Below are 57,671 nucleotides of genomic sequence, written 5' to 3'. Positions count from 1 at the left end.
TCGGGCGGAACCCGACCGACGTGGAACTGATGATGTTCGCCCAGGCCAACAGCGAACATTGCCGCCACAAGATCTTCAACGCCCAGTGGGTCATCGACGGCCAGCCGCAGTCCGAGACCCTGTTCGGCATGATCCGTGCCACGCACAAGGCGCAGCCGGAAGGCACCGTGGTGGCCTATTCCGACAACGCCGCCGTCATGGCCGGGGGCGGGGCGGAGCGCTTCCATGTGCAGCCCGGTACCGAAGGCCAGGTGTACGGCCGCCGCGAAGCGACGGTCCACACCTTGATGAAGGTCGAGACGCACAACCACCCCACGGCCATTTCGCCTTTCCCTGGCGCTTCGACCGGCGCGGGCGGCGAAATACGCGACGAGGGCGCGACCGGTCGAGGCTCCAAGCCCAAGGCGGGCCTGACCGGCTTCACGGTGTCGCACCTGCGTTTCGACGACGCCCTCGAGCCCTGGGAACACGACGGCCACGGCGCACCCGACCGCATCGCCTCGCCCCTGTCCATCATGATCGAAGGCCCCATAGGCGGTGCCGCGTTCAACAATGAATTCGGCCGGCCCAACCTGCTGGGCTATTTCCGGACCTTCGAGCAGACGGCGGGCGGCGTGCGCTGGGGCTACCACAAGCCCATCATGATCGCCGGCGGCCTGGGCAGCATCGACGACGGCCTGACCCACAAGAACGACCTGCCGCCCGGTTCGCTGCTGATCCAGCTGGGCGGGCCCGGCATGCGCATCGGCATGGGCGGCGGTGCCGCCTCCAGCATGGGCGTGGGCAGCAATACCGCCGACCTGGATTTCGATTCCGTCCAGCGCGGCAACCCCGAGATCGAGCGCCGCGCGCAGGAGGTCATCGACCGCTGCTGGCAGCTTGGTGCCGACAATCCCATCCAGTCCATCCACGACGTGGGCGCGGGCGGCCTCTCGAATGCCTTCCCCGAACTGGTGGACGGCGCCGGGCGCGGCGCCATATTCGACCTGCGCAACGTCCAGCTCGAAGAGTCGGGCCTGTCGCCGGCCGAGATCTGGTGCAATGAGTCGCAGGAGCGCTACGTGCTGGCCATCCTGCCGCAGGACCTCGAGCGCTTCGACGCGCTGGCACGCCGCGAGCGCTGCCCCTATGCCGTCGTGGGCGTGGCCACCGAGCAGCGCCAGTTGCGCGTGGTCGATGGCGAGGGCTTCGCGGCGGGCGATGTCGCCGCCGCCGACTGGGCCCGGACCTCGCGTCCAGTGGACGTGCCGGTCGACGTCATCCTGGGCAAGCCCCCACGCATGGAGCGCGACGTCGCGCGCCAGTCCGGCGCCGGCGAATCCATGGACGTGGTCGGCCTGGAGCTGGACGACGTGGCCCTGCGCGTGCTGCGCCATCCCACGGTCGCCAACAAGACCTTCCTGATCACCATCGGCGACCGCACGGTGGGCGGCTTGTCCTCGCGCGACCAGATGGTCGGGCCGTGGCAGGTGCCGGTGGCCGACTGCGCGGTCACGCTGGCTGACTACAGCGGCACGCGCGGCGAAGCGATGGCCATGGGCGAGCGCACTCCGCTGGCCGTCATCGACGCCCCGGCCTCGGGCCGCATGGCCGTGGCCGAAGCCATCACCAACCTGGTGGCGGCGCCCGTGGTCCGGATCGAAGACGTCAAGATGTCCGCCAACTGGATGGCCGCCTGCGGCGAGCCCGGCCAGGACGCGGCGCTGTACGACACCGTCAGCGCGGTCAGCGCGCTGTGCCAGCGCGTCGGGCTGTCCATTCCCGTGGGCAAGGATTCCCTGTCCATGCGCACGGCCTGGGACGAGAACGGCGAACAGCGCCGCGTGGTGGCGCCGGTGTCTCTTATCGTCACCGCCTTCGCGCCGGTGGACGACGTGCGCAAGACCCTTACGCCGCAATTGCGCACCGACCAGGGCGACACGACCCTGATCCTGGTCGACCTGGGGCGCGGCAAGCACCGCCTGGGCGGTTCCGTACTGGCCCAGGTCATCGGCCAGGTCGGCCAGCAGGCCCCCGACATCGACGTCCCCGACGACCTGCGTGCCTTCTTCGCCGCGATCCGTACCCTGGCCGACAGCGGCGTGATCCTGGCCTACCATGACCGTTCCGACGGCGGCCTGTTCGCCACGCTGTGCGAAATGGCCTTCGCCGGCCATACCGGCCTGTCGATCAACCTGGACATGCTGACCCTGGATCCGTATGCCGCGGATTGGGGCGACTTCAAGATCCGGCCGGAACAGGTCGCCGTGCAGCGCGACGAACTGACCGTCAAGGCGCTGTTCTCGGAAGAGGCGGGTGCCGTCATCCAGGTGCCCGCCGCCAGCCGCGATGCCGTGATGGAAGTGCTGCGCGGCGCCGGCCTGTCGGCCCACTCGCACGTGATCGGCGAACCCAACGACCGCGACGAGATCGAGTTCTACCGCGATGCCCGCAAGATCTGGGGCAAGCCGCGTGCCGAACTCGGCAAGGCCTGGAGCGAGGTCAGCCGCCGCATCATGGCGCTGCGCGACAATCCCGACTGCGCGCAGGCCGAGTTCGACCTGTGGGACGACGTCGCCGACCCTGGCCTGTCGCCCAAGGTCGATTTCGATCCGCAGGAAGACATTGCCGCCCCCATGATCGCCACCGGCGCGCGTCCGCGCATGGCCATCCTGCGCGAGCAGGGCTGCAACAGCCAGGTCGAGATGGCCTATGCCTTCGACCGTGCCGGTTTCGAGTCGTGGGACGTGCACATGACCGACCTGCTGAGCGGACGCATCGACCTGTCCAGCTTCAAGGGGCTGGTCGCCGTCGGCGGCTTCAGCTACGGCGACGTGCTGGGCGCCGGCGAGGGCTGGGCCAAGACCATTCAGTACAACGCGGTGCTGGCCGACATGTTCGCGGCCTACTTCGGCCGCGGCGACACCTTCGCGCTGGGCGTGTGCAACGGCTGCCAGATGCTGGCAGCGCTGGCGCCCATGATTCCGGGGGCCCAGGACTGGCCGCGCTTCACGCGCAATCGGTCGGAAAAATTCGAGGCCCGCTTCTCGCTGGTCGAGATCCCCGAGTCGCCGTCCATCTTCTTCGACGGCATGGCCGGCTCGCGCATGCCCATCGCCGTTTCCCACGGCGAAGGCTATGCCGACTTCTCGCAGCAGGGCAAGGCCGACGCGGCGCTGGCCGCCATGCGCTTCGTCGATCACGCCGGCAAGCCGACCGAGGCCTATCCCTACAACCCCAATGGCAGCGCCGGCGGCCTGGCCGGCGTCACCACGGCGGACGGCCGCTTCACCGCCCTGATGCCGCACCCCGAGCGGGTGTTCCGCAACGTGCAGATGTCGTGGAGTCCGGCTTCGTGGGGCGAGCGCGACAGCGGCGGCGAGTTCTCGCCGTGGATGCGCATGTTCCGCAACGCGCGCCGTTGGACCGCTTGAGCCCGCGAGGCAAATAAAAACCCCGGGCAGGACCCGGGGTGCGAGGGCCGGCAGCCTGGGCTGCCGACATAAGGGGCCGCCTAGCGGCCTTTTTTCTTAGAAGCGGTGTTGCAGACCGACGGCGAGCTGACGGTAGGTCATGTCGCGGTTTTCGTCGAAGTTGCGCACGTCGTTGTCGGCGAAGAACGCATACAGGTTGGTCCGCTTGGACAGGTCGTAGGTATAGCCGACGGCCCAGCCGTTCACCTTGGACTTGGTGGCCTTTTGCCAGGCGGCGTACAGCTTGCCGGGGCCGATCGGGGCGCTGGCACCGATGGTGTAGGCGCTGTCGCTGGAGAACTGGCCGCCGTTGGCGACGACGCCGTTGTAGCCGTTCAGGAAGGCCGGGGTGATGTTGTTGGCCTTGGCATAGCCGGCGTGCAGGGCGACGACGCCGAAGTCATACGACGCACCCAGGGTCAGGTTGCGGAAGGTCTTGGTGCCAGGCAGCGGCGATTCCACTTGCTGATAGGTCAACACACCCTTGATCGGGCCGTTGTCGTACTTCAGGCCGGCGTCGATCATGCGGTTGTTTTTGCCGCTTCCCGGGGCCTCGCTTTCGCCGTTCGGGCTGGCGAAGGCATTGAAGCTGTAGCCAACACCGGCCTGGACGCCGTAGAACGACGGGCTGTAGTAGTAGACCGAATTGTTGACCCGGCCGCCGCCCATGACGGCGTCGTTATAGGCGAAGGTGCTGCCGATGCTGGCGGTGCTGAAGCTCAGGCCGAAGGGGTTGGCAACGCCGGCGGCCCACATGAAGGCCAGGTTGGTGGTGCGGCCCAGGGTCAGGCGGCCGGCTTGGGCGCTTTCGAGACCGACGTAGGCATAGCGGCCGAACAGGCGGCCGTGGGTCTGCTGACCGTTATCCACCGTGAAGCCGTTTTCCAGGGTGAAGATGGCCTTCAGGCCGTTGCCCAAGTCTTCCGAACCGCGCATGCCGAAACGGGATTGGCTCATCAGGCCACTATCGATGCCCTTGACGGACTGACCGTCGCGCTTGGCGTAGTTGAAGCCCGCATCGACCAGGCCGTACAGCGTAACGGAGCTCTGTGCATGAGCGGTGCCGGCAAAGCCTGCCAGCAGGGCGGTCGCGAGTAGGGTTTTTTTCATTTACTTGGTCTCCAGCTGAAAAACATTCGACAAGTTGGCTGACGTCCCGGCGGGGTCGGTGCAGGACCGGCTCCTTCGGCGCGCCGCCGCCGTCTGATTCCCGATTTCCAGGCGTTGCTGCTTAGGCTGCGAAGAAATCTGAAGAAATTTCACCAGAAAGGATTAAGAGTGCCAACTGTTAAATCTGATGCGATATTCAGAGATGTTGCGATTCTGTCGAAACCAATTGGTCTTATCGGTGTTCGCGCAACAGGAAACGATTGGTGTTACATCCAGCAACGTAAGAGACACGGCGAGAGTTACCACGGTCGACTAGGCAAAAAAGAACCCCGCACAAGGCGGGGTTCATGCTTGGTCGCACCGGGGCCGAAGCCCCGTAGAGACCGGCTCAGGCCGGTATCAAGTGCTTAGAAGCGGTGCTGCAGGCCCACGGCGAACTGACGGGCGTCCAGGCTCTTGTTGGCCGTCCAGTCATGCACTTCGTTTTGCGAGAAGTACGTGTACAGGTTGGTGCGCTTGGACAGATCGTAGCTGTAGCCCAGAGCGAAGCCCTTGACCTTCGACTGCGTGGCCTTCTGGTAAGCAGCGTAGGCCTTGCCAGGTCCCAACGGAGCGCTCAGACCCAGAGTCCAGGCGTTGTCCTTGGTGAAGTTGGCGGACGTGGCGCCGCTGGTGTAGCCACCGTAGGCAGCGGTGTTGTTCCAGGTACCCGGGTTGCGGATGCCCTTGGCGTTGGCGTAGCCGCCGTAGACAGCCACGACGCCGAAGTCATAGTTCACGCCCAGGGTCAGGTTCTTGAACTTGCCGTTGTTCGCGGTCAGTTGCGACGGGTTCAGGTACTGGTACGTGATGACGGCTTTCAGGGGGCCGTTTTCATACTTCAGGCCCAGGTCCAGCAGGCGGTCGTTGTTCTTGCCCTTGGCGACTTCGGTGTCGGGGTTCGACTGGAAGCTGTAACCGATGGCGCCCTGGAAGCCCGAGAACTTCGGCGAGTAGTAGTAGATCGAGTTGTTCACGCGACCGGCACCCAGTTCGGCGTCGTTGTAGCCGAAGGTGCTGCCGACGGTGGACTGGCCGAAGCTCAGGCCGAACGGGTTGGCGATGCCAGCGGCCCACATGAAGCCCAGGTTGGTGGTACGGCCCAGGGTCACGCGACCAGCAGAGGCGCTTTCCACGCCGACGAAGGCATAACGGCCGAACAGACGGCCTTGGGTTTGCTGGCCGTTGTCAACGTTGAAACCGTTTTCCAGAGTGAAAATGGCCTTCAGACCACCGCCGATGTCTTCCGAACCACGGATACCCCAGCGCGACTGGCCCATCAGGCCGCTGTCGATGCCCATGCGGCTGTCGTTGCCTTCGATCTTGCTGTAGTTGAAGCCAGCGTCAACCAAACCGTACAGCGTGACGTTGCTTTGCGCTTGAGCGGCACCTGCGAAGCCAGCCAGCAGCGCGGCGGCAAGAAGGGTCTTCTTCATTTAAATAGGTCTCCAGCGGAGTGAGTAACTCGATAAGCCGAAGGGACACGCCGGAAGACAGCATTGCTGCCGCTTTCCCCCAAGACTAGCCCCCCGTCTTGCTTACGATTTCTACGCGATGTACTTGCTGTGAAGAAATCTCGATGGATTTCACCAGAAAGCCCCTGGAGTGCCAATAGTTAATTCCCTTGCAATAAAGATGTGTTGTGCTTTGCTCTAAGGTTTTGTTACCTAATTGCAACCTTGAGGCTGTGGGAACCTGCGAATCCCTTGATCTGCCGGGGGTAAAGCAAGAAAAACGCCCCGCAACTCAGGCCTGTACGGGCTGGTTTGGCGGGGCGTCAGGTTCAACCCAGGGAAACCCTGATTGTTGAAAATTTAATTATCGGGACTGTATTTTTTGTTGGTTGAATCCAACAAACTTATTGGATCTTGGCCTTTTCGCGCAGGCTGGTCTGGAAATCACGCAGCTTGGTCTGGCGCAGGGATTCCTCGATTTGCGGGCGCAGTTGCTCCAGCGGCGGGAATTGGACCGGGCGCACGTCGTCCAGTCGGATCACGTGCCAGCCGAACTGCGTCTGCACCGGCGCCTCGGTGGTCTGGCCCTTCTGCAGGGCGGCCAGCGCGTCGGCGAACGGCTTGACGTAGGTGCTGGAGGGCGCCCAGTCCAGGCTGCCGCCGTTGGCGGCCGAGCCGGGGTCCTTGGATTGCTTGGCCAGATCCTCGAACTTCGCTCCTTTCTTCAACTGGGCGATGATGTCCTTGGCCTGGGCCTCGTTTTCGACCAGGATGTGGCGGGCCTGGTATTCCTTGTCGCCCTGGGCGCTCTTGACGCGGTCGTACTCGGCCTGGATGTCTTGCGGCGAGACCGGGTTCTTGGCCAGGAAGTCATTGAACAGCCCGCGGATCAGCACGCTCTGGCGGGTCAGGTCGATTTCGGCCTGGACCTCGGGCTGCTTGGCGACGCCGCGCTTGTCGGCTTCCTGAAGGAAGATTTCGCGGTTGATCAGTTCTTCCCGGATCTGCTCGCGCAGCTGGGGAGAGTCGGGCTGGCCCTGCTTGGTCAGCAGCTTGACGAATTGGTCCACGCGCGACGAGGGGATGGCCTTGCCGTTGACCACGGCGGCATTCTGCGCAAAAACCGGAGCGGCCAGGGTCAGCGCGGCAGCCATCATCAAAACACGCTTCATGTATGGAAGTCCTTGAAGGTAGAGGGGGAGTGAGGTCGGTTGAAAAGACCGGGCTCAAGAGGTTGGTGCGGAGTCTTCTTCTGGTGTCAGCGCCTGGAGCGCCAGCGCATGGATGTGCGCAGGCATCAAGTCTGCCAATCGATCATACACCAGCCTATGCCGCGCTACCCGGTTGAGCCCCGCGAAACGGGGCGAAACAATGCGTAGCCGGAAGTGTCCGGCGCCGCCGGCCGCGCCGGCATGGCCGGCATGCAGATGGGAGTCGTCCTGCACGTCCAGCGTGACGGGATCGAGCTCCGACAGGCGCTCGCGGATCCATGCCATGCGGTCGGTGTTCATGAGCGCTCGGCTCCTGCGTCGGCCTCTTTCTTGGCGATGTCGGTGGCCGAGACTTCCTGGGCGGGCTTCATGTGGCGGCCGAGATAGAGCGATTGCAGAACGACGAACACCAGCAGCAGTCCGAAGATGCCGAATACCTTGAAGCTGACCCAGGTTTCGGTGGGCCAGTTGTAGGCGACGTACAGGTTCAGGCCGCCTACCGCGGCGAAGAACGTCACCCAGGCAAGATTGAGCCGGCTCCAGACCGCTTCGGGCAGCTGGATCTGCGCGCCCAGCATGCTGCGCAGGAAGTTGCGCCTGAACAGCCACTGGCCGCCGCCCAGTACCGCCGCGAACAGCCAGTAGAGCACCGTGGGTTTCCATTTGATGAAGACTTCGTCGTGCAGGAACAGCGTCGCGCCCCCGAACACCACGATGATGGTCAGGTTGATCCAGTGCATGGGCTCGATCTTCCTGCGCCGCACCAGCAGCCAGACGATCTGCAGCACGCTGGCCGCCATGGCCACGCCCGTCGCGACATAGATGTCGGCGAACTTGTATGCGGCAAAGAAGAGAACAAGCGGGAAAAGATCGAAAAGTAATTTCATCGAATCGTCGAGAAGAAAATGCGCCAGAGTGGGACAAGAAAACCGTCCCACCGTTCTCCAAAGCTTACCAGCAGCCCCCCGGGGGGCGCCGGGCTACAGCGGTTCGAACTTCAGCGAGACCGAATTGATGCAATAGCGCAGCCCCGTCGGGGGTGGGCCATCCTCGAAGACGTGGCCCAGGTGGGCGTCGCAGACATTGCACAGGATCTCGGTGCGGACCATGCCATGGGTGGTGTCGAGTTCTTCGCGCACGTTGTCGGGGTCCAGGGGGGCGAAGTAGCTGGGCCAGCCGCAGGCCGAGTCGAACTTGGTGTCCGAGGCGAACAGCGGCGTGCCGCAGGCCACGCAGCGGTAGATGCCGGGTTCGCGATGATCCCAGTACTGGCCGGTGAACGCGCGCTCGGTCGCTTTCTCGCGCGCCACGGCGTATTGCATGGGCGTGAGCAGGGTGCGCCATTCGGCATCGGATTTCGTGACTTTGGGCCGGTCGGACATGGTCTACCTCATGAAGAACAACTGACTTGCAGTGCGCCCGCCCAGTCGGGCGGCACGCGGGCGTAGCTTTCGTGGCCGGGTTGTTCGGTATAGGGATCGCGCAACAGCCGCATCAGCCGGTCGATTTCGCCGGAGTCCCGTTCCTTCGCGGCGCGGATCGCCAGCTCGGCCAGGTGGTTGCGCAGTACGTACAGCGGATTGACGCGGTTCATGGCCGCGGCGCGTTCGGCGTCGGGCCGCCCGTCCTGCGCGAGGCGGGTGCGATAGGCGGCGAGCCAGGCGCCGGCGGCGTCGCGGTCGGCATACAGGTCCTCGAAGGTCTCGACGCCCGGGGCCGCCGGCGTGCCGTCGACGCTGGCCACGCTGGCCAGGCGCCGGAAGCTCAGGGTGAAGTCGGCGCGGTTCTGGTGCATGACGGACCACAGGCCGTTCAGGAGTTCTTCGTCGCCGGCCTGCCATTGCGCCAGGCCCAGCTTGGCGGCCATCCGGTGGTGGAAGGCGGCCAGGAAGGCGCTTTCATAGCCGGCCAGCACGGCCCGCAGGGCGTCTTCGTCCTGCACCAGCGGCATCAGCGCGCCTGCCAGGCGGTACAGGTTCCAGTGGCCGACGGCGGGTTGGGCATCCCAGGCGTAGCGCCCGGCCGTGTCAGAATGGTTGCAGACGTGGTGGGCGTCGAAGCCGTCCATGAATCCATAGGGACCGTAGTCCAGCGTCAGCCCCAGGATGGACATGTTGTCGGTGTTCATGACGCCATGGCAGAAGCCCACGGCCTGCCAGTCCGCCATCAGCGCGGCGGTCTTGCGCGTGACCGCCGCCAGCATCCGCAGGTAGGGACCGGCGTCGGTGTCGGCGACACCGGCCGGGGCCGGGCGGCAATCGGGATAGAAGCGGTCGACCACATAGTCGGCCAGGGTGCGCAGCAGGTCGGGGCGCTGGCGGCTGGCCCAGTGCTCGAACGAGCCGAAGCGCACGAAGCTGGGCGCCATGCGGGTGACGATGGAAGCGGTTTCGACCGTCTCGCGGATGACGGGATCGTCGGAGGCGACCAGCGCCAGCGCACGCGTGGTCGGTATGCCCAGGCCATGCATGGCTTCCGAGGCGAGATACTCGCGCACCGACGAACGCAGCACGGCCTTGCCGTCGCCCATGCGTGAATAGGGCGTCAGGCCCGATCCCTTGAGCTGCAGTTCCCAATTGCCGTCGGGGCCGGCCACTTCGCCCAGCAGCAGCGCGCGGCCGTCGCCCAGTTGCCCGGCCCAGACGCCGAACTGATGGCCGCTGTAGACGGCGGCCAGCGGCGCACCGCCCGGCAGCGGGCTGGCGCCCGAGAACACGGACAGGAACTCGGGCGTGGCCAAGGCTTCGGGCGCGAGGCCGATCAGCGCGGCGGCCTCGGGGTTGGCATGCACCAGCCAGGGGTCGTCCAGGGGCTGGGGCGATACCCGTGAATAGAACGCGTCCGGCAAGGCGGCGAACGAGTTGTCGGTACGCAGGGACTGGAGAGTGCTGGCGAGCTTCACGACGTTGGAACAGTGATTGGCGGTCCGGCCTCACGCCGGGTATCAATCAAGGTTAACCTATTTGCCGTTGTTTCCTTGTTTCCCTTTTCCCCGGCGAGGCCGCCGCCTCGGCTGTGCGGGCCGCTCGGAGTATTGCTTGGACGGGCTCATCGTTTCGCTGCTGAACGGCCTCAGTTATGGGCTGTTGCTTTTCATGCTTTCGTCCGGGTTGACGCTGATCTTCAGCATGATGGGCATCATCAACTTCGCCCATGCCAGTTTCTACATGCTGGGCGCCTATGCCGCCCATGCCGTGGCCGGTGCGCTGTCGCCGGCGCTGACGGCGGGCGCGGCATTCTGGGTGGCCCTATTCATCGCGCCCGTGCTGGTCGGGCTGGCGGGCGCCGTGGTCGAACGGTTCGCGCTGCGCCGCCTGCGCGGCCGGGGGCACGTGGCTGAACTGCTATTCACGTTCGCACTCGCCATGATCATCGCCGAACTGGTGCAACTGGCATGGGGCCGGTCCGCCGTGCCCTACCGCATGCCGGCGGCCTGGGGCGAGCCGCTTTTCAGCCTGGACGGGCATGCCTTTCCCATGCACCGCCTGGTGGTCGCGCTGGCGGCCGGCCTGATGCTGGCGGGGTTGTGGTGGGGCTTGACGCGTACGCGTACCGGCCTGATCGTGCGCGCGGCGCTCAGCCATCCGGCCATGGCGCAAGCGCTGGGGCATGACGTGCCTCGTGTGTTCATGCTGGTGTTCGGCGCCGGCTGTTTGCTGGCCGGGATGGCCGGCGCGATAGGAGGAAGCGTGTTCGTGACCGAACCGGGCATGGCCCAGGCGCTGGGGCCCATCGTCTTCGTCGTGACAGTGGTGGGCGGGCTGGGATCGCTGGCGGGGGCGTTCTGGGCCAGCCTGCTGATCGGATTGCTGCAAACCCTGGCGGTCGGATCCGCCTGGTCCCTGGCCGCGCCGGCATCCTGGCTGGGCGCGTCCGATGCGGCGCGGGCGCTGGCGGCCTGGCCCTTGTCGCGTGTCGCGCCGGTGCTGCCCTATCTGTTGATGGTGGCGGTGCTGGTCTGGCGGCCGCGCGGACTCATGGGCGTGCGCGAGACATGAGTCCGCGCGCGGATGGCAGGCGGTTCCTGGCCTGCGTGGCCCTGGGGTTGGCGGTGCTGGCGCTGGCGCCGCTGAGTTTCGATAGCGGCTTCCAGCTGGGCCTGATGTCGCAGATGTGCGCGATGGCGCTGTTCGCGCTGTCGTACAACCTGTTGCTGGGCCAGACGGGGATGCTGTCGTTCGGACATGCCGTCTACGCGGGACTGGGCGGATATGCCGTCATCCACCTCCTGCGCGGCATGGATGGCGGGCCGTTCGTCTTTCCCAGCGTGTTGCTGCCCGTGGCGGGCGGGGTGGCGGGGGCGGCCTTCGCCGCGTTGATCGGGTACCCGACCACGCGCCGGGGCGGGACGTCCTTCGCCATGATTTCGCTGGCGGTGGGCGAACTGATCCATGCCGCCGCCGGCATGCTGCCGGAATGGTTCGGCGGGGAGGGCGGGCTGGCGGCCGACCGCACGGCCGGTCCGGCGTTCGTCGCCGGTCTATGGCCGGGATGGAGTCTTGGGCCCGATCTCCATGTCTATTACCTGACCGCCGCCTGGACGGCTGCCTGCGCGCTCGCCATCCATGCGCTCGGCCGCACGCCGCTGCTCAAGCTTGCCAACGCCGTGCGCGACAATCCGCAGCGCGTGGCTTTCATCGGCTACGACCCGCACCGCGTCCGCTATCTGATGCTGACCTTGTCGGCGTTCTTCGCCGGCGTGGCGGGCGGGCTGATGGCGCTGAATCTGGAGATCGCCAGCGCCGACAGCATGGGCGCGTTGCGATCGGGCGCGGTGCTGCTGGCGGTGGTGGTGGGCGGCAGCGGCCTGTTCCTCGGGCCCGTGGCCGGCGCCGTCGTGGTGACGTTCTTCTCGGTTGAGCTGTCGCGCCATACCGGGGCCTGGCAGTTGTACCTGGGGCTCGCCTTTGCCGCCGTCGTGCTGGCTTTGCCCGGTGGATTGGCCGGGGGCATACGCGATGCGGCGCGGCGGGGGGCGCGAGGCGAATTGGCGCACTGGCTGCGCGCCAGGAAATGGACGATCGCCGGCGCGTTGAGCGGCATGTCGGGGCTGAGCCTGGCGATCGAGCTGGCCTATGGCCGCGTCCACGGCACGGGCGGGCAGGGGGTGGTCTCGTGGTTCGGGCTGGTGCTGGATCCGTCCGCGCCGCTGCCGTGGAGCGTGGCCGGCGTGCTGTCGGTGCTGGGCGCGGCCGGCCTGTTCCTGGGGCGGGTCCAGAGCCGGCTGGTGCCGTCGCCGGAGCAATGCGATGGGTGACGCACGGGACAAGGCCGGCATCGATGCCTTGACGCTGGAGGGCGTGGGCAAGCGCTACGGAGCGGCCCAGGTGCTGGACGACGTGAGCCTGCGTGTCGCGACGGGCGAGTTCCACGCCTTGATCGGTCCCAACGGAGCGGGCAAATCCAGCCTGTTCAACGTGATCTCGGGCCTGACTCCGCCCTCGGCGGGCAGGGTGCGCCTGCGGGGCCGCGACGTCACGGGGCTGCCGGCGCATCGCCTGGCCCGGTTGGGGTTGTCGCGCAGCTTCCAGGTGGCCAACGTGTTCGGCCGCATGTCGGTGTTCGACAACCTGCGCTGCGCCGCCATGCGCCGGGGCGGCCTGGGCTATCAATGGTGGTGTGCGCTGGATCGCGGGCGCGGCGTGGCGCAGCGGGCGCACCAGGTCATGGCGCAGCTCGACCTGGAGCGGCGCGCGCAGCTGCCTGCCGGCGAACTGAGCTATGCCGAGCAGCGCGCCCTGGAGCTGGGCATGGTGCTGGCGACCGACGCGCGCGTCGTCCTGCTGGACGAGCCGACGGCCGGCATGAGCCGGGCCGAGACGGCGCGCATGATGGAACTGATACGCGGCACCTGCCGGGGGAGGACGGTGCTGATCGTCGAGCATGACATGCAGGTCGTCTTCGGCCTGTCCGATCGCATTTCGGTCATGGTCCAGGGGCGGTTGATCGCCACGGGCGAACCGGAACACATCCGGGCGGATCCGGCGGTGCGCCAGGCCTACCTGGGCGGCGTCGTGCCGGAGCTCGAATGAACGGCCTGCTGGAACTGCGCGGCGTGCATGCCTGGTATGGCCGGGCCCATGTGCTGCAGGGCGTGGACCTGCACGTGGCGCCGGGCGAGATCGTCGCGCTGCTGGGCCGCAACGGCGCCGGCCGCTCCACCCTGGCCCGCGCCGTCATGGGGCTGGTCGAGCGCCGCGGCCGCATGCTCTGGCGCGGCCAGGACATAGGCCGACTGCGCACGTTCGAGATTGCGCGGATGGGCATCGGCTACGTGCCGGAGAGCCGGGACATCTTTCCCGGCATGACCGTCGAGCAGAATCTGGTGCTGGGGCAGAAGGCCGCCAGGGCGGGGCGCTGGGCGATCGCCGACGTCTATCGGCTTTTTCCGCCGCTGGGGCGGCGGGCCAACGTCCAGGCACAGCACCTGTCGGGCGGCGAGCAACAGATGCTGGCCCTGGGCCGTACGTTGATGGGCGATCCGGCCTTGATGCTCGTGGACGAACCGGCCGAGGGGCTGGCGCCGCTGGTGGTGGCGCAATTGGCGGCCTGCCTGGACGAACTGCGCCGCCAGGGCATGGCCATCCTGCTGATCGAACAGAAGCTGGACTTCGCCCTGGACATTGCCGATCGCGCGTATGTGCTGGGGCACGGCACCGTGGTGTTCGCCGGGACGCCGGCCGCCTTGCGCGCGGATGGGCCGGTCAGGCGCGAGTGGATCGAGTTCTAGCCGCTAGCCGCGCCACGACGGGGGCGAGGCGCCCAGCGGGCCAGCGGGCAGGTCCCAGGCCATGGGGGCGCCGGCAACGGTCAGCGGCGCCTGGACGCGCCGCGCCCGGCCCCAGGCGGTCATTTCCGATGGCATGGTGCAGTCGTTGCGGGTTTCGGGAGCGAGCGGCGCGGCGTTGGCGTCCGCCACCCCCTGCACCAGCAGGGCCGCCGTGCGTGCCAGCGATGCCCGGAACTCGCCGCCGCAGCCGGTGCGCACGCGCTCGGTCAGGCCGCGTATCGCCGCGGTGGCGAGCAGATAGCCCGTGGTGTGGTCCAGGGCCTGCACCGGCAGCGGGGTGGGCTTGTCCCGGCCCAGCTTGCGCATGCCGGTATCCGCGATGCCGCAGCTCATCTGCACCAGGCTGTCGAATCCGCGGCGTGTCTTCCAGGGGCCGGTCCATCCGTATGCGTCCAGCGAGACATCGATCAGCCTCGGATTGATGCGGCGCCGCTGTTCGGCGTCGAAACCCAGGGCGGCCAGCGCATCCGAACGGTAGCCATGCACCAGCACGTCGGCGTCGCGCAGCAACTGGCGGAACAAGCGCCGGCCTTCGGTGGAGCGAAGGTCGATGCGGCCGCAGCGTTTGCCCAGCGTCAGCTCGGGGGCGGCGACCGGTTCGTCCCAGGCCGGGGGATCCAGGCGCAGGACCTCGGCGCCGTAGCCCGCCAGGAAGCGCGTGGCCACCGGCCCCGCGATGATGCGGGTCAGGTCCAGCACGCGCACGCCCTGCAGCGGGCGTGCTGGCGTGCCCGTCCAGGCGGGCGCCTCGGCGGCGGATGCCGGCGTGCGCCACAGCAGCGGCTCGAGCGACACGGCGGCGCCCTGTGGGTGGGCCGCCCAGGCCTCCTGGGTACGCATTTGCGCGGCGCAGCCTTTCGCCTCGACGATGGCGTTTTCGAGATCCAGCGCGTTCCATGCCGCCACCGCTTGCGCCACGCTGCCGTGGTTGCCCTGGCAGCCGAGTACGCGCAGGATGGCGTCGCGGTGGTGCGGCGCGTTGGCGTGCAGCCGTATCCAGCCGTCGGCGGTCGCATAGTCGCCGGTGACGGGGTCGCGGGCCGGAGGCAGCTTCCAGCCCACCGGCCGCAGCGACGTGTCGAACCAGAACGAGGCCAGCCGCCGGTCGACCGCGATCGCGGGCAGGTGGCCGTGCCGTTGCCCGATCAGTTCGGCAACGGCCAGCCCCGCCGCGCCGACGGCGGCGGCCGCCAGGTCCGTGACCGGGAAGATGGACGGCAGGCTGCCCGCGCCGAGCCATGCGATGCCGGCGGGAAGCGTGGCGCTTCCCGCCGCGTTCCAGATGGCTTGCAGGTAGCCGTCGCAGACGCCCCCCGCGCCGCCGCCCTGGTCGCGCCGCATGTCACAGCACCTCGGCCGCGTAGTCGGCCAGCCGCGAGCGCTCGCCCCGCTGCAGGGTGACGTGGCCGGAATGCGGCCAGCCCTTGAAGCGGTCCACCACGTAGGTCAGGCCCGAACTGCCCTCGGTCAGGTAGGGCGTGTCGATCTGCGCGATGTTGCCCAGGCAGACCACCTTGGTGCCGGGGCCGGCGCGGGTGATCAGGGTCTTCATCTGCTTGGGCGTCAGGTTCTGCGCCTCGTCGATGATCAGGAACTTGTTCAGGAAAGTGCGGCCGCGCATGAAATTCAGCGATTTGACCTTCACCCGCGAGCGGATGAGATCCATGGTGGCGGCACGCCCCCAGTCCCCGCCATGGCCGCTTTCGCCGTCGCCCATGTTCAGCACGTCCAGGTTGTCTTCCAGCGCGCCCATCCAGGGCAGCATCTTTTCTTCCTCGGTGCCCGGCAGGAAGCCGATGTCCTCGCCCACGGGCACGGTGACCCGGGTCATGATGATCTCGGTGTAGCGCTTGGTCTCCAGCACCTGCGTCAGCCCCGCGGCCAGCGCCAGCAGCGTCTTGCCGGTACCCGCCTGGCCCAGCAGCGAGATGAAGTCGCAGTCCGGGTTCATCAGCAGGTTGAGCGCGAAGTTCTGCTCGCGGTTGCGCGCGGTGATGCCCCAGACGCTGTTCTTGCTGTGGGTGTATTCGCGCAGGGTCTGGAGCACGGCGGTCTTGCCGTTGACTTCCTTGACCTGCGCGTACAGCGGCATGCTGCCTTCGAAATAGACGAACTGGTTGACGGCGAACTGCGCGCACAGCGGCCCGGTGATGCGATAGAAGGTGCTGCCGCCTTGCTGCCAGGACTCCATGCCTTTGCTGTGCTTGTCCCAGAAGTCGTCGGGCAGTTGCAGCACGCCGGTGTAGAGCAGGTCGGAGTCTTCCAGGACCTGGTCGTTGAAGTAGTCCTCGGCCGGCAGCCCCAGGGCGCGCGCCTTGACGCGCATGTTGATGTCCTTGGACACCAGCACGACCTCGCGGTCGGGGTAGCGCTCCTGCAGCGCGCGCACCACGCCCAGGATCTGGTTGTCGGCCTTGCCGGCGGGCAGGCCCGACGGCAGCGAGGCCGACAGCAGGGTCGTCTGCAGGTACAGCCGGCCCATCGCGTCGCGGTTGCCGAGCTTGTCGAGCGGAATGCCGGCTTCCATGTCGCCGATGTCGCTGACCAGTTCGTCCAGCGAGCGGCTGACCTGGCGGGCGTTGCGCGCCACTTCGGACATGCCTTTCTTGTGGTTGTCCAGCTCTTCCAGCGTGATCATCGGCAGGAAGATGTCGTGTTCCTCGAAGCGGAACAGCGAGCTCGGGTCGTGCATCAGCACGTTCGTGTCCAGCACGAACAGCTTGGCGACCTCCGGTCCGGCCGATTTCGCCTTGCGCTTGGGCGTGGGCTTGGCCACGGCCTTGCCGGTGGCGGCGGGAGCCGGCGCGGGCGCGGGCTGCGGCGCACGCGCGACGATGGGCGCCCCGGCCTGCGGCGCGGGCGTCAGCAGGGTGCCTGCCTTGGATCTGGCGCTGGTCTTGCGGGCCGTCTTGGCCGGCGCGGCCTGGATACCTTCCAGCTGAGGCTGGACGTCGGGAATGTTGGTGGAGGAGGGCGGTCGGGGTTCGGCTTCGGCTTCGGTACGTTTGCCGCGGGCTGCGGGGCGCGCTGGTTCACCCGAGGGGAAGGACAGGATTGCTGCGGGCCGGGTGGGCATCTTGGGAAGCGGCATGAGCGCGGATCTCCTCAGTAGGGAAGCTCAACGATACTGCATCCTCCATTGCATATATCGTACGCCTGCCGGCGTACGACACATGCGCAGGAAGAAAGACGGACTCATTCAGGCCAGCCCGCGCACGGCGTCGAGCACGGCGTCGACGTGGCCGGGGACTTTCACGCCGCGCCACTCCTGGCGCAGCTTGCCCTGCGCGTCGATCAGGAAAGTGCTGCGCTCGATGCCGCGCACCTGCTTGCCATACATGTTCTTCATTTTCATGACACCGTACAGCTCGCACAGCGTTTCGTCCGGATCGGCCAGCAGCGGGAACGGGAAGCCCTGCTTTTCCTTGAACTTCTGGTGCGAGGCCAGCGTGTCGCGCGAGACGCCCAGGATCTCGGCGCCGGCGGCCTGGAAGTCGGCGTAGCGGTCGCGGAAGTTCTGGCCCTCGGTCGTGCAGCCGGGCGTGTTGTCGCGCGGATAGAAATACATGACGACGATGCGGCCCTTCAGGTCCTTCAGCGACAGGTCGCCGTCGGTGCCGGGAGCGGTGAAGGCGGGGGCGGCCCGCCCGATGGCAGTGCTCATGCGTGGGACTCCGGGAAATGGTGGGGAAGACGGAAAGGGCGGCGCATCATTCAGGCCGGGATCAGCGCGGCCACGACGCGGCGCCCCTCGGCCATCAGGATGTTGTAGGTGCGTGAAGCCGCCTGGGTGTCCATCATCTCGACGCCCACGCCGGCCTTCAGCAGCGGGCGCAGCAACGAGGGGGACAGGAAGCGCTGGCGGGCGCCGGTGCCGATCAGGACGACCTCGGGCAGGGAGGCCCCGCCCGGCTGCGCCACGCGTTCCATTGCCGTGGCATCGACGTCTTCGAAGGAGGAAACAGGCCAGGCGACGACATCGCCCTCGGGGCCGAACACGACGGCGTGCTCGAAACGGACGCGGTTGACTTCGACGTATCCGTTACCGTAGGCGGTCACGGTATTCAGCGCCGAGGCAGGATCGGAATGCAACTTCAAATGGTCGGCTCCGGAACGGCGGGAGGATAGGCAGACTATACGCCTGCCAGCGGTCGGGACGGATGCGCGAACGCCACAATTTCCGCCCGGCTGTGGTCCGCCCATTATAAATGCCCTCGCTCCCACGGGTTTTCCCTTCCGCTCCCCAGAGTCCGTTACACTGGAGGATTGCCAGCCCCAGCCGTGGCCGGCGATTCCCGCCCCTTGCGCAGCACACTGCCGCATCCCGCCTCCTCCGGTGGCGTCGACGCGGCGGGCCGGAGCGCGCCAAAGCCGGGGCGGGGAAGTTTTCGAAGAACCCTGTATTGCCCGGAAACACAATGGAACCCATCCGAGTAGGCCTCCTGGGCCTGGGCGTCGTAGGCGGCGGCACTTTCAAGGTCCTCGCCCGCAACGCCGAAGAAATCGCCCGCCGCGCCGGCCGCCACATCGTCGCGACCAAGGTATCGGCCCGCGATATCGCCAAGGCCAAGTCCCGCGTCGGCGAAGCCGCCGAAGTCGTCGCCGACCCGTTCCAGATCGTCCGCGATCCCGAGATCGACATCGTGGTCGAGCTGATCGGCGGCGACACCCTGGCCCGCGAACTCGTCCTGGAAGCCATTGCCCACGGCAAGCACGTCGTCACCGCCAACAAGGCCCTGCTGGCCAAGCACGGCAACGAGATCTTCGCCCGTGCCAGCGAACAGGGCGTCATGGTCGCCTTCGAGGCGGCCGTGGCCGGCGGCATCCCCATCATCAAGGCCATCCGCGAAGGCTTGTCGGCCAACCAGATCGACTGGGTGGCCGGCATCATCAACGGCACCACCAACTTCATCCTGACCGAGATGCGGGCCCGCGGCCTGCCGTTTTCGGAGGTGCTGGCCGAGGCGCAGCGCCTGGGCTATGCCGAGGCCGACCCGACCTTCGACATCGAAGGCGTGGACGCCGCGCACAAGCTCACGCTGCTGTCGTCCATCGCGTTCGGCGTGCCGATCCGCTTCGACAAGGCCCACATCGAGGGCATTTCCAGGCTGGCGCAGGAAGACATCCGCTACGCCGAGGAACTGGGCTACCGCATCAAGCTGCTGGGCATCACCAAGGCACGGCCCGAGGGCATCGAGCTGCGCGTGCACCCGACCCTGATCGCCGCCCAGCGCGTGATGGCCAACGTGGAAGGGGCGATGAACGCGGTCATGGTCAAGGGCGACGCCGTGGGCGCGACCCTGTACTACGGCCAGGGCGCGGGCGAAGAACCCACCGCCTCGGCGGTGGTCGCCGACCTGGTGGACGTGACGCGCCTGCACACGGCCGATCCCGAGCACCGGGTGCCGCACCTGGCCTTCCAGCCGGACGCCATCACCGACCGCCCCATGCTGTCGATCGAGGACATCACCACGTCCTACTACCTGCGGCTGGCGGCAACCGACCAGCCGGGCGTGCTGGCCGACATCACGCGCATCCTGGCCGACGCCTCGATCTCCATCGTGTCCATGATCCAGAAACCGCGCGAGGACGCTACCCAGGCGGACATCATCTTCCTGACGCACGAGGCGCTGGAGCGCAACGTCAACGCCGCCATCGCCCGCATCGAGGCACTGCCCACCGTGGTGTCGACGGTCACGCGCCTGCGCATCGAGAACCTCGCCTAGGACGCAGCATGAAATACCTTTCGACCCGCGGCGGCATGGCCCCGCAACCGTTCACCGACGTCCTGCTGGAAGGTCTGGCGCCCGACGGCGGCCTGGCGGTGCCCGAGTCCATTCCGCAGGTCACGCCCGAGCAGCTCCAGGCGTGGCGCTCGCTGTCGTACGCCGACCTGGCGTACGAAGTGCTCAAGCTGTTCATCACCGACATTCCCGAGCAGGACCTGCGCGAATTGACGCGCAAGACCTACCGCCCCGAGGTGTTCGGCGGCGAGGTCATCGTGCCGCTCAAGCCGCTCAAGCAGGGTGTCGCGCTGCTGGGCCTGTCCGAAGGGCCGACCCTGGCCTTCAAGGACATGGCCATGCAGTTCCTGGGCAACCTGTTCGAATACGTGCTGGCGCGCCGCGGCACCACGCTGAACATCCTGGGCGCCACCTCGGGCGACACCGGTTCGGCGGCCGAATACGCGATGCGCGGCAAGAAGGGCGTGGCGGTGTTCATGCTGTCGCCCGCCGGCCGCATGAGCGCCTTCCAGCGCGCGCAGATGTACTCGCTGCAGGATGCCAACATCCACAACCTGGCCGTGCACGGCGTGTTCGACGACTGCCAGGACATCGTCAAGGCGGTCAGCGGCGACCTGGCGTTCAAGACCGCGCATCGCATCGGCGCGGTCAACTCCATCAACTGGGCGCGCATCGCCGCCCAGGTGGTGTACTACTTCCATGGCTGGCGGCTGGCCACCGAAGGCGCGGCCGATCCCATGGCCCAGGTGTCGTTCGCGGTGCCCTCGGGCAACTTCGGCAACATCCTGGCCGGCCACGTCGCCCGCAGCATGGGCCTGCCCATCCGCCGCCTGGTGCTGGCCACCAACGAGAACAACGTGCTGGAAGAATTCTTCCGCACCGGCATCTATCGCCCGCGCGCCTCGAGCGAAACCTACGAGACCTCCAGCCCGTCCATGGACATCTCGAAGGCGTCCAACTTCGAGCGCTTCGTCTACGACCTGCTGGGCCGCGATCCCGCGCGCCTGAAGGCGCTGTGGGACGAACTGGCGGCGCAGGGTTCGTTCGACCTGTCGGCCTACAGGCCGCAGTTCGCGCAGTACGGCTTTGTCTCGGGCACCAGCTCGCATGCCGACCGGCTGGCCACCATCCGCCAGGTCCATGCCGAGACCGGCGTGGTCATCGATCCCCATACCGCCGACGGCGTCAAGGTGGCGCTGCCTTTCGTCGAACCGGGCATACCCATGCTGGTGCTGGAAACCGCGCTGCCGGTGAAGTTCTCGGCCACCATCGAGGAAGCCCTGGGGCAGCCGGCGCCGCGTCCGGCGGGATTCGAGAATATCGAGCAATTGCCGCAGCGCGTGCAGACCGTGAAGGGCGACGTGCAGACCATCAAGGACCTGATCGCCGCCCAGGCCGTCTGACGGCGGTGTCGAGTATGTGCGGCGCGCCGCGGGGCGGGCCGCGAAGGAGTCGAATGTGAAGCCTGGTTCGAACTTGCTTTCCCTGGACGAGGCCCTGGAGATCCTGCTGGCGGTCGAGCCGCTGGGGCGGGCCGCCGAACAGGTCGAGCTGGCGCGGGCCGCGGGCCGTATCCTGGCCGCGGACGTGACGGCATCGATCAACGTGCCGGCCGCCGACAATTCGGCCATGGACGGCTATGCGGTGCGCACGGCCGACGCCGCGATGTTCGGCGCGGGCATCCCGGTGTCGCAGCGCATTCCGGCGGGTTCCGTGCCGCAGCCGCTGGCCGCCGGAACGGCCGCGCGCATCTTCACCGGCGCGGAAATTCCCGAAGGCGCCGATGCCGTCGTGATGCAGGAAGAGGCCGAGGTCCGCGACGATCGCGTGGCGTTCGCCAAGCCGGTCGAAGCGGGCGCCTGGGTGCGCGCCAAGGGCTGCGACATCGAGGCCGGCAGCCGCATCCTGCGGGCCGGAGCACGCCTGCGGGCGCAGGACGTCGGCCTGGCCGCCTCGGTGGGCGTGCCCCGCCTGCCGGTGCAGCCCCGGCTGCGCGTGGCCACGCTGTCCACGGGCGACGAGCTGGTCGCGCCGGGCGAGCCGCTGCCGCCCGGCAAGATCTACAACTCCAACCGTTTTCTGCTGCAAGGCATGCTGGCGGCGCTGCCGGTCGAACATGCCGACCTGGGCGCGGTGCAGGACAGTTTCGAGGCGACGCGCGAGGCCTTGCGCGTCGCTGCCCGCGACAACGATCTGATCATCACCACCGGCGGGGTGTCGGTGGGCGAGGAAGACCACGTCAAGCCGGCGGTCGAGTCGCTGGGGCGGCTGGACATGTGGAGCCTTTCCATCAAACCCGGCAAGCCGCTGGCCTTCGGCCGCCTGCGCCGCGACGACGGTACCGAGGCGGTCTTCATCGGACTGCCCGGCAACCCCGTGTCGAGCTTCCTGACCTTCGGCCTGCTGGTCAAGCCGCTGCTGCTCAAGCTGGCCGGCGCCCACGCCACGCTGCCCTTGCGGACCGCCATGCGCGCCGATTTCGACTGGCCCAAGGCCGACCGCCGGCGCGAATTCCTGCGGGTGCGCCGCAACGAACAGGGCGGGCTCGACCTGTTCCCCAACCAGTTGTCGGCGGTGCTGACGTCGACGGTCTGGGGGGACGGCGTGATCGACAATCCGGGTGGACAGACGATCCGGAAAGGCGATACGGTGTCCTTCATCAGCTATGCCGAACTGCTGGGCTGAGCCATGAACGTCGACATCCTGTATTTCGCTTCGCTGCGCGAAGTCCTGGGCCGGGAAAAGGAAGCGGCCGAATTGCCCGAGACGGTGCGCACCGTGGGCGAACTGCGGCTGTGGCTGGCCGGGCGCGGCGGTGCCTGGGCCGCGGCGCTGGGGCCCGAGCGCGCCGTGCGCGCTGCGCGCAACCACACCATGGTGCAGGCCGCCGAGCCCTTGCAGGCCGGCGACGAGGTGGCGTTCTTCCCACCGGTTACGGGCGGTTGAGATGTCCATCAGCGTCCAGACCTCCGATTTCGATGCCGGCGCGGAAATCGCCGCGCTGCGGGCCGATCCCTCGGTGGGCGCGGTCGTCACCTTCGTTGGCACCGTGCGCGACATCAACGAAGGCGACAGCGTTTCGTCGCTCACGCTCGAGCACTATCCAGGCATGACCGAAAAGGCGCTGGCCGACATCGTCCGGCAGGCCCAGGAGCGCTGGACGCTGCATGCCGTGCGGGTCATTCACCGCGTCGGCACGCTGCGAGCGCTGGACCAGATCGTTTTCGTGGGCGTGGCGGGCCGGCATCGCGGCGCGTGCTTTGCCGCCTGCGAGTTCATCATGGACTACCTGAAGACGCAGGCCCCGTTCTGGAAGAAGGAAGCCACGGGCCAGGGCGACCGCTGGGTCGAGGCGCGCGACGCCGACGACGAGGCGGCCCGGCGTTGGGAAGCTGGCCAGGACTGACCCGTTTCGCGGCTCAGCGCTTGCCGGCCGTGTCGGCCAGCAGGCGACCCGCCTGGAGACCGCTGCGAACGGCGCCTTCCAGCGTGCCCGGATAGCCCGTATCCGTCCAATCCCCGCACAGCGCCAGCCGCGGCCAGGCCGTGGCGTTACCCGGGCGCGCCAGGTCAGGCACGGCGGCAAAGGTCGCGCGCTTGTCGATCAGCAGTTCCCAGTGTTCCACCGGCGGCAGGCCGCTTGCGCCCGTGCCCGCCAATTGTTCCCGCAATTGTTCGAGCAGGCCCGCCGCACAGGCGGCACGGTCCTGCCCCTCGAAGGCCGATGCCGCGCTGACCACTACCGCGAGTTCTCCGTGGGGCGCATCGTGGCCGAGCAGGGCGCCTCGATCGAACACCCACTGTCCCAGATGGCCGCGCGCGGGGTCTTCCGCCAGCATCAGCATCGGAAAAGCTAGCCGGAACGGCGCCGCGAGCCGCACCGTCAGCGTGGCGATGGGCAGGTGGCGAAAGGCGCGCAGCGCCCGCTGCACGGTGGCCATCTCCGGGTGCGGCGGCAACAGGCGTGCCGCGATGCCCGGCGGGACCGCCAGCACGGCCGCCGCATAGGGTTCGCCATCGACGCGGACCTGTTCGTCCTCCACGGCCAGTTCCCGGACCGCATGGCCCGGCCGCAGGTCGTGGCGGGCCGCGGCCGCGCGCGGCCACAGGCTGGACAGGTCGCAGCGCGGCAGCAACAGGTCGCTGTGGCGGCGCGGCGCATCCAGGCTGTCGCGCAGCACGGCGGCGAACAGGCGGGCGCAAGCCTGTTCCGGAGGGGTATTGAGCGCAGCCAGGCACAGCGGGCGCCATAGCCGGATGATGGCTTCCTCGGGCTGGTTCCAGGTAGCGAGCAGGCGCGCCACCGTGGGCGAGCCGCCTGTCTGCCCGGGCGTCGTGCTTTGGCCGGCCGCCAGCCACTGCTGGCGGCGCAGGCCCAGCACGAAGCGCAGCGCCGCCCAGCGCGCGCCGACGCTCAGGCCGCGTGCGCCCAGCAGCGCGGCCGCGCCGTGCAGCGGCGAGGGCAGTCCAGGGGCGCGCAGGGCGAAGCGCCCGTCGGCCGAGGCCAGCCGCAGCGGAGCGCGCAGCAGCAGTCTGTCGGGGGCCTGGCCGAGTTCGCGCATCAGCGCGAGGGTGTCGGTGTAGGCGCCCAGCAGCAGGTGCTGGCCATTGTCCAGCGGCGCGGCGAACGCGGTATCGCCGGCGCGGGAAGCGACGGTGCGTGCGCGGCCGCCCACCTCGCGGGCCGCCTCGTACACGGTGACCGCATAGCCGTGGCCTGCCAGGACATGCGCGGCCGCCAGGCCCGCCCACCCCGCGCCGACCACCGCCGCGCGCGGCGCGCCGTTCAGCGCCCGATCTGGAGCCACAGGGTCCGGCCGCCGGTTACGTAGGTCTTCCACGCCAGCCAGAACTTGCGCAGCGGCGTCAGAGAAATACGCTGGTGCAGCACCTGGTAGTCGGAGCGTTCGATTTCATCCAGCAGCGCGTAGTAGATGGCGGCCATCATCAGGCCGGGGCGCTGCGGGCGGCGGTCCTCGGTCGGCAGCAGCGCCAGCGCCTCGCGGTAGGCGCGCCGGGCCCGTTCGCACTGGAAGCGCATCAGGGCCGAGAAGTTGTCCGAATAGCGGCCGTTCAGGATGTCGGCCGCCTTGACGTCGAACTGCTGCAATTCGTTGACCGGCAGGTAGATGCGGCCCTTGCGGGCATCGTCGCCGACGTCGCGGATGATGTTGGTGAGCTGGAACGCCAGGCCCAGGCGATCGGCATAGGCCAGCGTCTGTGCGTCGGCGTAGCCGAAGATGCCCGCCGACAGCTCGCCCACGACGCCGGCCGCGCGGCGGCAGTAGCGCTGTAGCGCGGGATAGTCCAGGTAGCGCGTCTGGTCCAGGTCCATCTCCATGCCGTCCACGATCTCCAGCAGGCGGTCCCGCGTGATGCCGCAGGCGACCAGGTGGGGAGCGAGGGCCTGGGTGACTGGGTGCTCGGGCTTGCCGTCGAACAGGCGCTCGATCTCGGTCCGCCACCAGGCCAGCTTCAGGCGCGCGACCGAGGCGTCGCTCGCTTCGTCCACCGTGTCGTCCAACTGGCGGCACAGCGCGTACAGCGCGGTGATGGCGCGCCGGCGCTCGGGCGGCAGGAACAGGAAGCTGTAGTAGAAACTGGAGCCGCTCTGCGCGGCCTTCTCCTGGCAGTACTGGTCAGGCGTCATGATGGGGGAGGGGATGGGGGCATGGCCTGTGGCATGCGCAGCGCGCGCCAGGCAAGCGTCAGCCACTCGGTTTTCTTCAGTATCGGGCGGGCCCGGAAGACGTCGTACCCGCCGGTTTCGATGCGTTCCAGGATGCGCAGTCCGCCTTGGACGACCAGGCGCAGTTCCCAGCCGATGCGGCCCGGCAGGGCCCGCGTCAGCGGTGCCCCGGAGTGTAACAGCGCCCGGGCCCGCCCGACCTCGAAGGCCATCAGCGCGCGCCACGCCGGCGAGCAGTTGCCCGCCGCGATGTCGGCCTCGGCCACGCCGTGGCGCGCGAGGTCCTCCTGGGGAATATAGACTCGCTGCTTGCCCCAGTCCACGGCCACGTCCTGCCAGAAGTTGGTCAGTTGCAGCCCGGTGCAGATCGCGTCCGACCAGGCCAGGTTGCGCGGCGTGGCGGCGTCGTACAGGTGCAGCATCAGTTCGCCCACGGGATCGGCCGAGCCGTGGCAGTAGTCCCGCAAGGCCGCAAAATCCGCGTAGCGCTTGACGGTCACGTCCTGGGCGAAGGCCGACAGCAGGCGCCGGAAGGGGGCGAGCGGCAGGCGGTGCCGGGCGACGGTGGCGGCCAGCGGGACGAAGATCGCGGCCAGTTCGTCCGGCGCGGCCGCTTGCGCCCGCGGGGCATGCTCGATCCAGTCCAGCCCGGCACCGAAGCGCGCCAGCGCGGCCAGGCGTTCCTGGTCGGAGGCGTTCCCCTCGTCGGCGACGTCGTCGGCGGCGCGCGCGTAGCGGTAGATGTCCAGCACCGCCGTCCGCAGGCGCGGGGGCAGCAGCAGCGAAGCGACGGGGAAGTTTTCGTAGTGACCGGCGGACATGGCAAGACCTCGGAATTCCGGGGCCGATGATACCGGTTCGCCGCGACGGCGGCGTGGACAGGGATGTCCTGCGCGTCGCGCGCTCAAGGGCTACACTTTCCCTTTGCCATCCCGGCGCGCCGCGCCGGTCCTCTTTTGCGCCATGCCCCGTCCCATCTCCGCCCGCATTTCACGCCACGCGCTTTCCCACAACCTGGATGTCGTCCGCCGCCGGCTCGATGCCGCGCGCGGCCAAGACGGCCCGGCCAGGATCTGGGCCGTCATCAAGGCCAACGCCTATGGTCATGGCATCGAACGCGCCGTGGCCGGATTCGCGCGGGCCGATGGCCTGGCCATGCTGGACCTTGCCGAGGCCGTGCGCTGCCGCGAAGCCGGGTGGACCGGGCCCATCCTGCTCCTGGAAGGAATCTTCGAGGCCGCCGACCTGGACGCCGTCGGCCAGTACGGCCTGACTACGGCGGTGCACCATCCGGACCAGCTGGCTCTGCTGCGCCAGGCCCGGCTGCCGCGCGCCGTGGACGTCTTCCTCAAGCTCAACAGCGGCATGAACCGCCTGGGCTTCAGCCCGGACGCCTACGCCGGCGCGCATGCCGGGCTGGCGGCCCTGCAGGCGGCCGGCAGGCTGGGCCAGGTCGGCCACATGACCCATTTCTCCACGGCCGATACGGACGAGGGCATCGCCGCCCAGCTGGAGGTGTTCCGCCGGGCCACGGCGGGCCTGCCGGGGCCGGTCAGCCTCTGCAACTCGGCGGCCAGCCTGCGCTATCCGGAAGTGGCGGGCGATTGGGCGCGGCCCGGCATCGCGCTCTACGGCGCCACCCCCTTCGCCGACGAAAGCGCGGCCTCGCTGGGGCTCCTGCCGGCCATGGCGCTGAAGTCGCGGATCATCGGCACCCAGGCGCTCCGGGCCGGCGATGCCGTCGGCTACGGCGGCATGTACCGGGCCGAGGGCCCGATGCGCGTGGGGGTGGTGGCGTGCGGCTATGCCGACGGCTATCCGCGCCATGCCCCCACCGGCACGCCGGTGGTCGTGGCCGGGGTGCGCACCCGGCTGCTGGGGCGCGTCTCCATGGACATGCTGGCGGTCGACCTGGAGCCGGTGCCGCAGGCGCAGGCCGGCGCGCCGGTCACGCTGTGGGGCGATGAGGGATTGTCGGTGGACGACGTGGCCACGGCCGCCGGCACCATTGGCTACGAGCTGCTGTGTGCGGTCGCTCCGCGCGTGCCCATGCATTTCGAGGAGTGACCATGGCCAAGGCCAAGACCGTCTACGTCTGTACCGAGTGCGGCGGCACCGCGCCCAAATGGCAGGGCAAGTGCCCCCATTGCGGCGGCTGGAACACGCTGGAGGAAACCGTTGCGGCGGCCAGCACCGGCGCCGCGGCCGGGCACCGCTACGCGCCGCTGGCGGGCAGCACGCCGGTGCGCAAGCTGGCCGAGATCGAGGCGCGCGAGATGCCGCGCTTTCCCACCGGCATCGACGAATTCGACCGCGTGCTGGGCGGTGGCATGGTGGCCGGCGCGGTGGTGCTGATCGGCGGCGACCCAGGCATAGGCAAGTCGACGCTGCTGCTCCAGGCGCTGGCCTCGCTGTCGGCCAGCCGCCGGGTCCTGTACGTGACGGGCGAGGAGTCCGGCGACCAGGTCGCGCTGCGGGCGCGCCGGCTGGGGCTGGACACCGGCAACGTCGACCTGCTGGCCGAGATCCGCCTGGAAGCCATCCAGGCGGCGCTGGCGGAAACCACGCCGGAAGTGGCCGTGGTCGACTCCATCCAGACGCTGTATTCCGATCAGCTCAACTCGGCGCCCGGCTCGGTGGCCCAGGTGCGCGAGTGCGCGGCCCAGCTTACCCGCACGGCCAAGCAGACGGGCGTGACCATCGTCATGATCGGCCACGTGACCAAGGAAGGCGCGCTGGCGGGGCCTCGCGTGCTCGAGCACATCGTCGACACCGTGCTGTATTTCGAGGGCGACACCCATTCGTCCTTCCGGCTGGTGCGCGCATTCAAGAACCGTTTCGGCGCGGTCAACGAACTGGGCGTCTTCGCGATGACCGACCGCGGCCTGAAAGGGGTCGCCAATCCGTCCGCGCTGTTCCTGTCCCAGCACCAGCAGCAGGTGTCCGGCTCGTGCGTCATGGTCACGCAGGAAGGTACCCGGCCGCTGCTGGTCGAGATCCAGGCGCTGGTGGACTCGGCCAACGCGCCCAACCCGCGCCGCCTGTCGGTGGGGCTGGAGGGCAACCGGCTGGCCATGCTGCTGGCGGTGCTGCACCGGCACGCGGGCACGGCGGCCTTCGACCAGGACGTCTTCGTCAACGCCGTGGGCGGTGTCCGCATCACGGAACCCGCGGCCGATCTGCCGGTGCTGCTGGCCATCGTCTCCTCCATGCGCAACCGGCCCCTGCCGCGCGGCCTGGTGGCCTTCGGGGAAGTCGGCCTGGCCGGCGAAATCCGCCCGGCGCCGCGCGGCCAGGAGCGCCTGCGCGAGGCGGCCAAGCTGGGCTTCAGCGTGGCGCTGATTCCCAAGGCCAACGCCCCGCGCCAGCCCATCGAGGGCATGGAGGTCTGGGCCGTGGACCGGCTGGACGAGGCGCTGGACCGGCTGCGAGGCTAGGGCCTGTTCCCGCTGCCGGGTGGTATAACCTTCTATCCCCCTGCGCAACGTAGGGGGATTGAAACCGTTCGAATCGACCTCACATCCAAAGTATCCGGGCTCGGCGCCCCCACTTATTGGCGTGAAAAACAATGCGAATCGACCGACTCACCACCAAGTTCCAGCAGGCCCTGGCCGACGCCCAGAGCCTGGCTGCGCGCAACGACAACCCCTATATCGAACCCCTGCACGTCCTGGCGGCGCTGCTGGCCGACGCCGAGAGCGGCGCGGGCAGCCTGCTGGCCCGCGCCGGCGTGGCCGTCAGCAAGCTGACCCCCGAGGTCAACGCCGCCATCGGCCGCCTGTCGCAGGTCCAGGGCAGCGACGCCAACGTGCAGATCAGCCGCGATCTCCAGTCCTTGTTCAACAAGGTCGACAAGGAAGCGGCCAATCGCGGCGACACCTACATCGCCAGCGAGCTCTTCCTTCTGGCCCTGGCCGACGACAAGGGCGAGGCCGGCCGCCTGCTGCGCGAGGCCGGCCTGCAGCGCAAGGCGCTGGCGACCGCCATCGACGCCGTGCGCGGCGGCGCGCCGGTCGATTCGCAGGAAGGCGAAAGCAACCGCGAGTCCCTGAAGAAATACACCCTGGATCTGACCGAACGGGCCCGCCAGGGCAAGCTCGACCCGGTAATCGGCCGCGACGACGAGATCCGCCGCACGATCCAGATCCTGCAGCGCCGCACCAAGAACAACCCCGTGCTGATCGGCGAGCCCGGCGTGGGCAAGACGGCCATCGTCGAGGGCCTGGCCCAGCGCATCGTCAACGACGAGGTGCCCGAGTCCCTGAAGGGCAAGCGGGTGCTGTCGCTCGACATGGCGGGCCTGTTGGCCGGCGCCAAGTTCCGCGGCGAATTCGAGGAACGCCTGAAGGCCGTGCTGAAGGAGCTCGCGCAGGACGAGGGCCAGAACATCGTCTTCATCGACGAACTCCACACCATGGTCGGCGCCGGCAAGGCCGAGGGCGCCATGGATGCGGGCAACATGCTCAAGCCTGCGCTGGCGCGCGGCGAACTGCATTGCATAGGCGCGACCACGCTGGACGAGTACCGCAAGTACATCGAGAAGGACGCCGCGCTCGAGCGTCGCTTCCAGAAAGTGCTGGTGGGCGAACCGTCCGTGGAAGCCACCATCGCCATCCTGCGCGGCCTGCAGGAGCGCTATGAATTGCACCATGGCGTGGACATCACCGACCCGGCCATCGTCGCCGCGGCCGAGCTGTCCAACCGCTACATCACCGACCGCTTCCTGCCGGACAAGGCCATCGACCTCATCGACGAAGCCGCCGCGCGCATCCGCATGGAAATCGACTCCAAGCCGGAGGTCATGGACAAGCTCGACCGCCGCATGATCCAGCTCAAGATCGAGCGCGAGGCGGTCAAGAAGGAAACCGACGAGGCTTCCCAGCGCCGCCTGCAACTGCTCGAGGAAGAACTGGGCAAGCTCGAGCGCGAGTACAACGACTACGAGGAAGTCTGGAAGGCCGAGAAGGCCGCCGTCCAGGGCGCCCAGTCGATCAAGGAAGAGATCGAGAAGGTGCGCGCCGAGATGGGCGAGCTGCAGCGCAAGGGCCAGTTCGACAAGCTGGCCGAGCTGCAGTACGGCAAGCTGCCGGAGCTGGAGGCTCGCCTGAAGTCGGCGGAAGGCAACGAGAAGGCGGCCGAGGCGGAAAAACCCAAGCTGCTGCGCACGCAAGTGGGTGCCGAGGAAATCGCCGAGGTCGTCTCGCGCGCGACGGGCATCCCCGTCTCCAAGATGCTGCAGGGCGAACGCTCCAAGCTGCTACACATGGAAGAGAAGCTGCACGAGCGCGTGATCGGCCAGGACGAGGCCGTGCGGCTGGTGTCCGATGCCATCCGCCGTTCGCGTGCCGGCCTGTCCGATCCGCAGCGGCCCTATGGCTCGTTCCTGTTCCTGGGCCCGACCGGCGTGGGCAAGACCGAATTGACCAAGGCGCTGGCCGGGTTCCTGTTCGATGCCGACGACCACATGGTGCGCATCGACATGAGCGAGTTCATGGAGAAGCACTCGGTGGCCCGCCTGATCGGCGCGCCGCCGGGATACGTCGGCTATGAAGAGGGCGGCTACCTGACCGAGGCCGTGCGGCGCAAGCCGTACAGCGTGATCCTGCTCGACGAGGTCGAGAAGGCCCACCCGGACGTCTTCAACGTGCTGCTGCAGGTGCTGGACGACGGGCGGCTGACCGATGGACAGGGGCGCACGGTCGACTTCCGCAACACGGTCATCGTCATGACGTCCAACCTGGCGTCGCAACAGATCCAGGCCATGGCCGGACAGCAGTACGACGTGATCAAGGCCGTAGTGTGGGACGAGATCAAGCAGCACTTCCGTCCGGAGTTCCTGAACCGGATCGACGAGGTCGTGGTGTTCCACGGGCTGGATGCCAAGCACATCGAGTCCATCGCGCGGGTGCAACTGCAGCGCCTGGGCGAGCGGCTGGCGAAGATGGACATGCGGCTGGAGGTCTCGGACGAGGCCATCGCCCAGATCGCGCGTGCCGGTTTCGACCCTGTGTTCGGCGCGCGGCCGTTGAAGCGCGCGATCCAGCAGGAGATCGAGAACCCGGTGGCCAAGCTGATCCTGGAGGGCCGCTTCGGTCCCAAGGACGTGGTGCCCGTGGACTGGAGCGAAGGCCGCTTCGTCTTTACCCGCACCTTGCAGTAATCGCTTTACCCCGAGCGCCCCGCACCGGTTCGCCGGTGCGGCGCCCTGACATGCGGATACTTGATTTGCTATAGTTCTTGCTTCGAAGAAAGAAGCAAAAAACGCGGGAATAGCTCAGTTGGTAGAGCGCAACCTTGCCAAGGTTGAGGTCGCGAGTTCGAGACTCGTTTCCCGCTCCAGAATACTTGCCGGGGGGATGCCAGCTATCTCCCGGCGCCTGGCGTCATGTGCTGTGCTTCGCCAGCGGCAGCCACAACGAGAATGTCGTTCCCCGCGGCACGGTTTGCCAGTCGCAATGCGCCCCCAGCACCGATGCCCGGTTGCGCACATTGACCAGGCCCCGGCGGCCGGGCGGCTGGGCTTCGGGCGGGGGCGGCGAAAAAGGCTGTCCGTTGTCGCTCACGCGGACCTGGACGCCACGTTGACCCGTGCCGTTCGGTGCCAGCGCTTCGGCGGTCGCCATGGTGATCTCGGTGGCATCGCCGTGCTTGACGATGTTGGTCAATACTTCCTGCAGGATCCGCAGCACGTGCAAGGCGCTTTGCGCATCCAGCCACGGAAGGAGCGGCAGGTCGTTCATTTGCCAGCGCAACGCGATCCCCGCGCCGGCCAGGCGGGGACCCAGGCGAAAGCGCAGTGCGCCGAGCAGCGTCAGCAGGTCGGCATCGGAACTCTCCAGCGAGTCGATGGCGATCTTCAAGTCATCGATGCATTCCTTGAGCACCTGGGCGATGTTGACCGGTTCCCGGCCAAGCTCCACCAGGCGCAGCGCGCTCATCAACGACGACCCCACGCCGTCGTGCATCTCGCTCATCAGGCGCTGGCGCTCGGCCAGCAGCGTCTGCTCCCGTTCGGCGGTACGCAGGCGCTCGTGGGTCTGTACCAGTTCGCGCGCTTGCTCGGCCAGGCGCTCGGCCAGCATGGCGCGGGCGTGCGCGGCCAGATCCAGGGCGTGGGTATAGTGCGTGAACGCGAGCAGGAGGAACAGGGTAAGCAAGCCCAGGTTGACGTAGGGGGTCAGGTAAATGCCTTCGACGTCCAGGAGGTAGTTCTGCATGGCCATGTCATGCCAGCCCATCAGCAGCGACAGAGGCCCCCACGCCGCGACCAGGATATTGGTGCGGCTGCGCTGGTGCCAGGCATTGGCCGCCGCCGCGTAGATCTGTGCCAGTACCGGCGGCAGGATCGCAAAACGCTGTAGTGGCACCACGCCCGGATATTCGGTCCACCACGAAGGCAGCGTGACCAGCGCCGCAACGATCCAATACAGAACCAGGGCACGGCCCAGGCGCGGCCGTGGGCGGTGTTGCACCAGCCCCAGGAAGTGGAATCCGCAAACCGGAACGATCAGCATCGCGACCAGCGTCATCCACGAGAACCAGGCAAAGTCCATGCTTACGCCCTGGTCGTTCACCAGGAACAGCAGGCCGCCCACCGCCTGGCCCAGTGCCATGCAGAAGAACAGCGCAAAGGGCCTTGGGTCGCTGGAGGCTTCCCGCTCATCGCCGTGCCGCGGCCGGTGGGCGCGCAGCCATGCGGCCAGCCCCAGCGCGAACAGCCCCAGCACCAGGAAGGAGCCACGCCAGTAGGCCGGCAGTCCGGTCTGCAGGAAAGAACGCCAACGCCAAGCGGGCAACAACCCGGCCGCCGGACCGACCCAGACGGAAGACAGCGCGCCACCCACATTCTGCTGGCTGGCCATGCGCACGTACACCCATGCCTCTTGCCCGGGCTGCAACAGGCCATCCAGGTCTATCCAGAGCGGATGGTTGAAGTTGTTCCATGCCCGGTCGCCGCGCGACTGCCAGGCCAGCCGTCCGTTCACATAGACCGCCAGCGTCCCCGTCGCCTGCCAGCGTGGGGCATACAGCCGCATGTCCGGCCCGCTGGCTCCGGCGGAGGGAATGCGCATGCGATACCACACCACCTCGGCACGGTCCGCCGCCGGGGTGGCCCGTGGCAGCAGTACCCGCTTCCTGGCATGCGGCAAGGCGACTGTCTGCCAGGAGGCGTCGGTGGTTTTCAAGGCTGCATCGGCATCGTCCAGGTCGTCCAGGGAAGAGGGCTGCGTCCAGGCCGTGCTGGCGGATGACCAGATCTGCGCCTGGGTGATGTGGAGCGTCGCGGACCCGGCGCGGGCGACCGCGCAGGCGGCGATCAGAAGCAAGGCGGCCAGCAGCCGGCAGGCAAGTGCCTGGCGCCATGCGGTGGCCCGTGCTTCAGTCCGCACTCAGCCACCCCTGCCGCGTGCCCTCGCGGACCGCCTCGGCACGCGAATTCACCTGCAGTTTGGTGTAGATGCGCCGCACGAACGTCTGCACGGTATGCGGCGATACTCCCAGCGCGCCGGCTACTTCCTCGACCGTGTAGCCGCGAGCGATCAGGCGCAGGACCTCGGATTCGCGCGCCGACAGCGGTGTCGCGGCCAGGGGCGCGGGCGCGGCCGCCGGCGGCGTGGAACGCTGCATCAGGAGTTTCCTGGCGACCATGGGATTGATCGGGCTGCCGCCCGCATGCAGGCTGTGGATTTCTTCCACCAGTTCCTCGGCGCTCAAGTCCTTGAGTACATAGCCCATGGCCCCCGCCTCGATGGCGCGCAATACATGCGTCTCGTCGCCGAAGATGGTGCTGACCATGACCGCGCAATCGGGCCAGCGCCCGCGCGCGGCCGCGATCAGGTCCAGGCCCGAGCCGTCCGGCAGGCCCAGGTCCACCAGCAATACGTCTATCGGCTCGTCCGGCAGGCGCGCCAAGGCTGTGCGCAGATTGGCCGCCGCCCACGCCATGCGCAGCCGCGGAGCGGCTTCCACGGCATGCGCCAGCGCGTGCAGGCAGGCGGCATCGTCTTCCACCATCGCGACGTTGATGAGGTCCTCCGGCGTGGTGGGTGTTTCGCTGCGGGGAGGGAGATTTCTGGGGGGCATGACGTCGGCGGCAGGCGGCGCGGGTTCAGGTGATGCGGCTGGATAGCGGGCGCAGCGGAAGATTTTGCCCGCAAGCCCGCTGTCCCGTCATGTCAACAGATCTTGGGACATACAGCCGTTTACAAATTTCTTAAGCTGCGGATCTTCCGGCATTTTCGGCGTTCTGGCCATGCGCATGTCTCCACGTTCTTCGTTATCCCATGCCTGGCTGGCCGCGCTGCTAGGCTTGCCCGCGCTTCACGCCGGCGCCCAGACGCCACCCGATGCGGGCAGCCTGTTGCGCGAAATGGAGCGCAATCTGCGGGCGCCGAGCGGGTCGTCCGCGCCGCAGGCCGTGCCCGCGGCCCGACCCATGCCGGAGGATGCCAAGTCTACCCGCATTACCGTGCGGCGCATCGTGCTCGAAGGCGCGAGCCTCGTGCCGGAAAGCGAACTGCAGGCCCTTGTCGCTCCGCTGGCCGGCCAGTCCCTGACCTTCGCGCAACTCGAACATGCGGCTCAGCGCATCGCGGAGGACTATCGCCGGCGCGGCTGGTATGCGCGCGTCTACCTGCCCCAGCAGGACGTGACCGACGGCACCGTGCGCATCCGCGTGCTGGAGGGCAGGTATGGCGGGGCCAATGTGGATGCAGGGGAGCGCCGCGCCAATGCGGCCAGCGTGCAGTCCACCGTTACCCACCGCCTGCGGCCCGGCCGGCCGCTGTCGGCCGCCGATCTGGAGCGCGGCCTGCTGCTGGCCAACGATCTTCCCGGTGTCCATGCCGAGGGGGTCCTGCAGCCAGGCGATGACCAGGGAGAAACCCGGCTGGCGCTGGCGGTGCAGGATACGGCCTTCGTGACGGGCGACGCGGGCGTGAACAACTACGGTCTCAAGTCCACGGGGGTGCCCCAGGCGGTGGGCGGCGTGGCGCTCAACAACCTGACCGGCGGCGGCGACCAACTGGCCCTGCGCCTGCTGGCGGCCCGCGACATCCACAGCGCCGTCGCGCGCTACAGCCTGCCTCTGGGCCACGACGGCCTGCGTCTGTCCCTCCAGGCCTCCACGCTGGACTACGAACTGGGCGGCGATTACCGGTCGCTCGAGGCCAAGGGCAAGGCCCATACCGGCGGCTTCACGTTCAGCTATCCGTTGATCCGCCAGGTCGACCGCAACCTCACGCTCAGCGCCGGCTATGAGCACCGCCGCTACGACGACGACATGCTGGGAGAGGCGCTGCACCGCCAACGCGTCAACGCCATCACGCTGGGGCTGGGCGGCGATGTGCGCGATGGCCTGGGCGGCGGCGCCGTCAACTGGGGCGCTGCCCAACTGACCCAGGGCAACCTGAACCTGGACGGTGTCGCCGGCGATGCGGCCCAGGATGCCGTCAGCGCCCGCAGCAGTGGCCGCTACACCAAGCTTGCCTGGAACATGACCCGGCTGCAAAACCTGGGCGCGGGCTGGCAGGTGCAGCTCAGCTTCAGCGGCCAGCTCGCCAGCGGCAACCTGGCAAGCTCCGAACGCATGACGCTGGGCGGTCCCTCGCAGGTGCGCGCCTATCCCGTCAACGAGGCCAGCGGCGACCAGGGCATGCTCCTCAAGCTCGAACTGCAGCGCGAACTGGGATACGGCTGGCAGGCCGTCGCTTTCTACGATACCGGCCGCATCCAGCAACACAAATCGGCCTGGGACGGCTGGAATGCCTCCAGCGGCCAGCCCAACCGCTACAGCCTGAGCGGCGCGGGCCTGGGCCTGAACTGGCGTGCCCGGCAGTGGGTGATGAGCGCCAGCGTCGCCGTTCCCGTGGGGCACAACCGGGGGGCCAGCGCAAACGGCCGCAACAGCGACGGCAGCCGGGCCAGCAGCGCGCGCGGGTGGGTCAGCCTGGCGTGGCTGTTCTAAGAACGTATTCACATCCCTAGAGACGAAAGAGAGGCCAGCCATGAACCATACCTACCGCCTGGTCTGGAATCCAAGTACGCAACGCTACGTACCCGCCCCGGAAACCGCTCGCGGCCGTGGCAAGAGCAAGGGCAGGGCGGGCCGCGCACTCGCAGTGCCCGCCGTCGCGGCGCTGGGCGTGGTCCTGTCGCTGCCTGCCTACGCCCAGGCGCCCGCGGCCAACGCGCTGCCCACCGGCGGCTCGGTCGTCGCGGGCCAGGCCGGCATCAGCCAGAGCGGCAGCCGGATGACCATCCAGCAGGGCAGCAACCGGGCCATCATCGACTGGACCAGTTTCAACATCGGCAGCAACGCCACCGTGCGTTTCGAGCAGGCGAGCAGTGCTTCCGTGGCGCTGAACCGCGTCGTCGGCGGTGACGCCAGCCGGATCCACGGGCAACTCACGGCCAACGGCCAGGTCTGGCTGGTCAACCCCAACGGCGTGGTGTTCGGCCGCGGCAGCCAGGTGAATGTGGGCGGACTCGTCGCCTCCACGCTGGGCATCGCCAATGAGGACTTCCTGAACGGCAAGTACGCCTTCACCCGCGGCAGCGCCACGGGCGGCATCGTCAACCGGGGCACGATCACGGCCAAGGACGGCGGCCAGATCGCCTTGCTGGCGCCCACAGTCAGCAACGATGGCGTGCTGGTCGCGCGGCTGGGCAGCGTCGCCATGGCCGCGGGGGACAGGATCACGCTGGAGAGCGGCGTCAACGGTCTCCTGCGGGTCGAGGTCGAGCCTTCCACCGTCCGGACCTTGATCGAGAACAGGCAGCTCGTCGTGGCCGACGGCGGCCAGGTCATCATGACCGGCAAGGCGGCCGATGCGCTATCGGCCAGCGTGGTGTCCAACACGGGTACGCTGCAGGCTCGCACGCTGCAGGAGAAGGACGGACGCATCCTGCTGCTGGCCGACATGGGCAACGGCACCGTCCAGGTCGGTGGCACGCTGGACGCCTCCGCGCCCGGGGGCGGCGACGGCGGCTTCATCGAGACCAGCGGCGCCCGGGTGCGGGTCGATGCGGGCACCGCAGTGACCACCGCCGCCAACCATGGGCAGACCGGCGTATGGCTGATCGATCCCACCGACTTCACGATCAGCGCGGGCAGCGCGGCCCAGACCGGCAGCGGCATCGGGGCCGACACGCTGGCCCAGGCGCTGGCCGGCAGCAACGTCACGCTGCAGACCGCCAGCGCCGGCAGCGACGCGGGCGACATCCACGTCAACGCCGCCGTCGGCTACGACAGCACCAGCACGCTAAGCCTGGTGGCCGACAACGACATCCACATCAATGCCGCCATCACCGCCACCCACGGCGGCCTTACGCTGCGTGCCGGCAACGACATCGGCGCCAGCGCCGCGGTCCAGGTGGACACTTTCACGCTGCAGGCCGGCAACTGGAGGCAGGTCGGTGCCCTGGCGGATTTCTCGGCCAACGACTTTCGCCTCGAAGGCGGCAGCTTCGTGCGCGCCACGGGCGGCGACGGTGGCACCGCGAACGCCTACCGGATCGCCGATGCGTATGGATTGCAGGGGATAGGCACGCTGCTGTCTTCCCACTACACGCTGGCGGGCAACGTCGATGCGAGCGGTACCGCCACCTGGAATGACGGCAAGGGCTGGGATCCCTTGGGTGACCGCGACACGCGGTTCACCGGGAGTTTCGATGGCAACGGCCATACGATCACGGGGCTGACGGTCAACCGCGGCAGCGAGAGTTACGTGGGCTTGTTCGGCGTCATCGCCAGCGGTGCCAGTGTGCGCAACGTGGGCCTGGCGGACGCCCGGGTCACGGGCTCCGACAGCACGGGAGCCCTGGCGGGCGAGAACTACGGCAGCATCGGCCGGGCCCATGCCACGGGAGCCGTGACAGGCAGGACCTCGGTCGGTGGACTGGTCGGCTACAACGGCGTGGGCCATATCGACACCTCCTATGCCTCGGTGCAGGTGAACGGCAATGGAGGCAATGCCGGTGGGCTGGTGGGCGACAACCTGGGCACCATCAGGACCTCCTATGCGACGGGCGATGTGGACGGCAGCGGGGACAGGACGGGCGGACTGGTGGGCAGCAACGGGGGGGCGGGCGGCATCAGCGATGCCTATGCCACAGGCAATGTCACGGGCAATCATGTCGTAGGCGGTCTGGCGGGAGAGAACCGCGGCGCCATCAGCAACAGCTATGCAGCGGGAACGGTCGCGGGAAGCGGGGGAGTCGGTGGGTTGGTTGGGCGTCCGGAGTTCATGAGTTCCGTCTCCCGGTCCTACTACGCCACGACTGACGCAGCCGGTGCCGCCATCAACAACGGTGGCGACAGCGGCAATGGCTGGAGTGGCAACGGCCAGGGCGAGGGCAAGACCCATGCCGAATTGATGGATGCCTCCACCTACGGCGGCTGGAACGCCGGCACTACCTGGCAAGTGGCGGGCGGCGACACGGTGGAAGGCTACGAGATGCGCCTGCCCACGCTGATAGGCGTTACCCGCGCCGAGGACGTGACGAGCCGCACGTTGTTCGCCGGCGGCTGGGGCACGGCCGCCGACGCCTATGGCATTACGAGCTGGCAGCAACTGGCCGATGTCGGCCATGTGCTGGGTGGCGGCTACAGCTTCAGCTTGAACAACGACCTGGGGCAGGACAGCACCGGATACAACCTGCTGGCCGGCAGTACGGCCAACGGTGGCCTGGGCTGGGACCCCCTGGGTGATCGCGACACGCAGTTCACGGGGAATTTCGACGGCAATGGCCACACCATCGCGGGGCTGGCCATCAACCGTGGCGGTGAGGCCTATGTGGGCCTGTTCGGCGTGATCGCCAGCGGCGCCAGTGTGCGCGACGTAGGCCTGGTCGATGCCCAGGTGACGGGTTTCGACAGCACGGGAGCCCTGGCGGGCGAGAACTACGGCAGCATCAGCCTAGCCCATGCCACGGGAACCGTGGCGGGCAGAACCTCGGTCGGTGGGTTGGTGGGCTACAACAGTACGGGCGGCAAGATCGACACCGCCCATGCCTCGGTGCAGGTGAGCGGCAGCGGCAATATCGGCGGACTGGTGGGCGACAACATCGGCACGATCCGGACCTCCTATGCCACGGGCGATGTGGCGGGCCAGGACCAGGTCGGCGGGCTGGTGGGAGTCAATGGTGCCGGCACCATCCGCAATGCCTATGCGACGGGCAACGTCACGGGCGAAAGGTATGTGGGGGGGCTGGTCGGCGACAGCATCATGAGCACCATCAGCAATACCTATGCCACGGGCAAGGTAACGGCCAACATGTTCGCGGGCGGATTGGTAGGCGTTCCGGATTCCCTGGGCTCCATCACCCACTCCTACTACGCCATTACCGACGCGGCCGGCGCGGCCATCAACAACGGCGGTGTCATGGACGGCGACTGGCGGGGCAACGGTACGGGTACGGCCAGGACGCTGGCGGAGCTGCGTCAGGCCGACACCTTCGCGTCCTGGGGCGCGGCCATCGACGACCAGGGGGGAACGGGTGCCACCTGGCGCATCTACGACGGCCACACCACGCCGCTGCTGCGCGATTTCCTGCGAAGCCTGACGGTGACGGCCGACAGCACCGGCACCTTGGCCAGCCAGACCTACGACGGCAGCGCGGCCAGCCAGGGCACGGGCCATACCGCCAGCGTCGCGGGAGCCCAGGTGGAAGGCAGCCTGGCCTACGTCACCCATGGCAAGGACGCCGGCACCTACAGCACGGTGGACGATACGCTCCTGCTGGGCGGGCTGTACTCGAACCAGCAAGGCTACGACATCAGCTACGACACGAGCACGGCGGCCACGCTGACCATAGACAAGGCCTCGATCGTCGTCAGCGGCATCACGGCCGGAAACAAGACCTACGACGGCACCACCCGCGCCACGGTCGATGCGACGGGCGCGACCTTGGCGGGCCTGGTCGGCGGCGACCAGGTGACCCTCGACGCCTCCACCGGCATCTTCGGCGACAAGAATGCAGGTGCAGGCAAGACGGTCGTGCTGAGCAATACCTACTCGGGCGAGGATCTGCGGAACTACGTCATCACCGATCAGGCTACGGCCACGGCCGATATCGGCAAGGCGGGGTTGACCGTCACGGCGAACGATGCGTCGAAGACCTATGGGCAGACGAGCGGCCTGAATGGCTACACGACCCGTGGTCTGGTCAATGGCGACAGCGTCAGCGGCGTGGCGTTGGCCAGCAGCGGTAGCGCCGCCACGGCCAACGTGGGCACTTACGCGATCGTGGCGAGCGACGCCGCTGGCGTGGGTCTGAGCAACTACGACATCACCTATGTCGATGGGGCGCTGGCGGTCAATAAGGCCGGATTGACCGTCACGGCGAACGATGCATCGAAGACCTATGGGCAGACGAGCGGCTTGAACGGCTACACGGCCAGTGGGCTGGTCAATGGGGACAACGTCAGTAGCGTCGCCCTGGCCAGCAGCGGCAGTGCCGCGACGGCCAACGTCGGCAACTACGCGATCGTGGCGGGCGACGCGAATGGCGCGGGGCTGAGCAATTACGACATCACCTACGTCGACGGCACGTTGACGGTCGACAAGGCGGGGTTGATTGTCACCGCCAACGATGCCGGCAAGATCTACGGGCAGGCGAGTGGTTTGAATGGCTACATGGCCAACGGTTTGGTCAATGGCGACAGCGTCAGCGGCGTGGCGTTGGCCAGCAGCGGCAGTGCCGCGACAGCCAACGTGGGTGACTACGCGATCGTGGCGAGCAACGCCGCTGGCACGGGACTCGGCAACTACGACATCACCTACGTCGACGGCACGCTGACGGTCGACAAAGCCGCGTTGACGGTCACCGCCAATGATGTGTCGAAGACCTACGGGCAGACGAGCGGTCTGAATGGCTACACGACCCGCGGTCTGGTCAATGGCGACAGCGTCAGTGGTGTGGCGTTGACCAGCAGCGGTAGCGCCGCCACGGCCAACGTGGGCACTTACGCGATCGTGGCGAGCGACGCCGCTGGCGTGGGTCTGAGCAACTACGACATCACCTATGTCGATGGGGCGCTGGCGGTCAATAAGGCCGGATTGACCGTCACGGCGAACGATGCATCGAAGACCTATGGGCAGACGAGCGGCTTGAACGGCTACACGGCCAGTGGGCTGGTCAATGGCGACAGCGTCAGCAGCGTGGCGTTGGCCAGCAGCGGCAGTGCCGCGACGGCCACCGTCGGCAACTATGCGATCGTAGCGGGCGACGCGAATGGCGCGGGGCTGAGCAACTACGACATCACCTATGTTGATGGGATGCTAACCGTAGACAAGGCGGGTCTGACCATCACGGCGAACGATGCATCGAAGACCTACGGCCAAACGAGCGGCTTGAATGCTTATACGGCAAATGGATTGGTCAATGGCGACAGCCTCAGCGGCGTGGCCTTGACCAGCAATGGCAGCGCCGCCACGGCTAATGTGGGCACCTACGCGATCATGGCGAGCGACGCCGCTGGCGTGGGTCTGAGCAACTACGACATCACCTATGTGGATGGCGCGCTGACGGTCGATAAGGCCGGACTGACGGTCACGGCGAACGATGCGTCGAAGATCTACGGACAGACGAGCGGCTTGAATGGCTACACGACCAGCGGTCTGGTCAATGGCGATAGCGTCAGTGGCGTGGCGTTGGCCAGCAGCGGTAGTGTCGCCACGGCCAACGTGGGCGACTACGCCATCATTGCAAGGGGGGCCGACGGTACCGGGCTCGGCAACTACGACATCACCTACGTCGACGGCACGCTGGCGGTCGACAAAGCCGCGTTGACTGTCACAGCCAATGATGCTTCGAAGACCTACGGGCAAACAAGCATCCTGAATGGCTACATGGCCAGCGGTCTGGTCAATGGAGATAGTGTCAGTGGCGTCGCGCTAGCCAGCAACGGCAGCGCCGCGACAGCCAATGTCGGCAACTATGCGATCGTCGCGAGCGAGGCGAATGGCAAAGGTTTGAGCAACTACGACATTACCTATGTCGATGGGATGCTGGCCGTCGACAAAGCGGGTCTGATCATCACGGCGACCGACACATCGAAGACCTATGGGCAGACGAGCGGCTTGAATGCTTATACGGCGAATGGACTGGTCAATGGTGACAGTGTCAGCGGCGTGGCGTTAGCCAGCAACGGCATCGCCGCCACGGCCAATGTGGGCACCTACGCGATCGTGGCGAGCGACGCCGCTGGCGTGGGTCTGAGCAACTACGACATCACCTACGTCGACGGCACGCTGACGGTCGACAAAGCCGCGTTGACGGTCACTGCCAATGATGCATCGAAGATCTATGGACAGACGAGTGGGCTTGGGTGGATACAGGGCCAGTGGTCTGGTCAATGGCGACAGCGTCAATGGCGTGGCGTTGGCCAGCAGCGGCAGCGTCGCGACAGCCAGCGTGGGTGACTACACGATCGTGGCGAGCAACGCCGACGGCACGGGACTCGGCAACTACGACATCACCTACGTCGACGGCACGCTGACGGTCGACAAAAGCCGCGTTGACGGTCACTGCCAATGATGCATCGAAGATCTATGGACAGACGAGTGGCTTGGGTGGATACAGGGCCAGTGGTCTGGTCAATGGCGACAGCGTCAGTGGCGTGGCGTTGGCCAGCAGCGGCAGCGTCGCGACAGCCAACGTGGGTGACTACACGATCGTGGCGAGCAACGCCGACGGCACGGGACTCGGCAACTACGACATCACCTACGTCGACGGCACGCTGACGGTCGACAAGGCGGGGTTGATTGTCACCGCCAACGATGCCGGCAAGATCTACGGGCAGGCGAGTGGTTTGAATGGCTACACGGCCAACGGTCTGGTCAATGGGGACAGCGTCAGCGGCGTGACCTTGGCCAGCAACGGGAGCGGAGCGACGGCCAATGTCGGCAACTACGCGATCCTGGCGAGCAACGCCCACGGCACGGGGCTGGGCAACTACGACATTACCTATGTCGATGGGACGCTGACGGTCGATAAGGCTGGACTGACGGTCACGGCGAACGACGCCTCGAAGACCTATGGACAGACGAGTAGCCTGAATGGCTACACGACCAGCGGCTTGGTCAATGGCGATAGCGTCAGTGGTGTGACGCTGACCAGCAAGGGCAGCGCCGCCACGGCCCTCGTGGGCAATTACGACATCGTCGCCCGCGATGCCACCGGCGTCGGCCTGAGCAACTACGACATCACTTATGTCGATGGTAATCTGGCCGTCACTGCGCACGATGGGTTGGCGCCCGCCGCAGGCGGGGTCTGGAAGTCGGCGCAAGACACCCTGGGGGAGGAAGACGAACGCAGGGCGCTCGCGAACAACAAGCCGTTCCTGAGTCTGGCGCCTGGCTATATTCGTTTATGGGGAAGCAACTAAACCCTTTGGGGAGTTGACATTCTTCAAAAAATCATGCAATAATTACTTTCTTCGCTGCAAAAACACGTAGCAGTCGAAGCGACGCGGGAATAGCTCAGTTGGTAGAGCGCAACCTTGCCAAGGTTGAGGTCGCGAGTTCGAGACTCGTTTCCCGCTCCAAATTATGATCGACAGGCTTCTGCCGAAGTCCGTCGGTCCTTGAAAAAAGGAGCTTCGGCTCCTTTTTTCATTCCAGGTACCCGGCGAAATCCGTCCATGCCGGTTTGAAGAGGTTTGAGATACTCTGCAAATAAGGGTTACCATCATCCGATGGCTATAACCCCCTGGGACAGCATATCCGTTGTTTCCGAGCCCGGCGGTGGTCATGCGTGGACCTCACGGAGTTTCCCGGAAGCAATGCACACCAGCCCTCGCCATCTCATCATCGCCGCCGCGCTGCCGCTGGCGGTCTCCCTTGCTGCCGCCATGCCCGCCAGCGCCGTCCGCGCCCAGCAGGCGCCCGACGCGGGCCGGACTTTGCAAGAGTTGCGCCCGCGCTTGCCGCAGCCGATCACGCCTCCCGCATTCAAGCTCGATGCTCCCATGGTCGAGTCCGTCGCTCCGGGCGGGCCCCAGGTTGCCGTTACTTCCATCACCATCGACGGCAACACCTCGATCCCGTCCGCGCAGCTCCAGGCGCTGGTGGCCGATGCCACGGGCCGCCGCTACGATCTTGCCGGCCTGAAGGCCCTGGCGGACCGCATCACCGATCATTACCGACGCGCCGGCTACCCGTTTGCCCGCGCCCTCGTTCCGGCCCAGGCGCTGGACGGCGGCGCCTTGCGCATCCAGGTGCTCGAAGGGCGTTATGGCCGGGTCACGGCGTCGGGAGAATTGGCCGGCCAGGCCCAGCCGTGGCTGTCGGCCCTGCGGCCCGGCCAGGTCATCGGCGGCCGCGAGCTCGAACGCAGCATCTACCTGCTGTCCGACCTGCCCGGTGTAGCGGTCGACCCCGTCATGGGGCCCGGCTCGGCCGTGGGCGAAGGCGATCTCGACGTCGGCGTGGCCATGGCCCGGAAATGGGGCGGCCAGGCCAGCGTGGACAACTACGGCAACCGCTACACCGGCGCCGGGCGAGCCGCTCTGGGCCTGTGGGGCAACAGCCTGTTCACCTTCGGCGACCGTGCCACCCTCGACGCGTTGCTCACCACCGAAACCATGTGGCTGGGCGCCCTCGGCTACGAGGCCCCGCTGGGCACCAGCGGCCTGCGCGCGGAGGCGCGTTTCGCCCACACCCGCTACGAACTGGGCAAGGAATTTTCGCCGCTCAATGCCAGCGGCAGGGCCGATATCGCCTCGGTGGGGCTGTCGTATCCGCTGTGGCGGGCGGCCTGGGGCGGGGTCACGGCCGGGCTGCTCTATCAGCACAAGACACTCAGGGACAACATGGAGGCCGCCGACAGCCGTACCAAGGCTTCCAGCGACAGCGTGCCTTTCAGCCTGCGCTTCGATGCGCGCGACACCCTGTTGGCCGGCCTGGGCGGGCTGACCTACGGGCAACTGAGCTGGACGCCGGGCAAGCTGCACCTGGGGTCGACCTTGATGGCGGCGGATCAGGCAACGGCGCGCAGCAATGGCTCCTTCCACAAGTTGAATCTGGACGTGGCGCGCTTGCAGCAATTGCCGGCGAACCTCAACCTGTACGCGCGTTTCATGGCGCAGTGGGCGAACAAGAACCTGCATTCGTCCGAAAGCTTCGGGCTGGGGGGGCAGGGCGGGGTGCGGGCGTATCCGCTCGGCGAAGGCTATGGCGATGCGGGCTGGCTGCTGCAGACCGAACTGCGCTACCCGATCGGCAACGTCACGCCCTACGGTTTCTTCGACATAGGCCGGGTGAAAGTCAACCAGGATCCCTGGGCGCCGGGCGAGAACACCCGGACGCTGTCGGGCATGGGCTTCGGCCTGCGGGCGATCATGCAGAAGGCGTGGACGGTGGACGTGAGCCTGGCCTGGCGCACGCACGGAGGCAAGCCGCGATCCGACACGCGTGACGCGCGGCCGCTGGCATGGGCCAGCCTGGCTTATCGCTTTTGAGAGAGACCTATGAAACGCGCAAGCCTGAACCATACGTATCGCCTGGCATGGAGCGAGGCCCGGGGAGCCTGGGTGGCGGTATCGGAGATCGAGAGGTCGCACGGCAAGCGCGGCGGGCAGCGGCTGCGGCGGTTGGCCGAGGCGGGCCTGCTGGCGGGATTCCTGGGAGGCGGCTTGTTGGCAGGGGCCGCACCGGCGTGGGCGGGGGGGCCCTTGCCCACGGGCGGGCAGGTTACCTCGGGCGCCGGCGTCATCCACCAGAGCGGTCCGGACATGACCATCACCCAGTCCAGCGCCAGGCTGGGAATGGATTGGACGAGTTTCTCCATCGGCAGCGGCAATACGGTCCGCTTCGTGCAGCCGGACGCGAGCTCGGTGGCCGTCAACCGGGTCACGGGCAGCGACGTCAGTTCGATCCAGGGGGCGCTCAAGGCCAACGGGCAGGTATTCCTGTCCAACCCCAATGGCATCGTGTTCAGCCCCACGGCCCAGGTGGACGTGGGCGGGTTGATCGCCACCACGCACGCCATCTCCGAGAAGGACGGCAAGTACGTCCTGCAAGGCCGTAGCGGGGCCGGCGTCGTCAACGAAGGCATGATCCGCGCCGCGGACGGCGGCACGGTGGCGCTGGTGGCGGCGCGCGTGGTCAACCGGGGCCGCATCGAGGCCGCGAAAGGCAACGTGTTGCTGGGCGCGGGAGACCAGGTCACGCTGGACCTGGGCGGGCCGGTCAAGATCAAGGTGGACGAAGGTGCGATCGACGCGCTGATCGAGCAGGGCGGCGCGATCCGTGCGGACGGCGGGCGGGTATACATGACGGCGGCCTCGGCTGGCGCGTTGACGTCCACGGTCATCAACCATACGGGCGTGACCGAAGCGCGCACCCTGTCCACGGGAGAAGACGGCAGGATCGTGCTGCTGGGCGGCATGGAAAAAGACCGCATCGAGGTTGCCGGCACGCTCGACGCGAGTGCGTCCGCCGGGGGCGACGGCGGCTTCATCGAAACGAGCGCGGGGCGGGTGCGTATCGCCGACGACGTCCGCATCACCACCAAGGCGGCCAGCGGCCAGAGCGGCACCTGGTTGATCGACCCGGTGGACTTCACCATCGCCGCCAGCGGCGGCGACATGACGGGAGCCGCACTCGGCGCTCAGTTGGGCAACGGCAACGTCACGATCGAATCCAGTACCGGAACCGCTGCTGGCGTCGGCGACCTCAACGTCAACGACACGGTCGAGTGGAGCGCCAATACGCTTACACTCACCGCCGCCAACAACATCAACATCAACGCGACGATGACCGCCGGCGGCACCGCCGGCCTGGCGCTGAATCCGGCTACCGCCAATGGCTCCGATACGGCCGTTGCCGCGGGCACGGTGAACGTCATGCCGGGCCTGGGGCGGGTGGATTTCACCGGCACCGGCAACAGCCTGAGCATCAAGGGCACGCCCTACACCATCGTCGCCAGCCTGTCCCAGTTGCAGGACATCGGCGCTGACCTGGGCGGCCACTACGCGCTGGGCCGCGACATCGACGCCAGCGCCACGGCGGGCTGGAACCCGGACGGCAGTGGCGGTTTCCTCGGTTTCGATCCCATCGGAAAAGAGGGCCCTGACGTGGGTTTCGGCGGTGTTTTCGATGGCCTGGGCCATACCATCGACGGACTGACCATCAATCGTCCCGGCACCGACAACGTGGGCTTGTTCGGTTACCTCGCCGACGACAGCATCGTTCGCAACGTGGGTCTGAGAGGCGGCTCGACCTATGGCCGCAACAATACGGGCGCCCTGGTGGGGTACTCCCGGGACGGCCTGGTATCCCATGCCTATTCCACCGGCAACGTGCGCGGCGAGAACAACGTCGGCGGGTTGATCGGTTATCTCGTTAATAGGGCGGATCATGTGTATGCCACCGGCGACGTCGAAGGCAGCGGCAATGTCGGCGGGTTGTTCGGGGCCGGCGAGAATTCGGCCCTTCGGTATGGCTATGCGAGCGGCAACGTCCGGGGTGGCCATGCCGGCGGGCTGGTAGGGGGCGTCGACTCGTTCTCGTTGTGGTACAGCTACGCGACCGGCGACGTGACCGGAACCCGATCGGCCGGTGGTCTGGTGGGGCAATACCAGCACGGTACCGTGTGGTATTCCTACGCCACCGGCAAGGTGGCGGGCGGGTTGACCGGAGGCCTGATCGGGGACAGCGACTACGTTACCGTCATCGGCGGTTATTGGGACATGGACAGCACCGGCCAGTCGCAAGGCTGCGGTTCGAGCATCGGTTGCTCCGGCGCCGGCGCCGGACTCGTCGGCCTGCGCACGGCGGATGCCTTCAGGCAGGCCAGCTACGAGAACTTTCGCTTCGGCAACGACTGGTACATGGTGGAGGGCTCGACCCGCCCCTTCCTGATGTTCGAATACGCCACCTCCATCGGCAACGCCCACCAGTTGCAACTGGTGGATCTGGATTTGTCGGCCCGCTACACGCTGGCCCACGATATCGATATGTCGGTGGCCGACGGCTCGCGCGCATCGGGCATGTGGAGCAGCCAGGGGTTCAATCCGATCGGCGCCTACGGCCCCGGAGGCCCCGCCGCCGCCTTCACCGGTACCTTCGACGGGCGGGGCCATGTCGTCAGCGGCCTGAGGATAGCCCGGACGGCAGACTACGTCGGCCTGTTCGGTCACCTGGGCAGCGGCGGCGTTGTGCGCAACATCGGCCTGGCCGATGCCGCCGTTGCGGGCGGCCGCTATACCGGCGCCTTGGCCGGCGCCAACGAAGGAGCGATCGCCAACGTCTATGCGACAGGTACGGTGGAGGGCGGCGACGATACCGGTGGTTTGGTGGGCCATAACTTGAACGGCACGATCACCAGCGCCTATACGGCAAGCACCGTGGCGGGCGGCGACAACACCGGCGGCCTGGTGGGCCGTAATTCGAATGGCGAGATCGCCGAGACTTACGCGACGGGCAAGGTGACGGGCAGCGGCGCCCGCGGCGGTTTGGTAGGGATGAACGACGGCACGATCGCCCGCAGTTTCTACGCGACCACCGATGCCGACGGCAACCCGATCAACAACGGATCGGCAGGGGGCAATCCCGAAGGCGTGACAGGCAAGCGGCTGGACGAGCTGCGGCAGCTCGCCACGTTCACCGAGGCCGGCTGGAATATTTCCGACCGGGGCGGCGAGGACACGGCCTGGCGCATGTACGAAGGCGGCACCACGCCTTTGCTACGAAGCTTCCTGACGGCGATCACGGTGACCGCGGCCGGTGGCGGCAGCAAGGTCTACGATGGCAATACGTCGGCCAGCGGGTCCTATACGCAGTCGATCGACTCAGCGGTCCTGGACGGCACGGCCGTCTACGCGCTGGACGGCAAGAACGCCGGCAACCGCACGTTGGGCGTGTCCGGCCTGTATTCCGATCAGCGGGGCTATGACATCAGTTTCGTGGGGGGCGATTACACGGTCACGCCCAAGGCGCTGGCCGTCGAGGGATTGTCGGTCGATGGCAAGACCTATGATGGCACCACCGCCGCCACGTGGACGGGCGCAACGTTGTCGGGGGCGGTGGCGGGCGACGAGGTGGCGCTGGACGGGCGTGGGGTGACGGCCTCGTTCGCCGATGCCGAGGTAGGCGCCGGCAAACCGGTAACGCTGCAGGGCAGTTTCGGACTGGGCGGGGCGGATGCCTCGAACTACACGCTGATTCAACCAACGGCAGCGCTGTCGGCCGATATTCGGCCCTCCGCCTCGCCGCGGCCAGCCGAACTGGATCCGAAAGCCGCTGCGGCGATCACGAGCGCGCAAAGATCATGGCCGGATCTGCAAGCCAAGGACAGGCCATGGGCCGTGTCCGCCAACGTCGAGCAGGGGCGGGAGTTCGGAGAAGCGGTAACGGTCAGGGGCAGCGGCATCCGGTTGCCGTGATACATCGGCAACCCTTGGCGGCAACGCCTACGTGAGGCCGGGGCTCTCCAGTATCGCCTCCAGTTGCCCAACGGCCGCCGCGGCGTCTGCGGCCGTCGCGAAATTGGCGAACCCCATCAACAAGCCCCCTTGCATGGACTTGCGCATCCGCCAGTCGCTCAGCGCCTGGACGGCAAGCCCGGCGTTCTGGGCGGCCATGGCTACCGCCCTGTCGCTTTGTCCGCCGGGTAGATGAGCCAGTATATGGATGCCGCCCGCCTGCGGCTGGACATGCAGGCGTGCTCCCGGTATCCGCGCCAGCGCATGGGCCAGGTGGCTACGCCTGGCTGCGTACAGGGGGCGCATCTTGCGCAGATGCCGGGCAAAGTGGCCCTGTTCCATGAAGTCGGCCACCATGGCCTGGGGCAGGACCGAGCCCGGGTCGGGCAGGTGGTTCACCATGTCCCTGAACTTTCCCGCCTGGGACGCCGGTACGACCAGATAGGCCAGCCGTAGCCCGGGAAACAGCACCTTGCTGAAGGTGCCGGTGTACAGCACACGTTCGTTGCGATCCAGGCTCTTGAGCGCCGGCAGGGGCCGGCCCTGGTAGCGGAATTCGCTGTCGTAGTCGTCCTCGATGATCCAGGCGCGACGATGATGGGCCCATTCGAGCAGCTCCAGCCGGCGTGGCAGGGACAGCGCCACGCCGGTCGGGCTTTGGTGGGTGGGCGTCACCACGGCGAATCGCGCATCGGCCGCGCGCTGCCGGCCGAAGCGCACGTTCAATCCTTCCTCGTCGACGGGCACGGGCGCCAGCCGCATGCCCGCGCGCTCCAGGAATTGCCGGGCAAAGATATACCCGGGATCCTCGTACCAGCCCAGGTCGCCCGCCTGCAACAGGGTGCGGCGCACCAGCTCCAAGGCGCCCCGATAGCCCGCCGTCACGAATACCTGCCCGGGCGTGCAGGCGATGCCGCGCGAAATGCCCAGATAAGCGGCAATGGCGCGGCGCAGCGGGCCGTAGCCTGCGGGGTCGGGGTAGGTCATGGCCACGGTTTCCAGGGTACGCAGCGTGTGGCCGGCCAGGCGCGTCCAGGTCTTGCGGGGGAACGCATCCAGCGCGGGCACGCCAAGCTGGAAGGGCAGCGTGCCGTGGTCCGGGGCGTACGGACGGGAGGAGGGGTCCGGAGGCGGCGTCGAGACCTTGGCGCGGCTGGTGTCGGCCAGGTTTCCCAGGCGCGGCGAGACCACCGTGCCCGCGGCGCCCCGGGCCATGAAATAGCCTTCGCCGACCAGCATCTGGTAGGCCACTTCGACCGTGCCGCGTGCCAGGCCCAGTTCGCTGGCGAGGCTGCGTACCGACGGCACCCGGTCTCCCGGCCGCAGCCTGCCGCTTGCTATCGCCTCCTGGTAGCGCCGGTACAACTGGAGGTAGATCGGCGCATCCTGTTCCCGGCTCGGCTTGAGGTGCCGCAGGTCCAGGCTCGATGTCCCACTCATTTTGCCAATTCTTGCACCTGTTGCTTAGGACATGATTCTCCTAAATTAACGGCTGCACGACAAGGACATCCCCATGAGCACGTTTCGATTACGCCTTCTGGACAGCGACCAGGACTACCAGGCCGGATTCTCCGTCATGCGCGAGCTGCGCCCGCACCTGGCCGATGCGGCCACCTTCACCGCGCAGGCGCGCCGCCAGGGCGAGCAGGGCTATCGTCTGCTGGGCGCGTGGCAAGACAATGAGGTCAAGGGCCTGGCGGGTTACCGCATACAGGAGAACCTGATATATGGACGTTTCCTCTACGTCGACGACCTGGTGGTGACGGCCGATGCCCGGCGCCACGGCGTGGGCGGCCAACTGATCGAGGCCGCGCGCGAAGAGGCCCGGCGGCAAGGCTGCGCGCATTTCGTGCTCGACACGGGCCTGGGCAATGCGCTGGGACAGCGGTTCTATTTCCGCCAGGGCTTGTTGGCCAAGGGCATGCATTTCTGCCAGCCGCTGGAGGCCCGGGCCTGAACGCTACATCGTTGTTTTCTATCGGAGATCTTCCATGAGTACCCTTCGTCTGTCCTATTGGACGCTTTCCCCCGAGGCCTATCAGGGCTTCATGGCCACCAAGAAAGCGCTGGAGAAGAGCAGCCTTGGCAAATCGTTGATCGACCTGGTCTGGCTGCGCATGTCGCAGATCAATGGCTGCGCCTTCTGCCTGGAAATGCATGCGAAAGCGCTGCGCGCCGACGGCATGCCGGAGGCCAAGCTGGACGCCCTGGCTGGCTGGCGCGTAAGCGGCCGTTTCACCGAGCGCGAACGTGCCGTGCTGGCCTGGACGGAGTCGCTCACGCACGTGGACCGGACCCATGCGCCGGACGAAGACTACGAGCCGCTCAAGCAGCACTTCAGCGACGTCGAGATCGCCGACCTGTGCTTTGCCATCGCGTTGATGAGCGCATTCAACCGGCTGGCGATAGGCATGCGGCAATAGGCGGCGCCAGGACAGGGCATGAAAATACTGCATATCGATTGCAGCCCGCGGCCGGTGTCGCACAGCCGCCGGCTCTCGGCCGCCATCGTCGCGCGCATGCGCGCCAGGCATCCCGAGGCGACCGTCGTGCGTCGGGATCTGGGCCTGGACCCCTTGCCGCATGCCGAGGCCGGCTACGCGGCCGCCTTGTCGTCCCCGGATGCGTTGGCGATGGGGCTCGCGGACGGCGCGATGCGCCTGTCGGAGCGATTGATCCAGGAAGTGGAAGCCGCCGACATCCTGGTCATCGGCACGCCAATGAACAATTTCACGGTGCCGTCGGTGCTGAAGGCGTGGATCGACCAGATCCTGCGCATCGGCCGTACGTTCTCGTCTTCGCCCTCGGGAAAAATCGGCCTGCTGCGAGACCGGCCGGTTTTCATCGGCATCGCGTCGGGGAGCGTGTTCACGGGCGAGCGGGCCAACCAGCCGGATTTCCTGACGCCCTACGTGCGGGCGGCGTTCGGCTGCATAGGCTTGAACACGCTGCATTTCCTGCCCTTGCAGGCGACGGCGTTCCTCGACGAAGACCGGCTCGCGGCAGCCAGGGAAACGCTGCTGGCGACGATCTGATGGGGGGTGGGCGGCGCGCAATGTGACAGCGAGGAAAAAAATCGTGTATAGTCTCGCTTCTTCGCTTTGCGCGCCGGTTTTTGGGCAGCGAGAAAGCGGTGAAAATGCGGGAATAGCTCAGTTGGTAGAGCGCAACCTTGCCAAGGTTGAGGTCGCGAGTTCGAGACTCGTTTCCCGCTCCAGAATTCCGATATCTGGCGCGCATCGCAGCCGGTGAATATCCAGAAAGGGGCCTTGCGCCCCTTTTTCCATTCCATCTTCCCCTTTCGCTACCTTGCCCGCGGCGGTCTCGTCTCCCGCCGCGCCTGCGCGCGTTTACGGAAAATATACGGCGCCCCCCGGTTTTTGAACGAGGAATTTATACGCCTTTCGGAATACTGAGGGCCGGTCATGTCCATCATCCCTTTCAAGTGGAAAACATGCGGCTCATCTCTATTCTTTCCCGCGGCAGCCTTGCCGCGCTGGGTTCCGCGGCCTTGCTGGCCGCCTTGCCGGCCGATGTCCGCGCGCAGTTGTCGGGCAGCGCGGCCCTGACCTCCGACTATGTGTGGCGAGGTTCGTCGCAAACGCGGGAACGTCCCGCGGTGCAGGCAGGCGTCCGATACGCCCACGAATCCGGACTGTATGCCTCGGTGTGGGGATCCACGGTGAAATTCAAGCCCGACAACGGCGCCTATGCGGAATTCGATCTTGCCGCCGGCTGGGCGGGAAAGCTGGCCCCGGACTGGGCGCTCGATGCTTATTTCCTGCGCTACCAGTATCCCTCGACGCAAGGGCATCCGAACTGGAACGAAGTCAATGCCGCCGTGACCTGGCGCGACCGCTACTGGCTGGCGGTAGGGCATTCGAGCAATGCCATGGCCAGCCGCACGACGGGCACGTATGCGCTGTTGGGAGCGCGCCATCCCCTGGGGAACGCATGGCGCCTCGAAGCCACGCTGGCCCGCTATTTCCTGGACGACGCGTACGCCGACAGCTACACCCACGCCTCGGTCGGCGCGGTATGGGCGTTCAAGCCTCCCTTCGAGTTGCGCCTGACCCTGCATGGAACCGATGCGGCCGCCCGGAGGCTGTTTCCGGGCATGGCGGGCACGCGCGGCGAGATCGCGCTGCAAGCGGCGTTCTAGGCCAGTTCCCCGCGCCGCTCGATGATGCGCGAGACCAGGCCATAGGCCACGGCTTCCTCCGCCGGCATCCAGTGATCGCGTTCGATATCCGCCAGCACCCGCTCCAGGGGTTGCCCGCTTTCGCGCGCGATGACGCGGGCGATGCGTTCGCGCGCCTTGACGATCTCGCGGGCGTGGATGGCGATGTCGCTGGCCGTGCCGCCCATGCCGCCGCTGGGCTGGTGGATCAGGAAGCGGGTTTGCGGCAGGCAGACGCGGCGGGCGCGCGGTGCGCCCAGATAGAGGTGGGTGGCGGCGCTGCCCACCCAGCCGGCGCCTATCATGTTGACCGGCGCTTCGATGAAGCGCACCACGTCGTGTATCGCGTCGCCCGACTCCAGGTGGCCGCCGGGGGACGACACCACCATGTTGATGGGAGCGTCGGACTCGGCGTCCAGCGCCAGCAGGCGGCGCACCGTTTCGGAGGCCGTGGCGTCGGTGATGGTGCCGAATACCAGCACCGTCCGCGTCCGGAACGCCTTTTCTTCCAGGAAGGCGCTGTTCTGTCCGGACACGGGCTGGGAAGCGTGGTCGGGATCGTTGGCAAGCATCGGGAGGTTCCTTTTCATGTTAGGTTCTGCAGGTAAACGAACGAGCCGCCCATAACGTGACATCCCGGATCTCCTCCCACCCCCTGGCAGACGACGAGGCGCTGCGCAAGCGATTGATCGCGCTGGCCCGGCGCTGGCTGGCGCATGGCGCCGAGGCCGAAGACCTGGTGCAGGACGCCTACCTGCGCACCGCGAACGGCACCTTGCCGCCGACCGAGGCGGGCCGGGAGGCGTGGCTGGTGACGGTGCTGCATCATCTGTGCATCGATTTCCTGCGCCGCCAGGGACGCTACCAGGCCATCCTGTCGCAGGCCGTCGAAGAAGCTGCGCAAGCGGCGTGCGCGGATTGGCCGCTGCGGCTGGCCGATCAGGCGCAGCGGGTGGAGGCGGCCTTGCACCACCTCTGCCGTACCCTGGCGCCGGGCGATGCGGCGGTGGTGTTGCTGTACGAAATCTTCGGATTCAGCCACGCCGAGCTGGGTGCCTTGACGGGCCGCAGCGAGGAAGCCTCCCGCCAGTACCTGCATCGGCTGCTCGCACGCCTGAGGTCCAGGTTGTCCGTCGACCGCGGCCCGGATGAAAACGAGCAGGAAGACGCGACATACCTGTTCGCGCTGTGCCGTCACGCCCTGGCCCGGCGCGATCCGGGCGGACTCATTGCCGTGCTGCGCGCGTGCCGCCCGCAGATGATGGCGGCGTTTGCGAACATCGGGGACGGCGAGCGCAAGGGCGGGGAGGTTTCCAGCGGAGCACGGCAGGTCCATGTGCGGAACCTGCTGGCCTGGAGGATCCTGGACGAAGCGTCCGTGTCCTGCGGTTGATCCTTGCCGGCGCTGCCGGGCGTTAGCGGATTTCCTGGATCGAATCGACGCGGTCGGGGTAGAACGCCAGGTATCCGGCGATCCGTGCCACGGCGGGGTGCGGCGACTCGTAGCTCCACGCGGCGTTCGCGGCGCGCGCGCCGCCGGCGGGGATGCTGTAGTAGGCGCAGTCTCCCTTGTAGGGGCAGTAGGTGGCATGCGCGGTCCGCTCGAGCAGCGTCATGTCGACGTCCTCGCGCGGTACGTAGTGCACCGGCGGATAGGAGGCTTCGCGCAGCGTCAGCGCACGGTGCGTATCGGCTACCGTGCGGCCGCCCGCCGCGACGACGATGCGCGCGGCATTCGGCGTGATCGTGATCGGATGGTCGGGGCCGGGAATCTTGACGGGCTGGTCGGTCATGGCTTGCTCCAGGAGAAAAGGCGCCGTGGATCGCGACACGACCTTCCCAGCTTAGCGCAGCTTTTATTCGAACCGGTTCTCCAGCGATCCGAGCCCGTCTATCTCGATGCGCACCTTGTCTCCGGACCGAAGGTATCGGGGCGGCGTCATGCCCATCCCCACGCCGGCGGGCGTGCCCGTGGCGATGATGTCGCCCGGATAGAGCGTGATGCCGCGCGAGACCGTCTCGATCAGGCTGGGAATGTCGAAGATCATGTTCTGCGTTTCGCCATCCTGGCGCAGTTCGCCGTTGACCCAGCAGCGCACCCGCGTGCGCGTGGCGTCCAGTTCGTCGGCGGTGACGATCCAGGGGCCCATCGGGCAGAAGGTGTCGAAGGATTTCCCCATGTCCCATTGGCCGTGGCGCATCTGCACGTCGCGCGCGGTCACGTCGTTGACGATGGTGTAGCCGAAGATGTGCCCGAGCGCGTCGTCGCGGGCGATGTTCTTGCCGCCCTTGCCGATGATGACCGCCAGTTCGGCTTCATAGTCGATCTGCTCGGAGATTCCTTGCGGAAGCTTGACGGGGGCGTCGGGGCCGATCACGCATTCGGGGACCTTGGTGAACACGATGGGCCATTCGTCCGTCCTGGCGCTGTTGCCCTTGAAGACGGAACCCGAGAGTTCCTTGGCGTGCGCGTGGTAGTTGCGGCCCACGCACCATAGGTTGCGGCGAGGCTTGGGCAGCGGCGCCACCAGCGTGACGGCCGACAGCGGTATGGGGTTGCCGGCCGGGCCGGGGAGGGAGTGCGCGCCGGCCTCGATCAGGCTCAGCGCGCCCAGGTGCGCCTGCTCCGCGGTAAGGGCGAAGGGAGTGACGGAGTCTTCCGTGGGCGAGATCTGGCCAACCCGTTGCTGGCCGTCGTGGAGGAAAGTCGCGATTTTCATGAAGTGGGTATCCGGTGAAGGGCGGTCATGCGGTTTTGGGATTGCCCAGGGCACTGCCCAGTGATGTCTTCGCCAGGCCGGTCAGCAGGCGGGAGCGGGTATGTTCGGAGTGCTGGCGGGTCAGCGCCACCAGCAAGTCCCCGTCCGCCGCGATGAAGGCTTGCGCCATCTCGAGATGCTCGCGCTGGGCCTGGTCCAGGTCGCCCGTCAGCTTGACCTCTGTGCGGATGTAGACCTCGAGCACGCCGCGCGATTGCACCAGCGCTTTCATGTGGTGCGGATAGCGGGCCGGCAGCATCAACGCGTCGTGGAACTCGAGGTTCAGGTCGAACCACCGGACCCGGTCCACGTCTTGCGCCTGGGCCGCCAACTGCGTCATCTGGTCGAGGATGGACAGGATCCTGTCATCGTCGGCATGGGTCTTGAGTTCCACGGCGCGGCGGACCAGTTCGGTCTCGAGCAGGGTGCGCAGCGCGAAGACATCCCGGATCTCGCTCGGCTCCAACTGGGCGACGGTATAGCCGCGGCGCGGCGACAGGACGACGATGCCTTCGGACTCCAGGCGCGGCAGGGCCTCGCGCACGGGGTTGCGGCTGACTCCCAGCTTCTGTGCGATTTCTTCCTGCCGTAGCGGTGATCCCGGGGGAAACATGCCGTTGAGGATCGCGCTGCGCAGTTGCCGGTAGACGATTTCGGGCAGCGGCTGGGAATGTCCGGAGACGAGGGTTGCGGTAGCCATGGTGACGAGGGAGTGGAAGCCTGGGCAATAGTAGAGCGAAGGCCGGAGGCGGGGTTAAGCCTTCTGGGCGATGGCTTCCACTTCGATGAGGAACTCCTCCTTGACCAGGCGAT

Annotated in this window: 46 protein-coding genes and 3 tRNA genes (2 of these 49 running past the window's edge); 27 read left to right on the top strand and 22 right to left on the bottom strand. The window is 67.4% G+C overall.

Annotated features, from left to right (window positions below):
* On the top strand, positions 1 to 3,413 hold the 3' portion of the coding sequence (gene purL, locus EGT29_RS15475) for a phosphoribosylformylglycinamidine synthase (RefSeq protein ID WP_124689823.1). The gene continues 616 nt to the left of window position 1, outside the view; 3,413 of the gene's 4,029 nt are visible here — the last part of the coding sequence; its start codon lies beyond the left edge, outside the window; its stop codon occupies positions 3,411 to 3,413.
* 96 nt (positions 3,414 to 3,509) lie between these two features.
* Here purL and EGT29_RS15470 read toward each other — a convergent pair whose 3' ends face one another.
* The 7 genes from EGT29_RS15470 to EGT29_RS15440 all read right to left on the bottom strand — a co-directional run bounded on the left by EGT29_RS15470 (position 3,510) and on the right by EGT29_RS15440 (position 10,168).
* Positions 3,510 to 4,562 (bottom strand): porin, encoded by a 1,053-nt coding sequence (locus tag EGT29_RS15470; protein ID WP_124689822.1) that lies wholly within the window; start codon positions 4,560 to 4,562, stop codon positions 3,510 to 3,512.
* Positions 4,563 to 4,969: 407 nt separating this feature from the next.
* Complete coding sequence (locus tag EGT29_RS15465; RefSeq protein WP_124689821.1) at positions 4,970 to 6,037, bottom strand: porin; 1,068 nt, start codon at positions 6,035 to 6,037, stop codon at positions 4,970 to 4,972.
* 422 nt (positions 6,038 to 6,459) lie between these two features.
* Positions 6,460 to 7,227 carry a peptidylprolyl isomerase gene (locus EGT29_RS15460; protein ID WP_124689820.1) on the bottom strand — a complete coding sequence of 256 codons (768 nt, stop codon included), beginning with the start codon at positions 7,225 to 7,227 and terminating at the stop codon, positions 6,460 to 6,462.
* Between the two features lie 54 nt (positions 7,228 to 7,281).
* Positions 7,282 to 7,566: a BolA family transcriptional regulator gene (locus EGT29_RS15455; RefSeq protein ID WP_124689819.1), complete on the bottom strand. Its 285-nt coding sequence runs from the start codon at positions 7,564 to 7,566 to the stop codon at positions 7,282 to 7,284.
* Positions 7,563 to 8,153 carry a septation protein A gene (locus EGT29_RS15450; RefSeq protein WP_124689818.1) on the bottom strand — a complete coding sequence of 197 codons (591 nt, stop codon included), beginning with the start codon at positions 8,151 to 8,153 and terminating at the stop codon, positions 7,563 to 7,565. Before EGT29_RS15450 ends, EGT29_RS15455 begins: the two co-directional genes overlap by 4 nt.
* A 93-nt stretch (positions 8,154 to 8,246) precedes the next feature.
* On the bottom strand, positions 8,247 to 8,648 hold the full coding sequence (msrB, locus tag EGT29_RS15445; RefSeq protein ID WP_087840631.1) for a peptide-methionine (R)-S-oxide reductase MsrB: 402 nt from the start codon (positions 8,646 to 8,648) through the stop codon (positions 8,247 to 8,249).
* An 8-nt stretch (positions 8,649 to 8,656) separates the two neighbouring features.
* Positions 8,657 to 10,168 carry a YdiU family protein gene (locus EGT29_RS15440; RefSeq protein WP_124689817.1) on the bottom strand — a complete coding sequence of 504 codons (1,512 nt, stop codon included), beginning with the start codon at positions 10,166 to 10,168 and terminating at the stop codon, positions 8,657 to 8,659.
* 136 nt (positions 10,169 to 10,304) lie between these two features.
* Here EGT29_RS15440 and EGT29_RS15435 point away from each other — a divergent pair, with 136 nt between their 5' ends.
* Genes EGT29_RS15435 through EGT29_RS15420 form a run of 4 tightly spaced genes read left to right on the top strand, consistent with a single transcriptional unit; the run spans position 10,305 to position 13,996 of the window.
* Complete coding sequence (locus EGT29_RS15435; protein ID WP_124689816.1) at positions 10,305 to 11,264, top strand: branched-chain amino acid ABC transporter permease; 960 nt, start codon at positions 10,305 to 10,307, stop codon at positions 11,262 to 11,264.
* On the top strand, positions 11,261 to 12,523 hold the full coding sequence (locus EGT29_RS15430; RefSeq protein WP_124689815.1) for a branched-chain amino acid ABC transporter permease: 1,263 nt from the start codon (positions 11,261 to 11,263) through the stop codon (positions 12,521 to 12,523). The genes EGT29_RS15435 and EGT29_RS15430 overlap by 4 nt, the downstream gene beginning before the upstream one ends.
* On the top strand, positions 12,516 to 13,298 hold the full coding sequence (locus tag EGT29_RS15425) for an ABC transporter ATP-binding protein (RefSeq protein ID WP_124689814.1): 783 nt from the start codon (positions 12,516 to 12,518) through the stop codon (positions 13,296 to 13,298). The genes EGT29_RS15430 and EGT29_RS15425 overlap by 8 nt, the downstream gene beginning before the upstream one ends.
* Positions 13,295 to 13,996, top strand: coding sequence for an ABC transporter ATP-binding protein (locus EGT29_RS15420; protein ID WP_124689813.1), 702 nt, complete (start codon positions 13,295 to 13,297; stop codon positions 13,994 to 13,996). The genes EGT29_RS15425 and EGT29_RS15420 overlap by 4 nt, the downstream gene beginning before the upstream one ends.
* 3 nt (positions 13,997 to 13,999) lie before the next feature.
* Here the strand turns inward: EGT29_RS15420 and EGT29_RS15415 are convergent, their stop codons facing one another.
* From EGT29_RS15415 to EGT29_RS15400, 4 genes are all read right to left on the bottom strand, one after another.
* A complete protein-coding gene (locus EGT29_RS15415) occupies positions 14,000 to 15,397 on the bottom strand; it encodes a CoA transferase (RefSeq protein ID WP_124689812.1) in 1,398 nt (465 codons plus the stop codon).
* 1 nt (position 15,398) lies between these two features.
* Complete coding sequence (locus tag EGT29_RS15410) at positions 15,399 to 17,147, bottom strand: PhoH family protein (RefSeq protein WP_124689811.1); 1,749 nt, start codon at positions 17,145 to 17,147, stop codon at positions 15,399 to 15,401.
* A 108-nt stretch (positions 17,148 to 17,255) separates the two neighbouring features.
* Entirely contained in the window at positions 17,256 to 17,720 is a 465-nt protein-coding gene (locus EGT29_RS15405; protein WP_124689810.1) for a peroxiredoxin, read from the bottom strand.
* Positions 17,721 to 17,770: 50 nt separating this feature from the next.
* The gene (locus EGT29_RS15400; RefSeq protein ID WP_124689809.1) at positions 17,771 to 18,154 is read right to left on the bottom strand and encodes an Mth938-like domain-containing protein; all 384 of its coding nucleotides are present in this window, start codon (positions 18,152 to 18,154) and stop codon (positions 17,771 to 17,773) included.
* 320 nt (positions 18,155 to 18,474) lie between these two features.
* Between EGT29_RS15400 and EGT29_RS15395 the strand changes: the two genes are divergently transcribed.
* Genes EGT29_RS15395 through moaE form a run of 5 tightly spaced genes read left to right on the top strand, consistent with a single transcriptional unit; the run spans position 18,475 to position 23,206 of the window.
* Positions 18,475 to 19,782, top strand: coding sequence for a homoserine dehydrogenase (locus EGT29_RS15395; RefSeq protein ID WP_124689808.1), 1,308 nt, complete (start codon positions 18,475 to 18,477; stop codon positions 19,780 to 19,782).
* 8 nt (positions 19,783 to 19,790) lie between these two features.
* A complete protein-coding gene (thrC, locus tag EGT29_RS15390) occupies positions 19,791 to 21,203 on the top strand; it encodes a threonine synthase (RefSeq protein ID WP_124689807.1) in 1,413 nt (470 codons plus the stop codon).
* A gap of 55 nt (positions 21,204 to 21,258) precedes the next feature.
* Complete coding sequence (gene glp, locus EGT29_RS15385; RefSeq protein WP_238160004.1) at positions 21,259 to 22,485, top strand: gephyrin-like molybdotransferase Glp; 1,227 nt, start codon at positions 21,259 to 21,261, stop codon at positions 22,483 to 22,485.
* A gap of 3 nt (positions 22,486 to 22,488) precedes the next feature.
* Positions 22,489 to 22,746, top strand: a complete 258-nt coding sequence (gene moaD / locus EGT29_RS15380) for a molybdopterin converting factor subunit 1 (protein ID WP_124689806.1) — start codon at positions 22,489 to 22,491, stop codon at positions 22,744 to 22,746.
* A 1-nt stretch (position 22,747) separates the two neighbouring features.
* Positions 22,748 to 23,206, top strand: coding sequence for a molybdopterin synthase catalytic subunit MoaE (moaE, locus tag EGT29_RS15375; protein WP_124689805.1), 459 nt, complete (start codon positions 22,748 to 22,750; stop codon positions 23,204 to 23,206).
* A 13-nt stretch (positions 23,207 to 23,219) separates the two neighbouring features.
* On the opposite strand, the gene hpnE is transcribed toward moaE, so the two are convergent.
* The 3 genes from hpnE to hpnC are packed head-to-tail and all read right to left on the bottom strand — an operon-like array spanning position 23,220 to position 26,310.
* Positions 23,220 to 24,608, bottom strand: coding sequence for a hydroxysqualene dehydroxylase HpnE (gene hpnE / locus EGT29_RS15370; protein WP_238160002.1), 1,389 nt, complete (start codon positions 24,606 to 24,608; stop codon positions 23,220 to 23,222).
* On the bottom strand, positions 24,587 to 25,450 hold the full coding sequence (hpnD, locus tag EGT29_RS15365; RefSeq protein ID WP_124692376.1) for a presqualene diphosphate synthase HpnD: 864 nt from the start codon (positions 25,448 to 25,450) through the stop codon (positions 24,587 to 24,589). The genes hpnE and hpnD overlap by 22 nt, the downstream gene beginning before the upstream one ends.
* On the bottom strand, positions 25,447 to 26,310 hold the full coding sequence (hpnC, locus tag EGT29_RS15360; RefSeq protein ID WP_124689804.1) for a squalene synthase HpnC: 864 nt from the start codon (positions 26,308 to 26,310) through the stop codon (positions 25,447 to 25,449). The genes hpnD and hpnC overlap by 4 nt, the downstream gene beginning before the upstream one ends.
* Positions 26,311 to 26,452: 142 nt before the next feature.
* On the opposite strand from hpnC, the gene alr reads away from it, so the two are divergent.
* The 4 genes from alr (at position 26,453) to EGT29_RS15340 (ending at position 31,828) form a co-directional block, all read left to right on the top strand.
* The gene (gene alr / locus EGT29_RS15355; protein WP_124689803.1) at positions 26,453 to 27,556 is read left to right on the top strand and encodes an alanine racemase; all 1,104 of its coding nucleotides are present in this window, start codon (positions 26,453 to 26,455) and stop codon (positions 27,554 to 27,556) included.
* 2 nt (positions 27,557 to 27,558) lie between these two features.
* Entirely contained in the window at positions 27,559 to 28,926 is a 1,368-nt protein-coding gene (gene radA, locus EGT29_RS15350) for a DNA repair protein RadA (RefSeq protein WP_124689802.1), read from the top strand.
* Between the two features lie 131 nt (positions 28,927 to 29,057).
* Positions 29,058 to 31,649: an ATP-dependent chaperone ClpB gene (gene clpB, locus EGT29_RS15345; protein ID WP_124689801.1), complete on the top strand. Its 2,592-nt coding sequence runs from the start codon at positions 29,058 to 29,060 to the stop codon at positions 31,647 to 31,649.
* Positions 31,650 to 31,752: 103 nt separating this feature from the next.
* Positions 31,753 to 31,828: transfer RNA gene (locus EGT29_RS15340), tRNA-Gly, on the top strand.
* A 44-nt stretch (positions 31,829 to 31,872) separates the two neighbouring features.
* Here EGT29_RS15340 and EGT29_RS15335 read toward each other — a convergent pair.
* Positions 31,873 to 33,879, bottom strand: a complete 2,007-nt coding sequence (locus EGT29_RS15335) for an ATP-binding protein (RefSeq protein ID WP_238160000.1) — start codon at positions 33,877 to 33,879, stop codon at positions 31,873 to 31,875.
* On the bottom strand, positions 33,869 to 34,573 hold the full coding sequence (locus EGT29_RS15330; protein ID WP_124689800.1) for a response regulator transcription factor: 705 nt from the start codon (positions 34,571 to 34,573) through the stop codon (positions 33,869 to 33,871). The genes EGT29_RS15335 and EGT29_RS15330 overlap by 11 nt, the downstream gene beginning before the upstream one ends.
* A gap of 175 nt (positions 34,574 to 34,748) precedes the next feature.
* Between EGT29_RS15330 and EGT29_RS15325 the strand changes: the two genes are divergently transcribed.
* The 7 genes from EGT29_RS15325 to EGT29_RS15300 all read left to right on the top strand — a co-directional run bounded on the left by EGT29_RS15325 (position 34,749) and on the right by EGT29_RS15300 (position 49,880).
* The gene (locus EGT29_RS15325; RefSeq protein WP_161567827.1) at positions 34,749 to 36,455 is read left to right on the top strand and encodes a ShlB/FhaC/HecB family hemolysin secretion/activation protein; all 1,707 of its coding nucleotides are present in this window, start codon (positions 34,749 to 34,751) and stop codon (positions 36,453 to 36,455) included.
* 40 nt (positions 36,456 to 36,495) lie between these two features.
* Positions 36,496 to 42,915: an MBG domain-containing protein gene (locus EGT29_RS15320; RefSeq protein ID WP_124689798.1), complete on the top strand. Its 6,420-nt coding sequence runs from the start codon at positions 36,496 to 36,498 to the stop codon at positions 42,913 to 42,915.
* A complete protein-coding gene (locus EGT29_RS28495) occupies positions 42,812 to 43,030 on the top strand; it encodes an MBG domain-containing protein (RefSeq protein ID WP_238160458.1) in 219 nt (72 codons plus the stop codon). Before EGT29_RS15320 ends, EGT29_RS28495 begins: the two co-directional genes overlap by 104 nt.
* Positions 43,011 to 43,880 (top strand): MBG domain-containing protein, encoded by an 870-nt coding sequence (locus EGT29_RS15315; RefSeq protein ID WP_124689797.1) that lies wholly within the window; start codon positions 43,011 to 43,013, stop codon positions 43,878 to 43,880. Before EGT29_RS28495 ends, EGT29_RS15315 begins: the two co-directional genes overlap by 20 nt.
* A gap of 83 nt (positions 43,881 to 43,963) precedes the next feature.
* Positions 43,964 to 44,039: transfer RNA gene (locus EGT29_RS15310), tRNA-Gly, on the top strand.
* A gap of 237 nt (positions 44,040 to 44,276) precedes the next feature.
* The gene (locus tag EGT29_RS15305; protein ID WP_124689796.1) at positions 44,277 to 45,953 is read left to right on the top strand and encodes a ShlB/FhaC/HecB family hemolysin secretion/activation protein; all 1,677 of its coding nucleotides are present in this window, start codon (positions 44,277 to 44,279) and stop codon (positions 45,951 to 45,953) included.
* Between the two features lie 9 nt (positions 45,954 to 45,962).
* On the top strand, positions 45,963 to 49,880 hold the full coding sequence (locus tag EGT29_RS15300) for a filamentous hemagglutinin N-terminal domain-containing protein (RefSeq protein WP_124689795.1): 3,918 nt from the start codon (positions 45,963 to 45,965) through the stop codon (positions 49,878 to 49,880).
* Between the two features lie 27 nt (positions 49,881 to 49,907).
* Here EGT29_RS15300 and EGT29_RS15295 read toward each other — a convergent pair whose 3' ends face one another.
* Positions 49,908 to 51,359, bottom strand: coding sequence for a PLP-dependent aminotransferase family protein (locus tag EGT29_RS15295; RefSeq protein WP_370282381.1), 1,452 nt, complete (start codon positions 51,357 to 51,359; stop codon positions 49,908 to 49,910).
* A 73-nt stretch (positions 51,360 to 51,432) separates the two neighbouring features.
* Here EGT29_RS15295 and EGT29_RS15290 point away from each other — a divergent pair, with 73 nt between their 5' ends.
* The 5 genes from EGT29_RS15290 to EGT29_RS15270 all read left to right on the top strand — a co-directional run bounded on the left by EGT29_RS15290 (position 51,433) and on the right by EGT29_RS15270 (position 54,081).
* Positions 51,433 to 51,876, top strand: coding sequence for a GNAT family N-acetyltransferase (locus tag EGT29_RS15290; protein WP_124689794.1), 444 nt, complete (start codon positions 51,433 to 51,435; stop codon positions 51,874 to 51,876).
* A gap of 34 nt (positions 51,877 to 51,910) precedes the next feature.
* On the top strand, positions 51,911 to 52,342 hold the full coding sequence (locus tag EGT29_RS15285) for a carboxymuconolactone decarboxylase family protein (RefSeq protein WP_124689793.1): 432 nt from the start codon (positions 51,911 to 51,913) through the stop codon (positions 52,340 to 52,342).
* Between the two features lie 18 nt (positions 52,343 to 52,360).
* A complete protein-coding gene (locus tag EGT29_RS15280) occupies positions 52,361 to 52,954 on the top strand; it encodes an FMN-dependent NADH-azoreductase (protein ID WP_124689792.1) in 594 nt (197 codons plus the stop codon).
* 106 nt (positions 52,955 to 53,060) lie between these two features.
* A tRNA-Gly gene (locus tag EGT29_RS15275) sits at positions 53,061 to 53,136 on the top strand.
* Positions 53,137 to 53,373: 237 nt separating this feature from the next.
* Positions 53,374 to 54,081, top strand: a complete 708-nt coding sequence (locus tag EGT29_RS15270; RefSeq protein ID WP_124689791.1) for a TorF family putative porin — start codon at positions 53,374 to 53,376, stop codon at positions 54,079 to 54,081.
* Here the strand turns inward: EGT29_RS15270 and EGT29_RS15265 are convergent.
* On the bottom strand, positions 54,078 to 54,671 hold the full coding sequence (locus EGT29_RS15265; RefSeq protein ID WP_124692373.1) for an ATP-dependent Clp protease proteolytic subunit: 594 nt from the start codon (positions 54,669 to 54,671) through the stop codon (positions 54,078 to 54,080). The two genes, EGT29_RS15270 and EGT29_RS15265, sit on opposite strands and share 4 nt — an antisense overlap.
* A gap of 56 nt (positions 54,672 to 54,727) precedes the next feature.
* Between EGT29_RS15265 and EGT29_RS15260 the strand changes: the two genes are divergently transcribed.
* Positions 54,728 to 55,492, top strand: coding sequence for an RNA polymerase sigma factor (locus EGT29_RS15260; RefSeq protein WP_124689790.1), 765 nt, complete (start codon positions 54,728 to 54,730; stop codon positions 55,490 to 55,492).
* A gap of 22 nt (positions 55,493 to 55,514) precedes the next feature.
* Here EGT29_RS15260 and EGT29_RS15255 read toward each other — a convergent pair whose 3' ends face one another.
* The 4 genes from EGT29_RS15255 to EGT29_RS15240 form a co-directional block, all read right to left on the bottom strand.
* Positions 55,515 to 55,892 carry a DUF427 domain-containing protein gene (locus EGT29_RS15255; RefSeq protein WP_124689789.1) on the bottom strand — a complete coding sequence of 126 codons (378 nt, stop codon included), beginning with the start codon at positions 55,890 to 55,892 and terminating at the stop codon, positions 55,515 to 55,517.
* A gap of 63 nt (positions 55,893 to 55,955) precedes the next feature.
* Complete coding sequence (locus EGT29_RS15250; RefSeq protein WP_124689788.1) at positions 55,956 to 56,819, bottom strand: fumarylacetoacetate hydrolase family protein; 864 nt, start codon at positions 56,817 to 56,819, stop codon at positions 55,956 to 55,958.
* Between the two features lie 25 nt (positions 56,820 to 56,844).
* Positions 56,845 to 57,558 carry a GntR family transcriptional regulator gene (locus EGT29_RS15245; protein ID WP_124689787.1) on the bottom strand — a complete coding sequence of 238 codons (714 nt, stop codon included), beginning with the start codon at positions 57,556 to 57,558 and terminating at the stop codon, positions 56,845 to 56,847.
* Between the two features lie 54 nt (positions 57,559 to 57,612).
* Positions 57,613 to 57,671, bottom strand: partial view of a RidA family protein gene (locus EGT29_RS15240; RefSeq protein WP_124689786.1) — the end only. It continues 358 nt past the right edge of the window; only the last 59 of its 417 coding nucleotides appear in the window; its start codon lies off the right edge, out of view; the stop codon is at positions 57,613 to 57,615.

The organism is Pigmentiphaga sp. H8 (genome assembly GCF_003854895.1).
Taxonomy (GTDB): Bacteria; Pseudomonadota; Gammaproteobacteria; order Burkholderiales; family Burkholderiaceae_B; genus Pigmentiphaga.
This window is presented reverse-complemented; position numbering and strand designations above follow the sequence as displayed.

Coding starts and splice junctions, on each gene's coding strand:
- EGT29_RS15325 (WP_161567827.1), top strand. CDS start 34,749: ATGTCTCCACGTTCTTCGTTATCCCATGCCTGGCTGGCCGCGCTGCTA.
- EGT29_RS15405 (WP_124689810.1), bottom strand. CDS start 17,720: ATGAGCACTGCCATCGGGCGGGCCGCCCCCGCCTTCACCGCTCCCGGC.
- EGT29_RS15305 (WP_124689796.1), top strand. CDS start 44,277: ATGCACACCAGCCCTCGCCATCTCATCATCGCCGCCGCGCTGCCGCTG.
- EGT29_RS15460 (WP_124689820.1), bottom strand. CDS start 7,227: ATGAAGCGTGTTTTGATGATGGCTGCCGCGCTGACCCTGGCCGCTCCG.
- hpnC (WP_124689804.1), bottom strand. CDS start 26,310: ATGTCCGCCGGTCACTACGAAAACTTCCCCGTCGCTTCGCTGCTGCTG.
- EGT29_RS15265 (WP_124692373.1), bottom strand. CDS start 54,671: ATGCTTGCCAACGATCCCGACCACGCTTCCCAGCCCGTGTCCGGACAG.
- EGT29_RS15455 (WP_124689819.1), bottom strand. CDS start 7,566: ATGAACACCGACCGCATGGCATGGATCCGCGAGCGCCTGTCGGAGCTC.
- EGT29_RS15290 (WP_124689794.1), top strand. CDS start 51,433: ATGAGCACGTTTCGATTACGCCTTCTGGACAGCGACCAGGACTACCAG.
- radA (WP_124689802.1), top strand. CDS start 27,559: ATGGCCAAGGCCAAGACCGTCTACGTCTGTACCGAGTGCGGCGGCACC.
- EGT29_RS15330 (WP_124689800.1), bottom strand. CDS start 34,573: ATGCCCCCCAGAAATCTCCCTCCCCGCAGCGAAACACCCACCACGCCG.
- EGT29_RS15280 (WP_124689792.1), top strand. CDS start 52,361: ATGAAAATACTGCATATCGATTGCAGCCCGCGGCCGGTGTCGCACAGC.
- moaD (WP_124689806.1), top strand. CDS start 22,489: ATGAACGTCGACATCCTGTATTTCGCTTCGCTGCGCGAAGTCCTGGGC.
- EGT29_RS15395 (WP_124689808.1), top strand. CDS start 18,475: ATGGAACCCATCCGAGTAGGCCTCCTGGGCCTGGGCGTCGTAGGCGGC.
- EGT29_RS15320 (WP_124689798.1), top strand. CDS start 36,496: ATGAACCATACCTACCGCCTGGTCTGGAATCCAAGTACGCAACGCTAC.
- msrB (WP_087840631.1), bottom strand. CDS start 8,648: ATGTCCGACCGGCCCAAAGTCACGAAATCCGATGCCGAATGGCGCACC.
- EGT29_RS15470 (WP_124689822.1), bottom strand. CDS start 4,562: ATGAAAAAAACCCTACTCGCGACCGCCCTGCTGGCAGGCTTTGCCGGC.
- EGT29_RS15250 (WP_124689788.1), bottom strand. CDS start 56,819: ATGAAAATCGCGACTTTCCTCCACGACGGCCAGCAACGGGTTGGCCAG.
- EGT29_RS15285 (WP_124689793.1), top strand. CDS start 51,911: ATGAGTACCCTTCGTCTGTCCTATTGGACGCTTTCCCCCGAGGCCTAT.
- EGT29_RS15430 (WP_124689815.1), top strand. CDS start 11,261: ATGAGTCCGCGCGCGGATGGCAGGCGGTTCCTGGCCTGCGTGGCCCTG.
- EGT29_RS15425 (WP_124689814.1), top strand. CDS start 12,516: ATGGGTGACGCACGGGACAAGGCCGGCATCGATGCCTTGACGCTGGAG.
- EGT29_RS15450 (WP_124689818.1), bottom strand. CDS start 8,153: ATGAAATTACTTTTCGATCTTTTCCCGCTTGTTCTCTTCTTTGCCGCA.
- EGT29_RS15300 (WP_124689795.1), top strand. CDS start 45,963: ATGAAACGCGCAAGCCTGAACCATACGTATCGCCTGGCATGGAGCGAG.
- moaE (WP_124689805.1), top strand. CDS start 22,748: ATGTCCATCAGCGTCCAGACCTCCGATTTCGATGCCGGCGCGGAAATC.
- alr (WP_124689803.1), top strand. CDS start 26,453: ATGCCCCGTCCCATCTCCGCCCGCATTTCACGCCACGCGCTTTCCCAC.
- EGT29_RS15295 (WP_370282381.1), bottom strand. CDS start 51,359: ATGAGTGGGACATCGAGCCTGGACCTGCGGCACCTCAAGCCGAGCCGG.
- EGT29_RS15245 (WP_124689787.1), bottom strand. CDS start 57,558: ATGGCTACCGCAACCCTCGTCTCCGGACATTCCCAGCCGCTGCCCGAA.
- EGT29_RS15465 (WP_124689821.1), bottom strand. CDS start 6,037: ATGAAGAAGACCCTTCTTGCCGCCGCGCTGCTGGCTGGCTTCGCAGGT.
- EGT29_RS15420 (WP_124689813.1), top strand. CDS start 13,295: ATGAACGGCCTGCTGGAACTGCGCGGCGTGCATGCCTGGTATGGCCGG.
- EGT29_RS15415 (WP_124689812.1), bottom strand. CDS start 15,397: ATGCGGCGCGACCAGGGCGGCGGCGCGGGGGGCGTCTGCGACGGCTAC.
- clpB (WP_124689801.1), top strand. CDS start 29,058: ATGCGAATCGACCGACTCACCACCAAGTTCCAGCAGGCCCTGGCCGAC.
- EGT29_RS15410 (WP_124689811.1), bottom strand. CDS start 17,147: ATGCCGCTTCCCAAGATGCCCACCCGGCCCGCAGCAATCCTGTCCTTC.
- thrC (WP_124689807.1), top strand. CDS start 19,791: ATGAAATACCTTTCGACCCGCGGCGGCATGGCCCCGCAACCGTTCACC.
- hpnD (WP_124692376.1), bottom strand. CDS start 25,450: ATGACGCCTGACCAGTACTGCCAGGAGAAGGCCGCGCAGAGCGGCTCC.
- EGT29_RS15270 (WP_124689791.1), top strand. CDS start 53,374: ATGCGGCTCATCTCTATTCTTTCCCGCGGCAGCCTTGCCGCGCTGGGT.
- EGT29_RS15255 (WP_124689789.1), bottom strand. CDS start 55,892: ATGACCGACCAGCCCGTCAAGATTCCCGGCCCCGACCATCCGATCACG.